The organism is Halomonas sp. 3H (assembly GCF_024206005.1).
GTDB classification, from domain to species: domain Bacteria; phylum Pseudomonadota; class Gammaproteobacteria; order Pseudomonadales; family Halomonadaceae; genus Halomonas; species Halomonas campaniensis.
Window position 1 is genome coordinate 1,009,263 of record NZ_CP100360.1, and the last position, 55,236, is coordinate 1,064,498.

Consider the following 55,236-nt stretch of genomic DNA (forward strand, 5'->3'; position numbering starts at 1 on the left):
GAGCAGACCGAGGGCATGAGCGCCTTCGTCGAGAAGCGCAAGCCGAACTTCTGATTCGGCCTGCCTGACGTCGAACCGCAGCGCGGCCGTGGCACTCGTGCCACGGCCGCGCTGGTTTCTGCCATCGCCTGTGTCGACGCGCGATCAGGCCAGGTGGTGCACCTCCTGCCGGCCGTAGACGGGGGTGGGGATGCCCTCCATGCGGGCCTTGAGCTGCAGTGACAGGTACTGGGAATAGTGGCGGGACTGGTGCAGGTTGCCGCCGTGGAACCACAGCGCCTCCTGCTGGGTGGGTTTCCACATGTTGCGCAGCTCGCCTTCCCAGGGACCCGGGTCCTTGGGGGTGTCGGAGCCCAGGCCCCAGCACTTGCCGACCTTGTCAGCCACCTCCTGGGAGATGATGCGGGCCGCCCAGCCGTTCATGGAGCCGTAGCCGGTGGCGTAGACGATCAGGTCCGCGGGGAGCTCGGAGCCGTCGGTGAGGGTCACCGAGCGGGGGTTGATCCGCTCGATGCCGACGCCGCTGCGCAGCTTGATCTCGCCGTTGGCGACCAGGTCGCAGGCGCCCACGTCGATGTAGTAGCCGGAGCCCCGGCGCAGGTATTTCAGGAACAGCCCCGAGTCGTCGGCGCCGAAGTCCAGCAGGAAGCCGGCATCCTCCAGCCGCTGGTAGAACTCGGCGTCCCGCTTGCGGATCTCGTCGAACGCTGGCCTCTGGAAGTCGGGCAGCACCTTGTAGGGGATCGAGGCGAAGATCAGGTCGGCCTTGTCATGGGTGATGCCGCTGTTTACGGCCTCCTCGGAGTAGAGCGGGCCGAGCACCACCTCCATCAGCGAATCGGACTTGACGATATGCGTCGAGGAGCGCTGCAGCATGGTGACGTCGGCATCGTTCTCCCACAGCGCGGCGCAGATGTCATGGGCGGAGTTATTGGAGCCCACCACGACCACCTTCTTGCCGCGATAGGCGTCCGGCCCCGGGTGCTGGCTGGAGTGCTGCTGCTCGCCCTCGAAGCTCTCGGCGCCCGGGAAGTGGGGAACGCTGGGCATCCCCGACATGCCGGTGGCCAGCACCAGCTGCTGCGGCCGCAGCGTGACCCGCTCGCCGTCGCGGTTGACCTCGACGATCCACTCACCGGCGGCCTCGTCGAAGCGGGCGCTCTCGCACTCGGTGGCGCCCCAGTAGTTGAGCTCCATCACGCGGGTATACATCTCCAGCCAGTCGCCGAGCTTGTCCTTGGGGGCGAACACCGGCCAGTTCTCGGGGAAGGGGATGTAGGGCAGGTGGTCGTACCACACCGGGTCGTGCAGGCACAGCGACTTGTAGCGGTTGCGCCAGGAGTCGCCGGGGCGCGGGTTCTTCTCCACCACGATGGTGGGCACGTCCAGCTGGCGCAGGCGCGCGGCGAGCGCGATGCCGCCCTGGCCGCCGCCGATGATCACGCAGTAGGGCTGGCGCGTGTAGCCGAGCTCCTGCTGCTCGCGCTGGCGGCCCTCCAGCCAGGTCTCGCGAGACTTGCTGGCACCGTGCTCGGCCCCCTTGGGGCGCCTGTCGCCCCGCGGTTCGGGGTGCTCCTTGAGTTCCTGCATGGTGGTCAGCAGGGTCCAGCACTTGCCGTCCTTGAGCCGTACCAGGCCCTTGCCGCGCGCCACCCCCGTCTCGAAGGTGAACCAGGCCTCGGTCACGCCGTTGGCCTCGCTGGCCTCGCCGTCGATGCGCCAGCGGGTGGGGCGGGTCTCGGCCAGGGTGGCATCGAGCATGGACTGGATCTCGTCCTGGCCCTCCAGCGTCTTGAGGTTCCAGGTGAAGGCGACCAGGTCGCGCCAGTAGCACTCCTCGCCGAACAGGGACAGGACCCGCTGGATATCGCGCTGCTCGAGGGCGCTCTCGAAGTCGCCCAGCCACTGCTGGACGTCCTGGGTCGGCGTGCGTGTCGTCATCGGGAGTCTCCGGTTGTTGTTGGTGGATGACACGCCCTTCCCCTGGCAGGAACCGTGCCAGAAGCATCGCCGGCTGCTGGGTCTTTTTCAGCTTGTTGAAATGCATGGGAAATTGTCGCGGGTGGGCGCCAGGGGCCACGCTCGAGCCAGACGCCGGGAGGGGCGGGACGTGACAGCTGTCACCTGTACGGGGTGGCGCTGGCGTTACACCTGTAACGCCTCGACCAAGGGTGAAGGTCGAACCGATTGACTCCCGCGCGATGCGGCATAGGCTGAGAGCTGGCCTGCCACACAAGGGCAGCCACACAACAACAATCCATGGCCCCGTCGCCACTCCCCTGGACGAAGCGGGGCAATCGGGAGGCGGCCATGACGCTTCGTACCGAACAGCGCCAGCATATCGAGACCCTGATCCGCCTCAGCGAGGGCCGGGATGCCCGCCCGGCCGGCTGTCGCGAGGTGATCCGCCGTTCCTGGCAGCGCTGCGTGGGAGAGTACCGGCTCGACCCCGGCCAGCCCCGGGAGGTACGGGTCCTGACCCGCCAGGCGCTGCAGGAGCACCGCGAACCGGTGGATGAACTGCTCCACGTGGCCCGTGCCGGGGTGGACCAGCTCTATGCCCAGGTCGCCCGGCTGGGCTATGTGCTGTTGCTGACCGACCATCGCGGCATCACCGTGGACTTCCGCGGCCAGCGCGAGCATGACCGCGCCCTGCGCAAGGCCGGTCTCTATCTCGGGGCCGACTGGGACGAGCGCTATGCGGGAACCTGCGCGGTGGGCACCTGCATCCACGATACCCGGGCGATCACCTGTCACCAGAACGAGCACTTCGATGCCACCCATATCGGCCTGACCTGCACGGCGGCACCGATCACCGACCCCCAGGGCGAGGTGATCGCGGTGCTGGACATCTCCGCCCTGCAGTCGCCGCGCTCTCAGGAGAGCCAGAACTTCGGGCTCTCGCTGGTCAACCTCTACGCCCGGATGATCGAGGATGCCTACTTCCTGCATCGCTACCGCGACAGCCTGATCCTGCGCTACGACACCGCCCGGGAGTTCGTCCACCTCAACGGGCGCGGGCTGATCGCCATCGAGGAGGACGGCAGCATCATCGCCGCCAACGGCAACGGGCGGGCCCTGATCGAGGCGCACCTGGCCCGCTGGCCCGCCTGGTCGCCCCAGCGCCTGCCCACGGCTCCCCAGCTCTTCGACGGCGACCTGGGCGATCTGCTGGGGATCCTCGCCACCGGCGAGGACCAGATCCGCGCCTTCCGGGTCCGCGCCAGCGGCACCACCTGTTTCGTCACCCTGGTCGAGGCCAGGCACCGACGCCTGCCGGCACCCACGGCGCACGCCTGTGCGGAGGCGGTGCCGGCCCTGGACGGGCTGGCCGCCGATGACCCGGCCATGAACCGCGTCCTCAAGCTGGCGCGCCGCCTGCGCAACGAGGAGGTGAGCGTACTGGTGACCGGCGAGACCGGCACCGGGAAGGAGGTGCTGGCCCGCGCCCTTCACGACAGCGGCAGGCGGGCGGGGAAGCCCTTCGTGGCGGTGAACTGCGCCGCCATTCCCGAGGCGCTGGTCGAGAGCGAGCTCTTCGGCTACCTGCCCGGTGCCTTCACCGGGGGCCGCCCCAGGGGCATGCGCGGCCTCATCCAGCAGGCCGACGGCGGCACCCTGTTCCTCGACGAGATCGGCGACATGCCGCTGGCATTGCAGAGCCGCCTGCTGCGGGTACTGGCGGAGCGCGAGGTGATGCCGCTGGGCGCCGAGTTGCCGGTGAAGGTCGACATCCGGGTGATCACCGCCACCCATCGCGACATGACACAGATGATCGCCGAGGGGCGTTTCCGCGAGGACCTCTACTACCGCCTGAACGGCGCCCAGCTGCGGCTCCCGGCGCTGCGCGAGCGGGCCGACCGGCACTTCGTGATCCGCAGCGTCTACGAGGGGCTGCTGGCGGAGCGGGACGAGACCCGCCTCCTGCGCGCCGACGCCATGAGCGCGCTGCTGGGCCATGCCTGGCCGGGCAACATCCGCCAGCTCCGTAATGCCCTGAGCTTCGCCCTGGCGACTTCGGAAGGGGAGGAGATCACCGTGCATGACCTGCCGGAGGAGTGCCAGGGGGCCACCCTCGCGGCGTCATCCATCAAGACCGTGGGGTTCGACGGCGCCGTGGCCGATGATGGCCGTGCCCTGCACGACCTGCTCGACGAGGCGCGCTGGAACGTCAGCCTGGTGGCGCGGCGTCTCGGCGTCTCGCGGCCCACGGTCTACCGGCGGATGCGGCGCCACGGGCTGGTGGCGCCCAACCACCGGGCAGGCGGCTGAGCGCTCGCCGGCGACCCGCCAGCGGCGCCGAGTCAGTCTTTCGCCAGGTCGCGGCGCCTCAGGCGCAGCAGGCCGGTGGCCACGGCGGTGCCGGCCAGGGTGATCGCCATGCCGGCCAGGACCTGCAGGCTCAGCCGCTCGTCCAGCAGCAGGTAGCCCCACAGCAGGGCGCTGACCGGTACCAGGAAGGTCACCGTGGAGGTGGCGGTGGCGCCGGCGCTGGCGATCAGACCGAAGTAGAGCAGGAAGGCCAGGGTGGTGCTGAGCACCGCGAGCGCCAGGCCGTTGGCCCAGGCCAGGCCGCTGATCGGCTCGGCGGGCCACAGGAGCAGCCCCGGCACCAGCAGCACCAGCGCCGACATCGCCGAGCTGCCCGCCGCCAGCACCCGCACCGGCAGGTGAGCGAGGTGCATGCGGGCGTAGTTGCTGGCTACCCCGTAGCAGAAGGTGGCCCCCAGCACGGCGAGGATGAACCAGCCGTCGCCGCCCAGGGCGAAGTCCAGCCGGTCCGCCGAGAGCACGTAGACCCCGAAGAACGCCAGGGCCAGCCCCAGGTACTGCTCCCGCCTCACCGGCGTGGCGAAGAACAGCGCCCCGAGCAGGGCGGTGAAGATCGGCGTGGTGGCATTGATCAGCGAGGTGAAGCCGGCCTCCAGCCGTGTGGTGGCCAGCGCCAGCAGCGAGAAGGGCAGCACGTGGTTGATCACGCCCAGCACGAAGAGCCCGCCCTTGTTGGCCCACACCAGCTTCAGGTAGTGCAGGCTGAGCAGCAGCGGCACCAGCAGCAGCGCGCCGATGCCCATGCGCACCAGGATCAGCGGCACGGGCCCGAACTCGGGCACCGCCACGCGCATGAAGATGAATGACAGGCCCCACAGCGAGGAGAGCAGCATCAGGCGCAGGGTATCGGCGGGTGACATTCCGGTTCCTTGGATGGCGACATCGTTCGCGGGGAAACGATCAGGTTACGGCGGCCCGGGGGCGATGGGAAGGGTGCGATGGGAAGTGGGGCGATGGGAAGTGGGGCGATGGGAAGTGGGGCGGTGGGAAGTGGGGCAGCGGGCCGGGCGATCCGGAACCAGCGCGGCCGTGGCAGGCCTGCCACGGCCGCGCTGTATTCACTCCCCGGCGAGCGGGGAGGGTCACCGGACGCCGTTCAGGCGGCGTCGCCTTTCTTCAGCGACTGCATGTCGATGACAAAGCGGTAGCGCACGTCGCCCTTCTGCATGCGCTCGAAGGCGGTGTTGATCTCCTGGATGTCGATCATCTCCACGTCGCAGGTGATGCCCTGCTCGGCGCACAGGTCGAGCAGCTCCTGGGTCTCGGGGATGCCGCCGATCAGCGAGCCGGCCAGCACGCGGCGCTTGAAGATCAGGTTGAAGCCCGCCACCGGCGGCTCGATGGGGTCCATCAGGCCCACCAGGATGTGGGTGCCGTCGTAGCGCAGCGTGGCCAGGTAGGGGTTGAGGTCGTGCTGCACCGGCACGGTGTCGAGCATGAAGTCGAAGGTCTCGGCCACGGCCGCCATCTGCGCCTCGTCGGTGGAGACGACCACATGGTCGGCGCCGTGGCGCCGGGCCTCCTCGACCTTGGCCTCGGAGCGGGTGAACACCGTCACCTCGGCGCCCAGTGCCTTGGCCAGCTTGACCCCCATGTGGCCGAGGCCGCCCATGCCGATCACCCCGACCTTGTGGCCGGCCTTCACGCCGTAGTGCCGCAGCGGCGAATAGGTGGTGATGCCGGCGCACAGGATGGGCGCGGCGGAGGGGAGGTCGATGCCTTCCGGCATGCGCAGCACGAAGTGCTCGCTGACCACGATGCGGTCGGAGTAGCCGCCCTGGGTGAGGCTGCCGTCGTGGCGGTCGTCGCTGCCGTAGGTCATGGTGAAGCCGTTATCGCAGTACTGCTCGACCCCGTCGCGGCAGGGCTGGCAGTCGCGGCAGGCGTCGACCATGCAGCCGACCCCCACCAGATCGCCCTCCTTGAAGCGGCTCACCGCGTCGCCGACGGCGGTGACGCGGCCGACGATCTCGTGGCCAGGCACGATGGGGTAGCGAGTCATGCCCCAGTCGTTGTGGGCGAAGTGCAGGTCGCTATGGCAGACGCCGCAGTAGAGGATCTCGATGGCGACGTCGTCAGGGCGCGGCTGGCGGCGTTCGAAGGAGAAGGGTGCCAGGGGCTTGTCGTCGGCGAAGGCCGCATAGGCGCGGGTCTGGCTCATGTCGGGGGTTCTCCTCGGGTCGTCGGATTCGTGAGGCAAGGCAGGACGCTCGGCCTCACTTGGCGAACTGCAGGCCCATGTCCTTGAACTCCATGGTGTTGTCGCAGGGGGCGAGCAGGAACATGGTGGCCTGCTCGCCCACCTGACCCTGGAAACGCACCTAGGGTTCCATCACGAACTCGGCGCCGCGCTCGCGCGGCCGTTCGGCCAGTGCCTCCCACGGATCCCAGCCGAGCGCCACGTCTAAGTGGGGCACTGGCACGTCGTGGCCGAACACCTCGCCATAGATAAGGGGCAGGCCGCGGGCAGGTCGTGGACCGGGATCGCCAGGTGGAAGGGGAAAAGGCTTACAGCTGAGACAGCAGGGCCTCGGCGCTGCTCTGCTCGACGCTCTTGGTATCGATGCCCAGGTATTTCACCACGCCGTCGTCGACGATCATGGCGAAGCGCTGACAGCGGGTACCCATGCCAGCGGCGCTGGCGTCCTTCTCCAGCCCCAGGGCACGGGTCAGTTCGGCGCTGCCGTCGGCCAGCATGGTGATGGCCTCGGCATTCTGGTCGCGCTGCCAGGCGCCCATCACGAAGGCGTCGTTGACCGCGAGGCAGGCGATGGCGTCGACCCCCTTGGCGTGGATCTTGTCGGCGTTGACCACGAAACCCGGCATGTGGGTGTTGGAGCAGCCGGGGGTGAAGGCGCCGGGCACCGCGAACAGCGCCACCCTGCGGCCCGCGAGGAACTCGCCGGTGTTGAGGTCCTCGGGGCCGTCGGGGCCATTGGTCTTGATGGTGACGTCGGGGAACCGGTCGCCGATGGCAATCGTCATGGGGCACATCCTTCTTCCGATGAAAGGGTTGGATACCTGGCCTGCCAGTCTGCCTTGGCGAGGCGGACAACGCCAAGTGCGCCCGCTCACGCCAAGCCAGTAGCGGCGACACGGCGGCACGCTGTCGGTCCTCCATGGTGCCGCGGCACCCTCCTTGATGTCCGTCATGGTGGAATCGCACACGGCTGCTATAGCTGAAGGGGTCACCTTCCCTCGTCACGTCATTCAGGAGTCCCCCATGCCCGCCATGATGAAAGCCGCCATCTTCGTCGAGCCCGGTCGTATCGAGATCGACGACCGCCCGATCCCCGACATCGGCCCCAACGACGCCCTGATCCGGGTCACCACCACCACCATCTGCGGCACCGACGTGCACATCCTCAAGGGCGAGTACCCGGTAGAGAAGGGGCTGATCGTGGGCCACGAGCCGGTGGGGGTGATCGAGAAGCTCGGCGCCAACGTGCAGGGCTACCGGGAGGGGCAGCGGGTGATCGCCGGCGCCATCTGCCCGAGCTTCACCTCCTACGCCTGCCAGGACGGCTGCAGCGCCCAGGACGGCGGGCACCACGCCCACGGCTACAAGCCCATGGGCGGCTGGCGCTTCGGTAACACCATCGACGGTGCCCAGGCCGAGTACCTGCGGGTCCCCGACGCCCAGGCCAACCTCTCGCCGGTGCCCGACGGCCTCACCGACGACCAGGTGCTGATGTGCCCGGACATCATGTCCACCGGCTTCGCCGGCGCCGAGTCGGCGAATATCAAGATTGGCGACAGCGTGGCGGTGTTCGCCCAGGGCCCCATCGGGCTGTGCGCCACCGCCGGTGCCCGGCTGCGCGGCGCAGGGCTGATCATCGCCGTGGACGGCGTCGACGAGCGCCTCGCGATGGCGAAGAAGATGGGCGCCGACGTGACCCTCAACTTCCGCCAGGTGGACGTGGTGGCCGAGATTCTCAAGCTCACCGGCGGGCGCGGCGTGGATGCCTCCATCGAGGCGCTGGGCCTGCAGCAGACCTTCGAGCAGGCGCTGCGGGTCATCAAGCCCGGCGGCACCCTGTCGAGCCTGGGGGTCTACTCCGAGAACCTCACCATCCCGCTGGACGCCTTCTCGGCGGGCCTGGGTGACCACCGCATCGTCACCTCGCTCTGCCCCGGCGGCAAGGAGCGCATGCGCCGGCTGATGCAGATCATCGACAGCGGCCGGCTGGACCTGGGCCCCATGGTCACCCACCGCTACCCGCTGGAGAAGATCGTCGACGCCTACGACCTCTTCTCACACCAGCGTGACGGCGTGCTCAAGATCGCCCTCGAGGTGTCGTGAGGTCATATGGCACCGGCATGGCCGGGAAGATGCCTCGATGATTCAAGGCGTCAGCTTTCATGAATCGTGAAGCAGGAGCGGGGATGATCCATGAGCGACAGGGGGAAGAGCGTCGATCCTGACGCAAGGACCGAGGACGTGGAGGTGCTGAAACAGGAGCGATACGAGCTGCTCCATCGTCTGGAGGTCTGGCTGGAAACGCCGATGATAGCCCTTGCGTTCGTGTGGTTGATGCTCCTGGTTGTCGAATTGATCCAGGGTGAGAGTCAGTTATTCAATTACCTTGGCGCGATGATCTGGGGCATCTTCATTCTCGACTTTTCCGTCAAGCTGGTGCTGGCCCCGGACAGGAGGCGTTACCTGCGGCGTAACTGGCTGACGGCCATTTCGCTGCTGATTCCCGCGCTACGGATGTTTCGCGCTTTCCGCATGTTTCGGTTGCTCCGCCTGGCGAGGGCGGGGCGCGGCTTGCGGCTGGTTCGCGTTGTCAGTTCGCTGAACCGTGGGATGAAGGCGCTCGGCGCGAGCCTGAGCCGACGAGGCTTTGGTTATGTCGTGGCTCTCACCACGCTGGTCACGTTTGCCGGTGCGGCCGGCATGTACGCTTTCGAGAGCGAGGTGCCTGGTGGCCCGAACAGCTACAGCGAGTCGCTGTGGTGGACCTCCATGATCATGACGACGATGGGCTCTCAGTACTGGCCACATACGGCAGAGGGACGTGTGTTGTGCGTCTTTCTGGCGCTTTATGCCTTCGCGATCTTCGGCTACGTAACAGCGGCGCTTGCCACCTTCTTCGTGGGCCGCGACGCCGATAGTAACGAGGCTGAATTGGCAGGTGCCAAACAACTGTCGATGCTGCGGGAGGAAGTGGTCGCCCTGCGCGATGAGATTCGCGCCCTGTCGCGTCAATCGCCCGAGTCGTGAAAGACCTGAACCGTTGCTCGGAGGCGACGGTTAACCTTGATCACCATGGCGGGATGTGCCGAGGTGATGGCAGTCCCGCGACTTCTGGTACACTCCCGCCATCATCGAGGTAGACGGAGACACGATGGAAACGGAACTCAGCGAGTTCGAGCGGCAGATGCGCCGCGAGATCAATACCTTCATGGACAACGCGCAGGATACCCGGCGCAAGGCGGCAACCACGCCCCCCGAATGGCCCAGTGAACCAGGCGACGACGCGCCCAAGGCGCCGCGCAGCAAGCCGGCCGGTTCGCCGAAGACCGGTCACCGGGTGAAGCTGGCGGTGCGCACCAAGCACCTCGAGGCGGACACCGTCTTCGAGCATGTCTCCTCCAGCATTTCCAAGATCGAGGCCCAGCTGGAAGCCGAGAAGGCCGCCCGCAAGGCCGGCTACCCCATCATCGGCTACGTGATCGAGACCACCCGGCTGTAATCCCCCCGCGGCTGGGCTAGGCTTGGGGCACTTCTCGTCCTGCCCCAGGAGCCGCCCGTGAGGATCACCCAGCTCAACATCTACCCGGTCAAGTCGCTGGGCGGTATCGCGCTGAATGAGGCCGAGTTGACCGCCGAGGGACTGGCCCATGATCGCCGCTGGATGGTGGTCGACGATATTGGCCGCTTCGTCACCCAGCGTCAGCTGCCGGCCATGGCAAGCGTTCGCGTGACCCTCGAGCCCGATGCCCTGGTGCTCACGCACCCCGAGGCGTCGTCGCTGCGGGTGCCGCTGGAGGCGGGAGAACGCTCCCGCCTCCCGGTGTACGTCTGGGAGGACCGCTGCGATGCCCTCGACGAGGGTGCCGAGGCTCGCGAGTGGCTGGGCGCGGTGCTTGGCGACGTCAAGGGCAGCGGCCTGCGCCTGGTGCGCTTCGCCCCCGACCATCGCCGCCCGGTGGAACCGCACCACCTGGCGCCCGGCGAGCGGGCCCACACTGCCTTCGCCGACGGCTACCCGCTGCTGGTGGTGAGTGAGGGGTCACTTGGCGAGGTCAACCGGCGCCTGGCCGCCAAGGGCCTCGACCCGGTGCCCATGAGCCGCTTCCGGCCGAGCCTGGTGGTCGATGACGCCAACCCCTTCGCCGAGGATGGCTGGGACACCCTGGCTGCGGCCGATGGCGCCTGGCGCCTGGGTCTGCGCAAGCCCTGCCAGCGCTGCAAGATCACCACCGTGGACCAGCAGAGCGGCGTGATTGCCGTACCCGGCGAACCGCTGCGCACCCTGGTGGAGATGAACAATCGCCTGGCCCCGGGGGGCTACTTCGGCCAGAACGCCATCGTGCTGGCGGGCGCCGGCGCCAGGCTTTCGGTGGGCGATGACATCATCGCGAGGGCCCGCCCATGACCATCGGCGCCATTCCCGTCGACCAGCGGGTCATCGGCATCGACTCCCGCCGCTTCGCCTCCGTCGAGAAGGCCCTGGTGGAGCTGATCACCAACAGCGATGACAGCTACGGGCGCCTCGAGCGCGCCGGCGAGGGCGTGAGCGGCGAGATCCGCATCGCGTACGAGCGCCACCAGAACGGGGCCCTGCTCAAGGTCACCGACCAGGCCGAGGGCATGTCGTTTGCCCGCGCCGCCGACATCCTCACCTATGGCGGGGCCCACAGCCCGCTCTCCCGCGGCGAGGGGGAGGGGCGCGGCTTCTTCGGCCGCGGGCTCAAGCAGGCGATCTACGGGCTCGGCCACGGCTGGCTCGAGACCCTGCACGAGGCCCGGCACACCCGCATCGAGCTGTTTCGCGACGCCAACGGCGGCTACCTCTTCGACGACGGCGAGGGAGACCGGGAGGCCACCGACGGGGACCACCGCCGGCTCGGCATCGCAGCCAACGGCACCCGGGTGACCCTCGTGGTGGAGAACCCCCTGGTGGCCATTACCCAGTTCCATACCCTGGCCCAGGCGCTGGCCAACAACGTCTACCTGCGCGATATTCTCGAGCGGCGCGTGGTGAGCCTGGCGCACCTGAGGCGCGGCCGGGTGGTGGAGGAGAGCGGCCGGATCCGTTTCCAGGAGCCGGCCGCGGTCGTGCTGCTCGGCCCCGAGCAGCCCGCCAGCTTTCTCTTCCAGCAGCGGGAGGTCCCCTTCACCCTGACCCTCAAGCGCTCCCGGGAGGCGGAGCTGACCCTGCACGGCGACGATCGCACCAACGGACTGGTGGTGCTCGCCGGCATGGCGGCCCTGGACTGCCAGCTGTTCGACTACGAGAACCAGGTGGGCACCGAGTACCTGTTCGGCAGCGTGCGCTGCCCGGCGCTGCTCGACAAGCTGGCCGAGGGCGAGGCGATCATCAGCGACGAGCGGGAGGGGCTCAATCCCCGCAACGCCTTCGTCAAGGCCTTCTCCCGGGCCGTCAGCCGCCTGATCGCCCCCCACGTGCTGGCCGAGCAGCAGAAGCTCAGGCACCTGGCCCGGGCGACCACCTCGCAGCGTACCGACCACATGATCGAGCACCTGCTGCAGCGCATGAGCCGCGCGGCGGTGCAGGACCTGGGGCTCGCGCCGCCGCCGGGCGGCGAGCCCCGCGAGGCGGCGGTGCTCGACACCGCGCTGCGCTTCACCACCCCCTTCTACTACCGCCGGCCGGGCCACCCCTTCCACGTGGCGCTGCTGGTAGACCGCGGGCAGCTGCCCGAGGGGGCGGAGCTCGCCATCGACTATGCGCTGCCCGACTCCCTTGCCATCGATGCCGCCCCCACCCGGGTGAGGGTGGACGAGCTCGACGCGGCGGGGCGCCTGGAGTGGACCCTGAGCGGCGAGGAGGAGGGAGCCTGCGGCGAGATCAACGTGCGCGCCGGCGCCTACTGGGCCTGGTGCGAGATCGTGCTCGCCCCCAACGCCTCCCGCCACGCCCACGGCGGGGTGCCCCATGCGCCGCGCCGCGGCCCGGCGCGGGACCACGGCGAGGCGATGTTCCTGGGCTACGAGTTCCGCAACCTCGAGGAGACCCTGGACCGTGCCGTCTACAGTCCCGAGGAACGCAAGATCCTGATCAATACCGGGGCGCCCACGGTGCAGCTCTACGTGGATGGTCGCGGCCACTTCCGTGACTCGGCCCGGCTGCTGCTGGCGGAGCTGTTCCTGGACGTGATCGCCGAGGAGCTGGCCACCCGCTCGCTGGAGAAATCGGGGCGCCAGGGCAGCGTCGCCGACTTCCATGCCACCAAGCAGGCGATCGTCCGTCGCTATGGCAGCGAAGTCCATCGCGCCTTCCTGAGCGGCTGATCCACCATCTGGCAGGCCTTTATGGAATGATTTTTCATGAAGTGGCTGCTGGGCTATCATGGCGGGCCCCATTCGTCACCCATCAGGAGCCCATCATGAGCTTTCACGTCTACCTCTCCGGCGAGATCCACACCGACTGGCGCGATGAGATCCGGCGCGGTGCCGAGGCGGCCGGCCTCGACGTGGTATTCACCGCCCCGGTGACCGACCACGCCGCCAGCGACGCCGCCGGTGATCACCTGGGCGAGACCCCCAGCCCGTTCTGGCGCGACCACCAGTCCTCCAAGGTCAACGCCATCCGCACCCGCACCCTGATCGAGCAGAGCGACCTGGTGGTGGTGCGCTTCGGCGACAAGTACAAGCAGTGGAACGCCGCCTTCGACGCGGGCTACTGCGCCGCCCTGGGCAAGCCCTACGTGACCCTGCACGACGCCGAGATCGTCCACCCCCTCAAGGAGGTCGACGCCGAGGCCCAGGCCTGGTGCACCACCACCGACCAGGTGGTCGAGATCCTGCGCTACGTGCTCGAGGCCTGATTCCGAGGCCGGCCCGGCGACCCCATCCGGGCCGCATGCTGGCGGTAAAGTTTTACGGACTTTTTAGCTGGCCTCGTGATTCCATCGGCGGTTGACTGAGCCGATGGGATGGGCCTGGGCATGGCCGCAGCAGAGACGACGCGTCGATGGGGAGGCAGCCGGGTGCAGGGCTGGGCACCGGTGCTCAAGGTGATGTCGGTGCTGTGGCTGGTGCTGGCGCTGTTCATGGCGATACCGTGGGCGGTCCTGCTGATCGAGCAGGAGCCCGACGCCCGGGCGTTCGGCCTGTCGATGGGTATCGTGCTGGGGGCCGTGGCGCTGACCTGGCTGGCGACCCTGAGGGTCAGGATCGAGCTCAAGCCCTGGCAGATGTTCGTGCTCACCACCCTCAGCTGGGTCTCGATCAGCGGTTTTGCGAGCCTGCCCCTGGTGCTGGGGGCGCCGCAGCTCTCCTTCACCAACGCGGTGTTCGAGTCGGTCTCCGCCATCACCACCACCGGCTCGACGGTGCTGGTCGGCATCGAATCACTCTCCGACGGCCTCAAGCTGTGGCGCGGCATCATGCAGTGGCTGGGCGGCATCGGCATCATCGTGATGGGCATGGCCATCCTGCCGTTCCTCAAGGTGGGCGGCATGCGCCTCTTCCACACGGAATCCTCGGACTGGTCGGACAAGGTGATGCCGCGCACCGGCGGCATCGCCAAGGCGACGCTGGGGATCTATTGCGGCTTCACGGTCACGGCGATGCTCGCCTACTGGCTGGGTGGCATGGCGCCGCTGGATGCCGTGGTACACGCCATGACCTCGCTGGCCACCGGGGGCTTCGCCAACTCCGACGCCTCCTTCGGCGCCTACGCCGGCCAGCCCCACCTGCTGTGGATGGCGAGCCTGTTCATGCTGGCCGGTGCCCTGCCGTTCGTGCTCTACATCCGCCTGCTGCGGGGCTCGCGGGGCTCGCTGTGGCGCGACCAGCAGGTCCGGGGGCTGCTGCTGCTGCTGGTGGTCGTGATCCTGTTGCTCACCGGGTGGCGCATGTGGCGGGGCACGCCGCCCTTCGAGGCGCTGACCCACGTCACCTTCAACGTGATCTCGGTCGTGACCACCACCGGCTATGCCTCGGATGACTACACGACCTGGGGCGCGCTCGCCGTCGTCGCCTTCTTTTACCTGACCTTCGTGGGAGGCTGCAGCGGCTCCACCAGCGGCGGCATGAAGATCTTCCGCTTCCAGGTGGCCGCGATCCTGCTGCGCAACCAGCTCCGCTACCTGATCCATGCCAGCGGGGTCTTCGCCTCACGCTACAATAATCAGCCGCTGACCGACGATATCACCCGTGGCGTCGTGGCCTTCTCGTTCTTCTTTTTCCTGACCATTGCCGGCCTGGCCCTGGGCCTTTCGATGATGGGGCTGGATATCGTGACGGCGCTCTCGGGGGCGGCCACGGCGGTGGCCAACGTCGGCCCGGGGCTCGGCGATACCATTGGCCCGGCCGGCAACTTCGTGTCGCTGCCGGACGCGGCGAAGTGGCTGCTGTGCGTCGGCATGCTGCTGGGGCGTCTCGAGATCCTTACCGTGCTGGTGCTGCTGACGCCGATGTTCTGGCGACAGTAGGCCGCCAGCTGACCTGACCCGAGGAGGGCCGGATGAGCATGACACCCGAAGGGCAAGGCCAGGCGATGCCGTCGCGATCCGCCCGCCTGCTGGTGGCACTCAGCGGCGGCAGCGAGGATGCGACCCTGGTGCGTGCCGCCCACCGCCTGGCGGAACGCGATGGCGTTCGCTGGCGGGCCATCCACGTGGACACCGGCCGCGACGATGCCGAGCGGCGGCTGGTGCTGGAGCGCGATTTCGCCATGGTGCAGCGCCTGGGCGGCGAGACGCGCGTGCTGCAGGGTCAGGATCGCGCCTCGGAGCTGCTCGACCATGCCCGTGAGCACCAGGTGGCCACCCTGCTGGTGGGCTGCTCGCGCCCCTCCGGCTGGCGGGTGTGGCGCCGCACCCTGGCAGAGCAGCTGCTGCGCCGTGGCGGTACCTTCGACCTGGTGGTGGTGGCCGAGGCCCGCAAGCGGCCGCGCTTTCGCCCGCGTCGGCGGCAGCTGTCCCTGCGCCTGCACGAACCGCTGGTCGCGCTGGCGAGCACGCTGGCGGCCCTGGCGGCGGCCTGGGGGCTCGACTTCTGGCTGGACCTGGCCAACCTCTCGCTGGTGTTCCTTGCCGCCGTGCTGGCCAGCGCGGCCCTGGCCGGGACCCGCGCGGCGATGCTCAGCGCCGTGCTCGGCTTCCTGGCCTTCAACTTCTTCTTTACTCAGCCGCGCTTCTCCCTGGCGATGGTCGAGCACAGCCAGCTGCTCACCGTGGTCTTCTTCCTGCTGGTGGCCCTGGTGGTGGGGCAGCAGGCCGGCAGCGGGCGTCGCCGGCTGCTGGCCCTGCGCGCCAGCCGCGAGCAGACCCACCGCCTACTGAGTTTCTCCCGGGCCCTGGCGGCCGCCACCGATCGCGCCCAGGTCACCGACATCGGCCTCTCGGCGCTCGAGCGCTGGCTGAGGGTGCCGGCCGTGCTGCTCGAGCGCGATGCGTCCCAGCCGGGCCTGGTGGTGCGCGAGGCGGTGCCGCCCGGCTCGACGCCCGACGCCGGTGCGCTCTCGGCGGCCACCTGGAGCTGGCAGCACCGCCGCCCGAGCGGGCACGGCACCGGGGATCTCGCCGACCAGCGCTGGCGCCTGCTGCCGCTGGTGGAGCATGACACCGTGCTGGGCGTGCTCGGGCTGGAACTCGCCGTGCGCGACGCCGCCATCGGCCCCGACCATGAGGCGCTGATCGATGCCGTGGTCAGCCAGCTCGCCATGGCGCTGGAGCGGACCCGCCTGGTCAGCGAGCTGGGTGAGGCGCGCCTCTCGGAGGAGAACGAGCGGCTGCGTTCGGCCCTGCTGTCGTCGGTGTCCCACGACCTGCGCACCCCGCTGGCCTCGATCATCGGCTCGGCCAGTTCGCTGCGCGACCTGGAGGCCCAGCTCGGCGCGGCGGATCGCCGCGAACTGCTCGATGGCATTCTCAGCGAGAGCGAGCGGCTGAACCGCTATATCCAGAACCTGCTGGACATGACCCGGCTGGGGCAGGGTGACATGAAGATCGAGCGGGACTGGGTCTCCCTCGACGACCTGGCGGCGTCGGCGCTCAAGCGCCTCGGCCCCTCGCTCGGCGGGCTGACGGTCGAGCGCGACTGGCCCGACGACCTGCCGCTGCTCCACGTGCATCCGGCGCTGATCGAGCAGGCGCTGGTCAACGTCATCGACAACGCGGTGCGCTTCTCGCCCGACGGCGGGACGCTGCGGCTGGAGGGCCGATGGCGGGAGGCGGAGCACCGGCTCGAGATCCGGGTAACGGACCAGGGGCCGGGGATCCCGCCGGAGCAGCGCGAGACGGTGTTCGACATGTTCACCACCGGTGGCGATGGCGATCGCAGCCGCTACGGCAGCGGGCTCGGCCTGGCCATCTGCCGCGGCATGCTGGGTGCCCACGGCGGGACCATCGCCGCCGAGCCCGGCCCTCATGGGGAGGGCACGACCATCGTGATGCAGCTGCCGCTGCCCGAGGAGAGCCCCCATGGCGAATGAATCGCGGCGGGTGCTGGTGGTGGACGACGAGCCGCAGATCCGTCGCTTCCTGCGGATCAGCCTGGCCTCCCAGGGCTTCCTGGTGAGCGAGGCGGCGACCGCTGCCGAGGGCCTGAGGAAGGCGCTGGAGGAGGCGCCGGACCTGGTGCTGCTCGACCTGGGCCTGCCGGACCTGGATGGCCAGCGCGTCCTCGAGACCCTGCGGGCCCGGAGCGCGGTGCCGGTCATCGTGGTCTCCGTGCGCGAGCAGGAGGGCGAGAAGGTCCGGGCGCTGGACAGCGGCGCCAGCGACTACGTCACCAAGCCGTTCGGCATCCAGGAGCTGCTGGCCCGGGTGCGCTCGCTGCTTCGCCGCCCGCTGCCGGGCGTCAACGACCTGGCCAGGTTGCGCTACCGTTGCGGCGAGCTGCTGATCGACCTGGGGGCCCGTCGGGTCACCCTGCAGGATGAGCCCGTGCACCTCACCCCCAAGGAGTACGCGGTGCTGGAGCGCCTGGCGCACCAGGCGGGCAGGGTGGTCACCCAGACCCAGCTGCTGCGCGACGTCTGGGGGCCCAGCCACGCGGACGACACCCACTACCTGCGCATCGTGGTCAGCAAGCTGCGCCACAAGCTGGGCGACGACCCCCAGGCACCCGAGCTGCTGCAGACCGAGGCGGGCGTGGGCTATCGGCTGCTGGCGGAACCCGAGCCCCGAGCGGGTACACGCGAGGAGAGCGTGCCATGAAGATCATCATTCTCGGCGCCGGCCAGGTCGGCGGCACCCTGGCCGAGCACCTGGCCCTCGAGGAGAACGACATCACGGTGGCGGACACCGACGTGGAGCGGCTGTTCCAGGTCGGCCTGATCTTCTTCTAGGGGAACGTCAGACCTCGCCAACCGGATGGCTTTCCTGGTCTACGCTGATCAGGGAAATCCCACGGGCTCCAGGGCAGGCGGGTGATGCGCATGGGGTCCTCGCACCGGAGGCTGCCATGTCGATCCGACTGACCGATCCCCTGCGCCGCGAGTATGAGCGGCTGTTCGAGAGCTGCGATACCCTGCCCCAGCGCCACGCCGAGGTGGAGCGCGGCGTCGACCGGTTGCTCCAGCACTGCGACCGCTACCAGGCCGTGGCTCACAGCCGCGGCATTCCCTGGGCCTTCCTGGCCGTGGTGCACCACATGGAGTCGGGCTGCCGGTTCGACTGCCACCTGCACAACGGCGACCCGCTCACCGGCCGCACGGTGCAGGTGCCGGCGGGCCGGCCCAAGCGCGGCGCGCCGCCCTTCACCTGGGAGCAGAGCGCCGAGGATGCCATGACCCTCAAGCGGCTGGGCGCCGACACCGACTGGAGCCTGGCGGGCACCCTCTACCAGCTGGAGCGCTACAACGGCTGGGGCTACCGCATGTACCACCCCCACGTCCTCTCCCCCTACCTGTGGAGCTTCTCGGGGCACTACACCAGCGGCCGCTACGTGGCCGACGGGCGCTGGTCCGACAGTGCCGTGTCGAAGCAGTGCGGGGCGGCGGTACTGCTGCGCCGCATGACCGAGCGTGGCCTGATCGACTTTACCGACCAGCCCGCCGCCACCCTCTACGCGGCCGTGGCGGCGGAGCCCGCCAGCGCCGAGGCGTCCAAGCGCAAGCCCCTGGTGCCGGCGCACCGCAAGCGGCGCGCCCGCCGCCAGGCCGAGGCCGAGGCGGCCGAGCACCTGCAGCGCTGGTTGAGCACCTTTCCCGGCATCTTCCTGCGCGTCGACGGCATCCCCGGCGACCGCACCTCGGATGCCTACCGTCTCGTGACCGGTCACTACCTGCCCGGCGACCCGCGCGTCGGATAAACCTGCGGCGTCGCGTCGTTGCCGTCCTCGTCGATGACCCACCATGAAGGAGCGTCAGGATGACCCAGGAGCGCTACCACCCCATCATCTACGTGCGCGGCTACGCCATGCGCGACAGCGAGATCGAGGCCACTGTCAACACGCCCTACATGGGCTTCAACCTGGGGGCGACCCGGGTCCGCCAGGGGCCCAGCGGACGGTTCGACACCTTCATCTTCGAATCCCCGGTGATCCGACTGATGAAGGACCACGGCTATCGGGACGTCTACGCGGAGGGGGCGGTAAGCGAGGCCCGGCTGCCGCGCAAGACCCTGCTGATCCACCGCTACTACGAGGACGAGGCGGGGGAGGGGCAGCGCCCCTCGATTCCCGAGGCGGCCCGGGCGCTCTCCGAGCGCATCCTGTGGCTGCGCGAGCGAGTCTGCGGCGATGATGCCGAGGCGAGGGCCTCCTTCAAGGTCTACCTGGTGGCCCACTCCATGGGCGGGCTGGTGTGCCGCTGCCTGCTGCAGAACCCCGCGGCCGGCAGCGCCGAGGCTCGCGCCTGTGTGGACAAGGTCTTCACCTACGGCTCGCCCCACGACGGCATCGAGATGGCCGGCCTCAACGTGCCGGGCTTCCTGGGCCTGTGGGACATCAACAACTTCAACCGCAGGAGCATTGCCGAGTACCTCAAGCTCACGCCGCAGGATGGCCGGGTCAACCACCTGGGGGGCCACTTCCCGCCGGAGCGCTTCTTCTGCCTGGTGGGCACCAACCACCGCGACTACAACGCCACCCGTCACGTGGTGGGCTCGCAGAGCGATGGCCTGGTCAAGATCGACTGTGCCTGGATCCAGGACGCCCCGCGGGTGCACCTCTACCTGGCGCACAGCGGCCCCTTCGGCATGGTCAACTCCGAATCGGGCTACCAGAACCTGACGCGCTTCCTGTTCGGCGATGCCCGCATGCTGGGGCGCATGGTGGTCGAGCACCTGCCGCTGCCCCCGTCGCTGCAGCAGGCCCGCGACGAGGGTCGCGACATCGAAGGCAGCTACCACTTCGAGTGCACGGTAGCACCGCGCCTCTACCCGCCCGTGGCCCTCTCCGACCGCCGGGTGGAGCACGATTCGGCGATCTTCCGTCGTTACGACGAGATGTGCCATCCCGAGCGGGCCGGTCTGGATCATGCCCGCCATCCGGTGCTCTTCTCGGTCTACCTGGACAGCTCGAAGATCACCGTTACCCAGGGGCGCACCATGATGCTGGTGGCCGACATCGCCGTGCGCAGCACCGAGTTCAAGGTGGGCGGGCGCTGGTTCGTCAACCGCCGGGTCCCGGACGAGAACCTGTTTCGCGAGAAGGTGGTGATACTGGCCACCGCCGATGCCGGGGGCTGGCGCCTGCGCTATATCCTCGGCGACGAGGACTGGGGCGAGGGGCGCGGCCGGCCGGTCAGGGAGGACGCCCAGGGCCGCTACGTGCCGCTCACCAGCCGCAAGGGCTTCAAGGCGCGGCTCTACCTGCGCATCGATCCCTGGCAGTGAGGCGTCGCCCGGGCATCAAGGACAACGCCGCCCCCGGCCTTGGCCGGGGGCGGCGTCTCTCGCGGTCGTGCCCTGTGTCGAGCGCGCCTGTCGGATTGGGGAAGAGGCTCAGAGGGTCATGAAGGGCGTGGCCTCGCCGTCGCGGAACTGGTAGACGTCCCAGTCGCCCTGCTTGGGCCCGGGCATGCCGGGGGTGCCGATGGGCATGCCGGCCAGGCCGATGCCGCGGGTGTCGGGGCGCTCATCGAAGAGCTTCTCCAGCGCCTCGAAGGGCACGTGCCCCTCGATGGCGTAGCCGCCCATCTGGAGGGTGTGGCAGGAGCCGAGACCATAGGGCAGGCCGACGCGCTGCTTGATCTTGCCCACCTCGATGTCGTCGACGATCTTCACCGTGACCCCGCGGGCCTCGAGCTGGCGCGCGTACTCGTCGCAGCAGCCGCACTGGGGGTTCTTGAACATCGTCGCCTTGTCGGGCAGGGCGGCCTGGGCGGTGCCGGCGCCCAGCAGCAGGGCGGCGGAGAGCAGGAGGATGGAGCCTTTGCGGTTCATGAGCGGGCCTCCGGAAGGTCGCGGGATGTGGGGCGGGAGGAGAACAGGTACTTGGCGAGGGCGGCGATGCCGAGGCCGAGCAGGGCGAGCATGGCCAAGGGCATCAGCCAGCCCAGCCAGGGCAGGTTGCCCATCAGGGCAAGACAGGTGTTAAGCATGGGAGTATCTCCTGACGAACGGGTCCGAATGGGTCGGGAAGGCGCGCGGCCTTCGGGGCGGAGGGTTCCGCCGGGCGTTCGGTCAGGCCCTGGGAGGGCGCCGGGGGGGCAGGGGACGGTGGACGATCACGGCCAGCGCCGGGGCGAAGGCCGGGAAGCGGTGAGCGGCCGTGGCCAGGTCGATGGAGGGTGGCAGCGCCGCGCAGCTGGCGCAGCGAGGCTCGTCCGGCGTGTCGCCGTCGAGCAGCTGCGCCGGGGCGGCGAGGCCGCAGTCGGCCTGGTGGCTCTCCATGGCGCCATGGCTCGAGAGGCTGGTCACCGCCAGCAGCAGCGCGAGGAGCAGGGCCAGCAGGCGGCCTCCTCCTGCGCTGTGCCTTGATGCGATGACGGGGCGAGTCATGACGATGCCTCCTGGGTGATGGTGTCAGGATGCCGCGTCGTGGCAAGGGTTGCCTTGACCTGGCGCAATAACCCGGAGGGCGAGGGGCTTCCGGGTCAGGTCGTGCATGGCGCACGCATGCGTTCCATCTCGGCGAACATCTCCTTGACCCTTGGGTGACGCAAGGGTTCTAGGCTGGAAGCAGGACGAGGGGCATGTCCCCGTTCGCCAGCGAGCTCAGGGTCTGGCCCTGGCATGCCCCGCGTTATCTCTATGGTACCGCAAGGAGATTGATACCCATGAACACCGTCACTTCGGCGTCCTCCCCGCAGCACGAGACGGCTCGTGTCTACCGCATGAAGACGGAGGAGCACCTGTGCCCGTTTGGCCTGAAGACCGTGGACCTTCTCAAGCGCAAGGGCTACGAGGTAGAGGATCACACCCTTACCTCGCGCGAGGCCATCGAGGCGTTTCAGGAGCAGGCCGGGGTCGACACCACCCCCCAGGTCTATATCGGCGAAGAGCGCGTTGGGGGCTATGAAGAGGTTCGCGCCTATCTGGGATTGAGCGTGCCCGGCGAGAAGGAGACGACCTATCAGCCGGTCATCGCCATCTTTGCGACTTCGCTGCTGATTGGTCTGGCGGTGAGCTTGGTGGCCAGTGGCACACTCGTCTCGTTGCGCATGCCGGAGTATGCGATTGCCACCGCCATGATCCTGCTGGGACTTCAGAAGCTGCAGGATATCGAAAGTTTCAGCACCATGTTTCTCAACTATGACCTGCTCGCCCAGCGTCATGTCCGCTACGGCTACGTCTACCCCTACGCCGAGACCCTGGCCGGACTCCTGATGCTGGCAGGCGCCATGACATGGTTCGCCGCCCCCCTGGCCCTGTTCATCGGCACGGTGGGTGCCATCTCGGTCTTCAAGGCCGTCTATATCGAAAAGCGTGAGCTGAAGTGCGCCTGTGTCGGGGGCAACAGCAAAGTCCCCCTGGGGTTCGTGTCCCTGACCGAGAACCTGATCATGATGGGTATGGGGATCTGGATGCCCCTGAAACTGCTCATCCTGTGATGACAACATGGATGACCGAGTCAACGGATCGCACGCCTGTGTTCAAGGCAGGAAGCCTCTCCCTGGTCGGTGCGATTGGCCGGCTTAGGTGTTCTGGCCTTGTTAGCGTCTCGCTACTCGTTTCGATCATTCGGATGATGCCCGAGATGGCGGTGCATCAGGACGTGCATCCCCAGGCAGAGTCCCATCGGCAGGAGCAGCAGCCAGGCGGCGCCTAAGGGGTTGCCGCGCCACAGCACGATCAGCATGGCGACCCCCATCAGCACCAGGCAGGCGGTCATCATCCAGTGGTGAAGTCGGTTCATGTCGATTCTCCCTGGGGGTTCTCGCGGACGAAGCGCCGCTTGAGCAGCAGCGAGTTGCCGATCACAGAGAGCGAGCTGGCGGTCATGGCGATGACGCCGATCATGGGGTGCAGAAGGCCGATGGCGGCGATGGGAATGGCCGCCACGTTATAGGCACTGGCCCAGATCAGGTTCTGGACAATCTTGCCGTAGGTGGCGCGGCTGAGATGCATGGCGTCCACCACGGCGGTCAACTCGCCGCGTACCAGGGTCACGTCGGCGGCCTCGATGGCCACGTCGGCCCCGGCACCGATGGCGATGCCCACGTTGGCCTGGGTGAGGGCGGGGGCGTCGTTGATGCCGTCGCCGACCATGGCCACGTGGTTGCCGTGCTTTTCCTGCAGCGCGCGGATGGCATCCACCTTGCCCTCCGGCAGCACGCCAGCCTGGACCTCATCGATGCCGACTTCGTCGGCTACTGCCCGGGCGGCACGCTCGTTGTCGCCGGTGATCATCACCACGTGCAGGCCCAGGTCATGCATGCCGCGGATGGCCTCGATCGATTCCTCCTTGAGGGTATCGGCCACGGCGACCAGACCCAGGGCCTGTCCGTTGGAGGCGACGATCACCACGGTGCGCCCCTTGCCCTCGAGCTCGCCCATGGCGCCATCCAGGGCCTCGAGGCCGGTCACACCCTCTTCTTCCAGCAACCGGCGATTGCCGATCAGCACCGCTTCATCGCCCACCTTGCCCGAGACGCCGCGGGCGCCGGTGGAACGGAACTCGCTGACCTCGCCGGGTGTCACGTCACGTTCCCTGGCACCCTCGACGATGGCCCGGGCGATGGGGTGCTCCGAGGCGTTCTCCACGCTCGCCGCCAGGGTCAGCAGGCGCGTTTCCTCGACGCCCTCGGCGGTGACGGCATCGGTGAGCTTCGGCTCGCCGCGGGTGATGGTGCCGGTCTTGTCGAGCACCATCACCTTGACGTCCTTGAAGGTCTGGATCGCCTCGCCGGAGCGGATCAGAATGCCGCGTTCGGCGCCGATGCCGGAGCCCACCATCAGCGCTGTGGGGGTGGCCAGGCCCAGGGCGCAGGGGCAGGCGATGACCAGTACGGCCACGGCGGCCAGGATGGCCAATATCGGCGTGGCGGCCTCGGGGTTTACCCAGGGCAGGAAGTTGGCGCCCCAGTCGAGAATCGGGCGCATGACATCCGGAATCAGCAGCCACACGACCAGGCTGGCCAGGGCGATCAGCAGCACCGCCGGCACGAAGCGGCCGGTCATGCGGTCGGCGAACTCCTGGATCGGCACCCGCGAGCCCTGGGCCTGGTCGATCAGCTTGACCACCTGGGAGAGGAAGGTATCGCCGCCGACCCGGGTCGCCTTGACCCTCAGGCGCCCCTCCTTGTTGATGGTGGCGCCGATCACGCTGTCGCCGCTGCTCTTGTAGACCGGGATCGACTCGCCGGTGGCGATGGATTCGTCGAGATGGCTCTCGCCCTCGACGACCTCGCCATCGGTGGGGATCTTGTCGCCGGGACGCACGATCATGATGTCGCCGGTTGCCAGCTCCTTCACCGGCACCTCGACCTCCTCGCCGTCGCGCTCCACCCGCGCCGTCTTGGCGCCCAGGGTCATCAGGCGGCGGATGGCCTGGGAGGCGCGCCCCTTGGCCAGGGCTTCAAGATAGCGGCCGAGCAGGTGGAAGGTCATGATGGTGGCGGCCATCTCGATGAACGAGGTCATCGGGGTGATGAAGCCGACCAGGCCGATCAGGTAGGGCGGCAGGCTGCCCATGGAGATCAGCACATCCATGTTGAAGGTGCCGTTCTTCAGCGAGCGCCAGGTCGACCTGTGGGTGGCGATGCCGCCATACAGAAATACCACCGGGAAGGCCAGCACGGCGATGATGGCCAGGTAGCCGGGAATCGGCTGCCAGAACATGTGCGGCATCATCAGCAGCATGATCAGGGTGGTGGGTATCGCGGCGATGATCAGCCGCTTGCGGGCCTGGGAAAGGTAGGCCTCCTCGATCTCGGCGTCGTCGGCTTCCTCCGTGTCGTCGGCCTGGACGGCGGCCACGTCATAGCCGGCCCCCTCGACGGCCTTCTTCAAGGTATCGCCGTCGGGCCCCCCGTCCTCGATGGCCACGCTGACATGGTGGTTGGCAATATTGGTCTGGATCTCGCCCACGCCATCGAGGCGTTCCAGTGTCTTGCGCACGATGCCGGCACAGTGGTCGCTGCCCATGCCGGGCACCGTCAGGATGATCGTGTTCGGCGTCGAATCGCTCATCGCATGCCTCCTGCTCACATCGACGAATGGACGGCCAACCCTGGCCGCCCGTTCCGTTGCCGACTCAGTGAAAGACCCGATCAGTGATGGGCGTCGTGATCAATCGGGCCCGGTGCCCCCCATGCGCGGGGCATCGCGTCACGCAACTGCTGGCGCTGCTCGTCGCTGAGCAGGTCGTGCATGGCGTTACGCATGCGCACCATCTCGGCCATCATCTCGCCGTGCAGCTCGGCCATTCGGCCGTGCATGGCCTGAACGGCCTCGGGATCGGGACGCTCGCCGTGCATCTCGGCCATCAGGTCGTCGCGCAGGTTCATCAGCCGGCCCTTGCGCTCGAACTGGGCGGGACGGTGCGCCTGCATGAGCTCGCGCATCTGGCTGCGTTGGTCGGGGTCGAGCATCGACATCATGCCCATGCCTTCGCCCATCATCGGACAGGGCATCATGCCGCCGCCCATCATTCCGCCCATCATGCCGGGGCCCATGCCGCCCTGGCCGCTGCCCATCATTCCGCCCATCATCATGCCGGGGCCCATGCCGCCCTGGCCGCCGCCGCTCATCATTCCACCCATCATGCCGGGGCCCATGCCGCCCATCATGCCGCCTCCCTGGCCGGGTTGAGTGTCCGGCATGCCCTGGGCGAGGGCGGTGCCTGCCCCACTGGCACCGATGGCCAGGGTGAGACCGAGGGCGAGAGCGTGTTTACGAATGTTCATGATCGTTCTCCTTGCTGCCGATTGACCCTGCCGAGGGCCACTGATCACAGCTTTCCGGCGATGTGCGGCACAGAGGTCAATGCCGTGCTGCTACGGTTGAGTGTCAGGGAAACTACTCAGGTCTCAGGACCGGAAGCGCTGCGTCAGCAGGTAAAGGGGAGCGGAGTGCCGAACGGTGGGTCCGGGGTGGGCATGGCCAAGCGGAGACGTGAGGTGTGGAGACGGCCCGGCGAGCTGTGTCATGGGGCTGGTCGGTTCAGGAGCGTTGTCGGGTGACTCGCTCCGAGGGAGAACAGCCGGCGCGGGGCGCCAGGCATGGTCATGGTGGCAGTGGGGCGCCTCGGGAGTTGAGGTGAGCCAGGCGTCCGTCGATGCCCCGCCAATGGCGAGCTCGAGGCTGGTCGCAGCCACCGGGTTGCCCGGGTGGTCAACCTCCTCTGCATGGGCCTTGGCCAGGGGGGCGGCCAGCAGCAGCGCCAACACGAACAAGGCAGCCAGCCAGAGGGGGATTCCTCTCCGGCCGTGACCTGCACACTGCTCAGGCGCCTGTGGTTGCATGACGGGGGCTCGCTTCTCGGTACCGCGTTGACCTTACCCTAGTCCAACGGCGTGCCCTGTCCATTGATTCACATCAAAGGAACTCCGTTGGTAAACCTGCGTGCAGGGCTCAGGTTGCGGCTCTCTTCGTGGCCGTGAAATACTCGCGCTTCCATTGCCTGACAAGGCCGTTTCACCCCATGCGTCCACTCTCCTGTCACTGGCTGCTCAGCCTGCTGATGATCCTGGTACTGGCCATCGCGCCGCCCGCAGCCGCGGGTGGGCAACATGGTGATGCTGCCTGCCTGGAGAGTCATGTCATGGAGGGCTCGGCCATGCAGGCCCCGTCAGCCTGGGACCTCTCGGCAACCGCCGATCCGCATGAGCCGGAAGCCTCCATGGCCTCCCCCTGTTGCATGCCCTGTGCCCAGTGCGAAGCCTCGATGGATCTGCTGGCCGATCTCTCGATGGCGTCTGCCTCGCCCCTGGTCGGTCCTGGCCTGGGCCATCCGGTGGGGCCTCCCGCTTCCTTCGAGCGGCCTCCTCGCGCCTGAACCTCTCTCCCTGATGGCGCCGCGGGCAACTCCCCGCGGTGAGAGTGTTCATGTCACGAGGACTACCTGATGAATCGTCGCGAATTTCTGCGCTACTCGGCCCTGGGTGGCCTGGTGCTGTCTGCGGCCAGCCCCATGGCCCTCGCCGCCAGCCGCCAGCAACTCCACGGCATGGCACCTGCCATGCTGCCCGAAGGCGGCCAACCGCTGCGGCCGCTGCCGCGTATCAACAACCTGAGCGAGACGGCCGGCCGCTTTCACAGCGCGCTGACGCCGGGCCCCCATTCGGTGCCGCTCGGCGATGATCTCGAGGCCAGGCTCTGGCTCTACAACGGCAAGGTGGCGCCGCTGATCGAGGTGCGCGAAGGGGATGAGCTGGACATCACCCTCATCAACGAACTGGAGCAGCAGACCACGGTGCACTGGCATGGCGTGCCCGTTCCCCAGGCCCAGGATGGTGTCCCCTGGGACGCCGTGGCACCGGGCGAGTCGCGCCGCTATCACTACACCTTCCCCGAGGGCAGCGCCGGCCTGCACTGGTTCCATCCCCACCCTCACGGCGTGCTGGCCACACAGATCGCCCATGGCCTGGCGGGGGCCCTGCTGGTGCGCCCGACCCGGGATCTGCTGCCCGTGGAGGTGGAGGAGCACCTGCTGGTGGTCAGCGACCTGCGCCTGACGGCCAACGGCTCGGTGGCGCCGCATACCGCCGAGGATTGGATGAACGGCCGCGAGGGGGAGCTGCTGCTGGTCAATGGGCAGCGTGAACCGCGCCTGGACGTGGCACCGGGTACCACCCTGCGCCTGCGGCTGATCAATGCCTGCGCCGGCCGCTACCTGCGCCTGCGCCTGGACGAGCACCAGCTGACCCTGATCGGCACCGACGGTGGGCTGATCGAGCGGCCGCACCCCCTCGAGGAGCTGCTGCTCACCCCGGGTGAGCGTGCCGACCTGCTGGTGCGGGTGAGCGAACAGGCCGAGGGACGCTTCCAGCTGGCCAGTCATCCCTACGAGCGTGGCTGGATGGGGACGCGGCCGTCCCACCTGGACCAGGTCGCCCCGCTGCTGGCCATCCACACCCTCGACTCGGGCGTACACCCCGCCGTCGCGCTGCCCGAACGGCTGGGTCGTGTCGAGCCCCTGGGCGAGCCGGGGGTGCAGCGTCGGGTGGAACTGACCGAGGTGATGCCCGGCCACGGCCACCACGACGAGGGCCATGGCCACGCAGGCAACATGCCGGAAGCCGGCCATGCTGCCCACGGCAGCGACTCGATGCCCCATGCTGGCGGTGGCCACGGCGCCGCTCACGGGGTAGACCACGGCGCCGCCCAGGCGGGCCAGGGAGCGCGCCACGGCATGTCCGAGACGGCCGGCCGGCCGGCGGTAGACTTCCTGATCAACGGTCGTGCCTTCGGCATGGGCGAAGTGCTGTTCGAGGGGCAGGCCGGCGAGGTGGAGGAGTGGGAGGTCTTCAACAACTCCCACATGGACCACCCCTTCCACGTGCATGGCACCCACTTCCAGGTGATCGCCACCCGCGCTGCCGACGGCGAGTGGCGCGAGGCGCCCTGGCTGGCCTGGAAGGACACCGTCAACCTGGCGCCCTACCAGCGCCTCAAGCTGCGTCTGGTGTTCCGCGAGCCCGGCGACTGGCTGTTCCACTGCCACATCATCGAGCACGAGGAGCTGGGCATGATGGCGACGATACGCGTGAGCTGATCCTGCCCAACCCGCCCGGCAGCTGCATCGCCCCCGGCTGGGTGACCATGGGCATGCTGCTGACCCTGCCGATGATTGCCGCCGGCGTGGTGCTGATCGTCTGGTCGCGTCGTCAAACCGTCGACAACATGCTGTCGGCGTAAGGCGGTAGGGCCCACGGTGACAAATCTCAACACTCTTGCGGCTCATGACCGAAGTGAGCCCCATTACACTACGCACACGATAATGATTCCGAGGCCATGCGGCCGAGGCTACCTTGACGAGGTGAATCGATGGCATTAGCGAGACGAAGGCCAGAGGGGGCGGGGAAGCCCTCGACGTGGTTATCCGTGACCCTGGGGGGGCTTCTCGCCGGCACGCTGGCATTTTCCGGCGCCGCCCTGGCGGAAGAGCCCGACTGGCCCCGCGGCCACCATCCGCTGCCCGAGGAGGGCAACGTGATCGGCGAGGCCTACACCGTGACGGTGGAGGACCACGAGGACACCCTGATCGACATCGCCCGGCGGCACAACGTCGGCTACGAGGAGATCGTGCGCGCCAACCCGGAGGTGAGCATCTGGATCCCGGGCGAGGGCACCGAGGTGACGATTCCCGGGCGCTTCATCCTGCCCGATGCCGAGCCTACCGGGATCGTCATCAACATCGCCGAGCTGCGTCTCTACTACTACCCGGAGGTGGGCGAGGGCGAGACGCCGCGGGTCGAGACCTACCCCATCGGCATCGGCCGCGAGGGCTACGACACCCCGCTGGGGATCACCAAGACCACCATGCGCCTGGAGAACCCGGCCTGGTATCCGCCGCGCTCGATGCGCGAGGAGGCCGCCGAGCGCGGTGACCCGCCCCCCGAGGTGGTGCCGCCGGGGCCCGACAACCCCCTGGGCGAGCATGCCATCCTGCTCGACATCCCCGGCTACCTGATCCACGGCACCAACGACCCCGACGGCATCGGCATGCGCGCCAGCCGTGGCTGCATCCGCATGTTCCCGGAGGATGTGGAGTCGGTGTTCCACAACGTGCCGGTGGGCACCCAGGTCAACATCATCGACCAGCCCATCAAGGTGGGCTGGCAGGACGGCCAGCCGCTGGTGCAGGTCTACCAGCCCCTGGAGGAGCAGGAGCACGGCATGTCGGCGCTGATCGAGACCATCGCCCGTCTCAACGAGGGCAATGCCAACGGCCAGGCCTTCGACTACGAGCAGCTGCGCCGGCTGCTCGACGAGCCCAGCGGCCAGGTGGTGGCACTCGAGGCCCCGCCCGAGGCGGAACCCGACGAGGCGCCGGCCCTCAACGGGATCTTCGAGGAGCTGGCGCTGCGCGAGCAGTGAGGCGAATCGCGACGACAGAGCGGGCGCCCTCGGGCGCCCGTTGTCGTCAGTGGGCGTGGTTGCCGCTTTCGCCGGCAGCCAGTGCGTGGCGGACGTAGAGCACCACCGCCCAGATCTCCTCCTCGCCGAGCCTTCCGGCAAACTGGGGCATGGCGCTCTGCGGGTTGCCCGCACTGACCAGCCAGGCATACTCACCGGCCGCATGGCCCGCGCCGTGCACGGTGAGATCCGTCGGCGCCGGCACGAAGCCGGCGACGCCGGCGGCGACCCCGTTCCCGCGACCCCTCTCGCCATGACAGGCGGCACAGAAGCGCTGATACACCTCCTGACCGAATGCCAGGTTATCGTCGCTGGGCCACAGGGGGCTCTCCCGTTCCAGCCATTCGTCAGGGATCGAGCGTTTCTGGCCGTTGTGGGCATGAGCCGGGGCATCGCCATGCCCTGCTCCATTGCGATCGTGCGTTGCGGTGCCGGCAGGGGGTGGTGCCTGGGAGGGGGCATGGCCATCGGGGTGGCTGGCCGCTGCATGGGGGGGCTCGTCGGCATGCCCGGGAGCCGGCTGGTCGTGTTCGTGGCTGGCCGCTGCATGGGGATGCTCGTCGGCCTGTCCGGGGGCCGGGTGGGCATGGTCGTGGCTGGCCGCGGCGTGACCGTGGGCGTCGCCGGGGCCGGAAAAGGCCTGGGGGGCCACCAGGGCAAGTGACAGGCCGGCCAGGGCTGTGGCCAGGACCCGGAAAGAGCGGTGAGATGACATGGGAGTCTCCTGAAATCCGTGATTGACGAGCCGTCATGGCGGCTCGGGGCAGGCATCGGGTTTCAGGAGGCTCTGGGAGGGCGCTCGAGGCGGTGGCTGGGCGCCTGCAGCCCCGAAGCAGGGGGGCACGGCAGGCTGCCTGCCTGCCAGGCGGTGGCCGCCAGGACGTGGCAACCCGCGATGATGCTCAGGCAGTGGCCGGTGGCCAGGCACTCGGGGCCATGTTCGCCGTCCGGGCAGGCATCGGGCGGAGCGAGGTCAAGGTGGGCATGAACCTCGTGGGCATGGCCACCCGTCGCTCCCGTCCCGGCCAGCACCAGGTCGCTCGCCGTGAAGGCAAGCAGAAGGCAGAGGCCGAGCAGCAGGGCGAGACGTCGCAAGGGGGCACCGTAAGCCATGTCAATGCCGGCATCATCACGCTGGCGGAGCCCGGCGGCAAGGTGTCGGATGTGCCGGAAGGGGGTCAATCGCGGTCGACTTGACCCCGGTCAGGCAGGGCGTCCACCAGCCCCAGCGCCACGCAGAGTCGCACCAGCTCGGCGAGGCTCGTCGCCCCCAGCGCCTTCATGGCGCGCAGCCGGTAGACCTCCACCGTCTTGGCACTGATGCCGAGGTGATCGGCGATCTCGCGGCTGGTCATCCCCTCGGCCACGTGCACCAGGATCCGCTGCTCCTTGGGGCGCAGCGCCGCGTAGCGGGCCTGCAGGGCGTCGCGCCGCTCGCGGGCCTGGCGGGCCCGCTGGTGCTCGCGCAGGGCCTGCTGCACGGTGTCGATCAGCTGCTGGTGGTTGAAGGGCTTCTCGATGAAGTCCTGGGCGCCGGCCTTGAGGGCGGCCACTGCCATGGGCACGTCGCCATGCCCGGTCATGAAGATCACCGGCGTCTCGTCGCCACGCTCGATCAGCCGCTGCTGCACCTGCAGGCCGGAGAGGCCCGGCATGCGCACGTCGAGCAGCACGGCGCCGAAAGTGTCGGGGGCGGCGTCGAGGAAGGTCTCACCGTCGGGGAAGGCGCGGGTGGCCAGGCCCACCGAGTCGAGCAGCCAGGCCAGCGACTCCCGCAGCGCCTCGTCGTCGTCCACGATGGCGATGCAGGGGGGCGCGTCATGGGGGCGGTCGATGGGGTTCACCGGGGGCTCCTGGGCGGTCACGGCGTGCGGGTCGCGGCCAGCGGCCCGGGCTCGGCCAGCAGTGTACCGGCAAAGGTGGCGCCGCCGGAACCGGCGGCCGCGGGCTTGAGGACGAGTCGGCCGCCCATGGCCTCCATCAGCGAATGGCTGATGGCCAGCCCCATGCCGAGGCCGTCGGGGCGGCCCGAGTGGAAGGGGGCGAAGATCCGCTCGGCGTCGGCCTCGGCGACGCCGGGGCCGCGGTCGCTCACCGTGAAGGTGACCTCGCGGCGGCCGGTGCGCCGGGCGTGGATGGTGACCCGGTCCGCGCCGGGACACCCGCGGCTCGCCTCCAGGGCGTTGAGCAGCAGGTTGACCAGCACCTGCTCCAGGGCCACGGGGTCGGCCATCACCCGTGGCAGGGCGTCCTGCAACTCGTGCTCCAGCGCCACGCCGGCCTGCTGGTACTGCCACTCGCAGAGCCGGCAGGCGGCATCGACGACCTCGAGCAGCGCCACCGGCCGGGGGCGGGTCTGGCCCTTGCGCACGAAGGTGCGGATATGGCGAAGCCGCTCGGCCAGGCGCTGGATCTGCTCGTTGATGCGAGTCAGGGGCAGCAGGAGGTCGCCGGCGGGGCGGTCGGGGTCGGCCTGCAGCTGCATCAGGGCACCGCTGGCGTAGTTGGCGATGGCGCCCAGCGGCTGGTTCAGCTCGTGGGCGATGTTCGAGGCCAGCTCGCCGGTGGTGGCGAGGCGGTTGGCGTGGGCGATCTGCTCCTGGTGGCGGCGCTCCTGGTCCTCGTTGGCCTTGCGCAGGCCGATGTCGCGGTTGAGCAGCGAGAGGTGGTCCGGCTCGGCCCCGGGGCCGCGGTGGGCGAGCACCACGCTGAGCACCGGGACCGGGCCACGGGGCCCGCGCATCTCCAGTTCGCCGCTCCAGGAGCCGTAGCGGGCCACGGCCGGCAGCACGATCTCGCGCAGTTCGGCCAGGGAGTCCGGGGTGTAGGCCAGCGCGAGGCGGGCCTCGCCGCCCTCCTGCAGCGGACGTGCCAGCAGCCGGCGGGCGGCCTCGTTGGAGGAGAAGATGCGCTCCTCGCCATCGACGAACAGCACGTAGTCGGTGGTCGACTCCACCACCCGAGCCAGGCGCTCGCGGTTGGCCTCGGCGCGGATGCGCCGGCTCACGTCGCGGGAGACGCAGAGGATGTCGATCAGCTCGCCGGTGGCCGGGTCGCGGCGGGTGCGGCTGGTGGTCTCGAACCAGACGTAGTGGCCGTCCCGGGCGCGGAAGCGGTAGGTCTGCTGGTAGAAGCCGTCGTGGTAGTAGACCCGCGGCGACTTGTTGAGCAGGTCGGCCAGGTCCTCCGGGTGGAAGAGGTCATAGGCGGAGACGCCGATCAGCTCCTCGGGCGCATAGCCGAGCAGGTCGCGGGCGGCCTGGGAGGCGTAGAGGAAGGTGCCGTCCCGGGCATGGCGGCTGATCAGGTCGGTGGTGCGCTCGGCCAGCCACCGGTAGTGCGCCTTCTCCTCCTCCAAGGCCGCGTTGGCCTCTGACAGGCGGGCGTTGCGGGCCTCGAGCCGGGCCAGGCGCGCCTCGAGCCGGGCCAGGTGCGGCGCCGCATCGCGTGGGGCGTCGTCCGCCATCAGCGCGCCGGGTCCACCCGGCCGCCCAGCGAGGCGTTGCGCCGGAACCAGCCGGCGATGCTGGCGCGGGGCCGTTGCGTCGGCAGCACCTCGTGGGGGATGGTCTCGGAGAGGAAGCAGGCGAAGTTGCCGGCGCAGGGCCTGACCCGCGCCACCTCGCGCTCGGGATCGTCGGCGGCGAAGATCACCATCTCGCCGCCACCATCGGTGGGCCAGTCGGGATTGAGGTAGCCCACGGTGGAGACCACGCGGTTGGCGCGGCCGCGGAAGCTGTCCAGGTGCCGCCGGTAGAAGGCTCCGGCGGGGTAGTGGGCGAAGTGGGCCTCGTACTCGAACAGCCCGAGGTAGAGCGCCTGGTTGAGCTCGCGCTGCAGCCGGCCCATGGCCTCGAGGTAGCGTCGTTGGGCGAGGCTCTCGCGGTCCAGCCAGTGGATGGCGTCGCCACGGATGTCGCGGCGCAGGGTGTGCTCGGTGCCGCGGCCGATGCCGGCGGCCTCCAGGGCATCGTGCTCGACCAGCGCCGCCAGCTCGCGCTGCAGCTCGGCGCAGAGCTCGGCGTCGAGGACCCCCTCGCCGATGTACCAGCCCTGTTCCACCAGGGCATCGATCAGCTGGGGAAGGGCGCGGTGGGCCAGGGCGGGAGCGTGAGGGTGCGTCAGCGGGGTCATCCGGGGTCAGGTCTCGGGCGTGGCGTGCTGCTGGATGCGCAGCAGGCGTTCGGGAAAGTAGCACAGGGGGCCGCAGCCCGGCTCGCGATGCAGGCTGATCGGGCGCTCGAACCCCTCGACCAGCAGCTCCACCAGCATCATCGCCGACAGGCCCCAGATCACCTGGCCGGCCACATGGTAGTTGGGCACGTAGAAGGGGCGGCCATCCACCGGGATCACGTCGGTATGGTGGCGGCGGTCCTCCAGGAAGTGACGCAGCGGCACCTCGAAGATGGTATCCAGCTCGGTGGGGTCGGGGATCAGCGGCAGGTCGGGCGGGATCAGACCCACATAGGGGGTGACGCGGATGCCGTGCAGCGAGACCACGTCCGACAGCCGGCCGAGCAGCTCGACCCGTTCCGGCGGCAGGGCGATCTCCTCCTCGGATTCCCGCAGGGCGGTGAACAGCAGGTCGGGGTCGTGGGCCTCGCGCTTGCCGCCGGGAAAGGCCACCTGGCCGCTGTGGGTGTTGAGGTGGTCGGCGCGGCGGGTGAACAGCAGGGTCGGCTCGGCCCGGTCGACAATCGGCATCAGCACCGCTGCCTCGGGCATGCGCATCCTCACCCGGCGGGGGCGGTGCGCTTGCAGGCGTTCGCGAAGTTTCTCTAACATGAGGCTTCCATCGGGTTTGATTCCTTCTAACCGGCCGCCATTGCCGGCGTCAAGCCTGGACCGGGCGGCTGCCGTGCCGCTTCTCAGCCTGCCAGGGAGCCCCATGAACTTCTGCAGCCACTGCGGCCATACCGTGCGCTTCGCCATTCCCGAGGGGGACGACCGCCCGCGCTACCTGTGCGACGAGTGCGGCACCATCCACTACCAGAACCCGCGCATCGTCGCCGGTACCCTGCCGGTGAGCGGCTCCCGGGTGCTGCTGTGCCGCCGCGCCATCGCCCCGCGCAAGGGCTACTGGACCCTGCCGGCCGGCTACATGGAGAACGCCGAGACCACCGTGGAGGCTGCCGCCCGTGAGACCCTCGAGGAGGCCTGCGCCGAGGTCGAGATCCACGGGCTCTATACCCTGATCAACCTGCCGCACATCAACCAGGTCTACATGATGTTCCGCGCCGACCTGTCCGGCGGTTTCGACGCCGGGCCGGAGAGCCTCGAGGTGGCGCTGTTCGAGGAGCACGAGATCCCCTGGGACGAGCTCGCCTTTCCCACTATCGAGCGCACCCTGCGCCACTTCTATGCCGACCGTCGCGACCAGCGGTTCCCGCTGCATATCAGCGATATCACCCCCGAGGATCGCGAGCGCTACTTCGGTTCTGCCTGAGGACACGCCATTGGACAAGTTCGAGGTTAGGCTGGATCAGGCGGCGAGGGCCGCCTGGATGTCCTTCGTGGGCGGCATGACCCAGGACGAGATCGCCCACCAACTGGGGGTGTCGCGCCCCGGGGTGCAGCGGCTGCTGGCCCTGGCGCGCCAGGAGGGGCTGGTCAAGGTGCATATCGACCATCCGGTGGCGGCCTGCATGGTGATGTCCAGCGCCATTCGGCAGCGCTTCGGCCTGGACTTCTGCGACGTGGTGCCTGCCGAGCCGGAGGCTGCCGACGGGGCCGCCCACTACCTGGCCGTGGCCGGTGCCGAGCGCGTCAGTCGCCTGGTGGAGCGGAGCAAGCCGCTGACGCTGGCACTGGGCACCGGGCGCTCGGTGCGAGCGACCGTGGAGGCGCTCAGCCGGGTGGAGCGTCCCCAGCATCGCTTCGTCTCTCTGGTGGGCAACGTGGCCCGTGACGGCTCCTCCAACCGCTACGATGGGGTCATGGTGCTGGCCGACAAGACCGGTGGCGAGCGCTTCCTGCTGCCGGCGCCGGTGGTGGCAAGCACGGTGGAGGAGAAGGAGGCCATGCAGCAGCAGCGGCTGTTCCAGTCCGTCGCCGCCGTGGCACGCCAGGCCGAGACCGCCTATATCGGCATCGGCAAGATCGACCGTGAGGCTACCCTGTTCCAGGATCACTTCATCTCCGAGGGAGAGCTGGAGGAACTGCTGGACCTCGAGGCGGTGGGGGAGCTGCTGGGCTGGCCGATGAATGCCCGGGGCGAGGTGATCGACTGCTCGACCAGTCGACGCATCACCAGCCTGCCGCTGGACATGCTGGCCAGCCAGCCGCTGGTGGCGCTGGCCGGCGGCCGGGAAAAGGCGCCCGCCATCCTGGCCGCCCTGCGCGGCGGCTGGCTCAGGGGGCTGGTCACCGACGAGGTGGCGGCACGGTTCATCACCGAGCAGGCGGGGTGAGCCCCTGCCGGCTTGCCTCACCCCTCCGACCAAAGTCTAGTCCTCCCGGCTTTGCTTTTTTTGGGTCTCTGTCCGATCATTTGATTGCACGATGATCAAATTGATCAAATCGCGACAACACATAACAACGCGATACTCAAAGGAGCCCCCCATGAAGCTCACCCGAGCCCTGCCGCTGGCCACCCTGGCAGCCGCCGTTGCCGCCGCCTCCCAGGCCCAGGCCGAGACCATTCGCGTCGCCACCGTCAACAACAACGACATGGTGATCATGCAGAGCCTGACCAGCGAGTTCGAACAGGCGCATCCCGGCATCGAGGTCGACTGGGTCATCCTGGAAGAGAACGTGTTGCGTCAGCGCCTGACCACCGATGTCGCCACCGGCGGTGGGCAGTTCGACGTCATGACCATCGGCACCTACGAGGTGCCCATCTGGGCCGAGCGCGAGTGGCTGGTGCCGCTCACCGACCTGCCCGACGACTATGACGTCGACGACCTGCTGACCTCGGTGCGCGACGGTCTCTCCCATGACGGCACGCTCCATGCGCTGCCCTTCTACGGCGAGAGCTCGATGCTCTTCTACCGCACCGACCTCTTCGAGGAGCACGGCATCGAGATGCCGGAGCAGCCCACCTGGGAAGAGGTCCATGACTGGGCCAGCCGGATCCACGACCCTGACAACGGTGCCTATGGCATCTGCCTGCGTGGCAAGCCGGGCTGGGGCGAGAACATGGCCTTCGTCTCGACCCTGGTGAACACCTTCGGCGGACGCTGGTTCGACGAGGAGTGGCAGCCGCAGATCAACTCGCCCGAGTGGCAGGAGGCGATCGCCTTCTATGTCGATCTGCTCGGCAACTACGGGCCGCCCGGCGCCAGCTCCAACGGCTTCAACGAGAACCAGGCGCTGTTCTCCAGCGGACGCTGCGCGATGTGGGTTGACGCCACCTCGGCGGCGGGGCGCATCTACGATGCCCGCGAGTCCGACGTCGCCGATGTGCTGGGTTTCTCCCAGGCGCCGGTGGCCGTGACCCCCAAGGGCTCCCACTGGCTGTGGTCCTGGGCCCTGGCCATCCCGGCCTCGTCGGAGCGGCAGGAGGCGGCCCGGCAGTTCATCACCTGGGCGACGTCGCGTGACTACATCGAGATGGTCGGCGAGCGTGAGGGCTGGACCAGCGTGCCGCCCGGGACCCGCACCTCCACCTACGAGGACGAGCGCTATATCGAGGCGGCGCCCTTTGCCAGCTTCGTGCTCGAGGCGATGCAGAACGCCGACCCCACCGACTCGACCCTGGAGCCGAGCCCCTATGTGGGCGTGCAGTTCGCCGGCATCCCGGAGTTTCAGGCCATCGGTACCCAGGTGGGACAGATGGTGGCCGCGGCGCTGACCGGCCAGATGCCGGTGCAGCAGGCCCTCGACAACGCCCAGCGTAGCGCCGAGCGGACCATGCGCCAGGCCGGCTACTACGACTGAGCCGAGCGACAGGGCCGGCCGGCGTTGCCGGCTGGCCCCTTCCTCTCCGACATCAAGTGGTAACTCCCATGACGACGCGTGCCTCCGGGCGTACCGTCGGTGGCCTGCGCTCCCTTTCGCTGCAGGCACCGGCCGTCACGCTCCTTCTGATCTGGATGCTGATCCCCCTGGGGATGACCCTGTGGTTCTCCTTCCAGCGCTACAACCTGCTGATGCCGGGCATGGAGCAGTTTGCCGGCCTGGAGAACTACCGCTACCTGCTGACCGACCCGGCCCTCTGGTCGGCGATGGGCACCACCCTGGTGCTGGTGGGCTCGGTGCTGGCGATCTCGGTGATCGGTGGCACCCTGCTGGCGGTGCTCTACCAGCAGGAGTTCTTCGGCCGCGGGATCGCCCGGGTACTGGCGATTTCACCGTTCTTCATCATGCCCACCGTCAGTGCCCTGGTGTGGAAGAACATGATGATGCATCCGGTCAACGGCGTGCTGGCCTGGTTCACCGGCCTGTTCGGCCTGCCGGCCATCGACTGGTTCTCCTCCTACCCGCTGTTGTCGATCATCATCATCGTCGCCTGGCAGTGGCTGCCCTTCGCCCTGTTGATCCTGCTCACCGCCATGCAGTCCCTGGACGATGACCAGGTCGAGGCGGCGCGCATGGATGGGGCGGGCCCCATTGCGGTGTTCTTCTTCATCACGCTGCCGCACCTGAAGCGGGCGATCAGCGTGGTGATCATGATCCAGATGATCTTCCTGCTGACCATCTTCGCCGAGATCTTCGTCACCACCTCGGGCGGCCCCGGCCTGGCCACCACCAACCTGGCCTACCTGATCTACATCCGCGCGCTGCTGGAGTTCGATGTCGGGGGCGCCTCCGCCGGTGGTGTCATCGCCATCATCCTGGCCAACATCGTGGCGATCTTCCTGATCCGCATGGTCGCCAGGAACCTGGAAGACTGATGCCGGCACGACACACGCAACGAGGTCACAAGATGTTCAACAAGACACCCACCAGCGGCCCGGCGACGGCCGCGATGCCTCCGGCCCAGCAGGCGCTGGGCGGTCAGGGCATCGGCGCCGCGCTGGCGCGCCACCGGCGCCTCTGGCTGGCGCTGCTGGCCTGGACGATCACCTTCGTCATCTTCTTCCCGATCCTGTGGATGATCCTGACCGGCTTCAAGACCGAGGCCCAGGCCATCGCCACGCCGTCACTCCTCTTCACGCCGACCCTGGAGAGCTATGAGGCGGTGCATGCGCGCGCCGACTACCTCAAGTTCGCCTGGAACAGCGTCTATGTGTCCGTGGGGTCGACCCTGCTGGCGCTGCTGATCGGCATCCCGGCGGCCTACTCCATGGCCTTCCTGCCCACCAAGCGCACCAAGGGCACCCTGCTGTGGATGCTCTCCACCAAGATGCTGCCGCCGGTGGGCGTGCTGGTGCCGATCTACCTGATCTTCCGCGATCTCGGCATGCTGGATACCCGCACCGGGCTGACCGTCGTCTACACCCTGATGAACCTGCCGATCGTCATCTGGATGCTCTACACCTTCTTCAAGGACCTGCCCAGGGACATCCTCGAGGCCGGGCGCATGGACGGCGCCAGCACCCTTCAGGAGGTGGGCTACCTGCTGATTCCGCTGACGCTGCCGGGCATCGCCTCCACCGGCCTGCTGTCGGTGATCCTGAGCTGGAACGAGGCCTTCTGGAGTCTCAACCTGACCTCTTCCCAGGCCGCCCCGCTGACCGCCTATATCGCGTCGTTCTCCAGTCCCGAAGGGCTCTTCTGGGCCAAGCTCTCGGCCGCCTCGACCATGGCCGTCGCGCCCATCCTCATCTTCGGCTGGTTGACCCAGAAGCAGATGGTCCGCGGCCTCACCTTCGGCGCGGTGAAATAAGTTTTCGACGACGCCGAGGGCGGATCTTCGGCTGGTGCTCTCGCCAACGACAGAAGCAGATGGTCCGCGGCCTCACCTTCGGCGCGGTGAAATAAGTTTTCGACGACGCCGAGGGCGGATCTTCGGCTGGTGCTCTCGCCAACGACAGAAACAGAGGGTCCGCGGCCTGACCTTCGGCGCCGTCAAGTCATCAAGGAGCCTTTCCATGGCAACGCTACAACTCAAGCAGGTCACCAAGAGCTTCGGCGATACCGACGTCATCAAGGGCATCGACCTGGAGGTCAACGACAGGGAGTTCGTGGTCTTCGTCGGCCCCTCCGGCTGCGGCAAGTCGACCCTGCTGCGCATCATCGCCGGTCTGGAGAGTGCCACTTCCGGGGACCTGGTCATCGACGGCCAGCGCATCAACGAGGTGGGGCCGGCAGACCGCGGCCTGGCCATGGTCTTCCAGAGCTATGCCCTCTATCCGCACATGACCGTCGAGGACAACATGGGCTTCAGCCTGCGCCTGGCCGGCGTCGGCAAGGAGGCCCGCCGCGAGAAGGTGCGCGAGGCGGCGCGGATCCTGCAGCTCGAGCCGCTGCTTGACCGCAAGCCCAAGGCGCTCTCCGGCGGCCAGCGCCAGCGCGTGGCCATCGGCCGAGCCATCGTGCGCAACCCCAGCATCTTCCTGTTCGACGAGCCTCTCTCCAACCTGGATGCGGCCCTGCGGGTGCAGATGCGCATCGAGCTGGCGCGTCTCCACGAGGAGCTCGACGCCACCATGATCTACGTCACCCACGATCAGATCGAGGCCATGACCATGGCCGACAAGATCGTGGTGCTGCAGGGTGGCGTGGTGGAGCAGGTGGGCTCGCCCATGGAGCTCTACCACCATCCCCGCAACCGCTTCGTGGCCGGCTTCATCGGCTCGCCGAAGATGAACTTCCTGCCGGTCTCGCTGAGTGGCGTGAACGACCATGGGGTCGAGGTGACACTGCCCGGCGGCCGACGCTGCCGGGTGCCGGTGGATGGCGCCGGGCTGGCCAGCGACTCCTCCCTGGAGCTGGGTGTCCGCCCCGAGCACCTGGTGCTCGATGACGACGGCCCCCTTGAGGGCGAGATCCAGGTGATCGAGCGCCTCGGCGGCCAGACCTCCCTCTACCTAAAGATGAGCGACGACCTGATCACCCTGATGGCCGACGGCGACGTGGCCCACCGGGTGCACGACCGCGTGCGCTTCGGCTTCGAGACCCATCGCGGCCACCTGTTCGACGGCCAGGGCCTGGCGCTGCCAAGCCTGGATCGCCACCCCCTGGCCGGCCTGCGCCGCCAGGACAACCGGGCCGCGACCGACGCCGACGGTGCCTGAGGGAGAGCCATGGATACCCTGATCTTCGACTGCGATGGCGTGCTGGTGGACAGCGAGGCGATCGCCGAGGCGACCCTGGTGGCGCTGCTCGGCGAGTGGCTGCCCGACCTCGATGCGGATGCCGCGCTCGGCCAGGCGCTGGGGATGACCACTGCCGATATCCTCGCCCACCTGGAGGGGCTGAGCACTCACCGGCTTCCGCCTCGGGCTGCCGAGCGGGTGGACGAGACCATCGAGGCGCGACTGGCCCTGGAGCTGCGGGCCATGCCCGGGGTGGCCGCGGCCATCGCCGCCATCGACCTGCCCAGGGCGGTGGTTTCCAACAGCCGACGCCAGCGGGTGCTCGCGTCCCTGGGGAGCACGGGACTCGCCACCGTGCTCGGCGAGGTTCCCATCTTCACCGCCGAACAGGTGGAACGGCCCAAGCCGGACCCCGCCCTCTACCGCCTGGCGGCCGCGACGCTTGGCGTGGTCCCGGAGCGCTGCCTGGTGGTGGAGGACAGCGTCTCCGGGGTCACCGCCGCCTATGCCGCCGGCATGCGGGTGATCGGCTTCACCGGTGCCAGCCACGTGCAGCCCGGCCAGGACCGGCGCCTGGTCGCCGCCGGCGCCTGGCGCGTCATCGAACACATGCAGGAGCTGCCGGCCCTGGTGGGCGCGGCGCGGCACTCGGCCTGACCCACTCCATCATCTCAGCAGAGCGAGACACGACTCATGAAACTCGAGAACAAGATCGCCGTCGTCACCGGGGGGGCCCGTGGCATCGGCCTTGCCATCTCCCGCGCCTATGGGGAGGAGGGGGCCTGTGTGGTCATTGCCGATATCGACCAGGGCGCCATCGACGACGCCCTGGGCACCCTGCAGGACGAAGGGCATGCCGCCGAGCGGCTGATGGGCGTGCGCCTGGATGTCTGCGACCGCCAGTCGATCGACGCCATGGTGGCAAGCGTCGGCGAGCGCTTCGGCGGCATCGACATCCTGGTCAACAACGCCGCCGTCTTCGGCATGGAGCCGGTGCTGGAGGTGACCGAGGCGAGCTTCGACCGGCAGTTCGCCGTCAACGTCAAGGGCCTCTTCTTCACCCTCCAGGCCGTCGCCGGGGCGATGGTGTCGCGTGGCCAGGGCGGGGCGATCATCAACATGGCCTCCCAGGCCGGGCGCCGCGGGGAAGCGCTGGTGAGCACCTACTGCGCGACCAAGGCGGCGGTGATCAGCCTGACCCAGTCCTGCGCCCTGGGCCTGATCGAGCACGGCATCCGCGTCAACGGCATCGCGCCCGGGGTGGTGGACACCCCCATGTGGGAGGAGGTGGATGCGCTCTTCGCCCGCTACGAGAAGCGCCCCCTCGGCGAGAAGAAGCGCCTGGTGGGCGAGGCGGTGCCCTACGGGCGCATGGGGCGGCCGGAGGACTACGCCGGGCCGGCGGTCTTCCTGGCGTCCGACGACAGCGACTATGTCGTCGCCCAGACCCTCAACGTCGACGGCGGCAACTGGATGAGCTGATCCCGGCCCGAGATCGCCCCCGTCGGCGATCTCGCCGCCGGGCCGTGCGCCAGCGTATCGACGAGACCCCGGCCGCCAATGCCCTGACCGGCCGAGACGCCGATCCGGTCGCGGCGAGACCCGCGACCGATGCGACAGACGAGGAGTGATGCCATGCCATCCGCGCCCCACGCCGACTCCCTGCCCGAGGTCACCCAGCGGATCCTCGCCCTTGCCGAGGGGCGTCAGCGCCTGCTGGTGGCCCTGGCCGGCCCCCCCGGTGCCGGCAAGTCCCACCGCTCCGAGCAGCTCCATCGGGCTATCGAGGCTCGGCGACCGGGACAGGTCGTGGTGGTGCCCATGGACGGCTACCACTTCGACAATGCCGTGCTCGAGCCCCTGGGGCTGCTCCCCGTCAAGGGGGCACCCGAGACCTTCGACTGTGACGGGCTCAGGCATGACCTGGAGCGTATCCGTCTCACCGATGCCAGCGTGGCGGTGCCGGTGTTCGATCGTCCCCTGGACCTGGCTCGAGCGGGTGGCCGACTGGTGGCCCCCGAGCATCGCATCGTCATCGTCGAGGGCAACTACCTGCTGCTCGACCAGGCGCCCTGGGCCGGGCTGCATGGCCTGTTCGACCTGCGCGTGATGCTCGAGGTCGACGACGCCACCCTGGAGCGGCGCCTGATCGAGCGCTGGATCGACATGGGCCAGGACCCTGTCGGCGCCCGGGAGAAGGCGCGCCACAAGGACATGCTCAACGCGCGACTGGTCAAGTCGCACTCCATTCAGCCCGACGTGGTGTGGCGCTGATGTCCATGCCCCGGGCCCACCAAGCCGAGCCCGGCTCGGCCGGAGATCCCCTATGACCCGACTCAACAACGCCAACCTGGGCCGGCTGGCCCCCGCGGTCGCCACGCCGGCCTATGACCGTGGCCGTGTCACGCCCGGCATCGTCCACTTCGGGGTCGGCGGTTTCCACCGTGCCCACCAGGCCATGTATCTCGATGCGCTGATGAATCGCGGCGAGGCGCTGGACTGGGGCATCGTCGGCGTCGGTGTCATGGCCGGCGATCGCCGCATGCAGGCGGCCCTGGCCGCCCAGGATCACCTCTTCACCCTGGTGGTGAAGCACCCGGACGGCCGCCGCGAGCCCCGCGTCATCGGCAGCCTGGTGGACTACCTGTTCGCCCCCGACGACCCGGCGGCGGTAGTGGAGCGGCTGGCCGACCCGGCGATCCGCCTCGTCTCGCTGACCGTCACCGAGGGGGGCTACAACTTCCACCCGGTCAGCGGCGAGTTCGACCTCGACAACCCCGATATCCGCCACGACCTTGAGCACCCCGAAGCGCCGAAGACCACCTTCGGGATGATCGTCGAGGGGCTGGCGCGGCGGCGGGAGAGGGGGCTCGCCCCCTTTACGGTGATGTCCTGCGACAACATCCAGGGCAACGGCGAGGTGGCCAGGGAAACCTTCTGCGCCTATGCTCGCGCCCGGGATCCGGCGCTCGCCGACTGGATCGCCAGTGAGGTGGCCTTCCCCAACGCCATGGTGGACCGCATCACCCCGGTGACCAGCGAGGCCGACATCACCGAGCTGAGGGAAGGCTTCGGCATCGAGGACGCCTGGCCGGTGGTCTGCGAGCCCTACACCCAGTGGGTGCTGGAGGATCACTTCGTGGCCGGCCGGCCACCGCTGGAGGCAGCCGGGGTGCAGCTGGTCGACGACGTGGTGCCCTACGAGCTGATGAAGCTTCGCCTGCTCAATGCCAGCCACCAGGCGCTGGCCTATTTCGGCACCCTGGCGGGCTACCGCTATGCCCACGAGGTGTGCCAGGACCCGCTGTTCGTCGATTTCCTGCTCGACTACATGCGCCAAGAGGCCTCGCCCACCCTGGCCCCGGTGCCGGGCATCGACCTGGAGCGCTACCGCCAGACGCTGATCGAGCGCTTTGCCAACCCCGAGGTGCGAGACACCCTGGCGCGGCTGTGCGCCGAGAGCTCGGATCGCATCCCCAAGTGGCTGGTACCGGTCATTCGCGAGCAGCTGGCCGCCGGTGGCCAGATCCGCTGCAGCGCCGCGGTGGTGGCCAGCTGGGCGCGCTATGTCGAGGGCGTCGACGAGCAGGGCCGGCCCATCGAGGTAGTGGATCGCCTGCGGGACGAGCTGATGGCCATCGCCGCCGAGAACCAGACCCGGCCCACCGCCTTTATCGAGAACCGCGAGCTGTTCGGTGACCTGGCCGAGGAAGCTCGCTTCCGCGAGGCCTACCTGTGGGCGCTGGCCTCGCTCCACGAGCGCGGTGCCCGTGCCACCCTGGAGACGCTGGCGACGACCCGAGAGGGGGCCTGATGTATATCGGCGTGGATTGCGGGACCCAGAGCACCAAGGTGGTGGTGATCGATGTCGACGGCGCACGCCTGCTGGGCGAGGCGAGCCGGCCGCACCGCCTGGATGAGCAGGAGGGCGGCCGCCGCGAGCAGTCTCCCGCGCAGTGGATCGAAGCGCTCGGCGGTGCGCTCAGGGAAGCGGTGTCGCGGGCCGGCATCGATGCCCGGGCGATCCGCGCCATGGGCGTCTCCGGCCAGCAGCACGGCCTGGTGGCCCTGGACGCCGCCGGCGAGCCGGTGCACCCGGCCAAGCTGTGGTGCGACACCGAGACCGCGCCCTGGAACGCCGACCTGGTCGAGCGCCTGGGCGGGGAGGCGGGCTGCCTGGAGCGGCTGGGGCTGGTGCTGCAGACCGGCTACACCGCGTCGAAGGTCGCCTGGCTGCGCGAGGTGCACCCCGAGGCCTACGGGCGCATCGCCACCCTGCTGCTGCCCCATGACTACCTCAACTTCTGGCTCACCGGCGAGCGGGTGGCCGAGGCCGGCGATGCCTCCGGCACCGGCTACTTCGATACCCGCACCCGGCGCTGGCGCCACGACGTCCTGGCCGAGATCGCCCCGGAGCTCGATCCCGCACGGGTCCTGCCGCGGCTGATCGAGTCCCGCGAGCCGGCCGGCACCCTGCGTGGCGCAGCGGCCCGCGAGCTGGGGCTCCCCGAGGGCATCCTGGTCTCCAGCGGGGGAGGCGACAACATGCTGGGCGCCATCGGGACCGGCAACATTCGTCCCGGCCTGATGACCCTGAGCCTCGGCACCTCGGGCACCCTCTGCGCCTACTCCCCGGAGCCGGTGGTGGACAACCCTCTGGTCGCCAACTTCTGTGCCAGCCACGGGGGCTGGCTGCCGCTGGTCTGCACCATGAACGTCACCTCCGCCACCACGCGAGTCCGCGAGCTGTTCGGCCTGGACCTCGCCGCCTTCGGCGAACGGGTGGCCGCGGCCCCCATCGGCGCCGGGGGGATCACGATGCTGCCCTTCTTCAATGGCGAAAGGGTGCCCATGCTGCCGGAGGCCGCCGCCAGCCTCGATGGCCTGACCGGCCTGAATGTCACCCAGGCCAACCTGTGTCGGGCGGCCATGGAGGGCGCGACCCTGGGCCTGCGCTACGGCCTGGAGCAGTTCGGGAGCCTGGCCGAGGGCGTTCGCGAGATTCGCCTGATCGGCGGCGGCGCCAGGAGCGCGGCCTGGCGGCAGATGGTGGCCGACGTCACCGGCAGCCGGGTGGTATGCCCCGCGGTCACCGATGCCGCGGCCCTGGGGGCCGCCCTGCAGGCGGCCTGGTGCCATCGCGCCGGCAAGGGGGACGGTGAGCTCGCCGAGCTCTGCGAGCGCCTGGTGACCCTCGACGAGGCGTCCCGGGCTGAGCCCGACGCCAACCACGTTGCCGCCTATGACCAAGTGTACGCCCGCTACCGCCGCGCCCTGGCCGAGCGTCACGCCGTGACCTGAGCCCCACCCATCGCATCGCTATCCGCCCTTACTGAACACGAGGAGAACTCCATGACGACCCGACTCGACAGCCTCAAGACCCACTCCCTGGTGGTCGCCGACACCGGCGACCTGGAGGCGATCAGGCGCTATCGGCCCCATGACGCCACCACCAATCCCTCGCTGCTGCTCAAGGCCTTCGATTTGCCGGGCTACCAGTCGCTGATCGACGAGGAGCTCGCCGCCGTGAAGGCCGAGTTCCAGAACCGACAGACGCGGGTGGAGCGCGCCGTGGACCGCCTCGCCGTGGCCAAGGGCACCGAGATCGCTCGGCACATCCCCGGGCGCATCTCCACCGAGGTGGCGGCACGGCTCTCCTTCGACGAGGAGGCCAGCGTGCGCAAGGCCCATGAGTTGATCGAGCACTACGACCGCCGTGGCGTGGGTCGCGATCGCGTGCTGATCAAGCTGGCCTCCACCTGGGAGGGCATTCGCGCCGCCGAACGCCTGGAGCGCGAGGGCATCCAGTGCAACCTGACCCTGCTGTTCAGCGAGGCCCAGGCCCAGGCCTGCTTCGATGCCGGGGTCTTCCTGGTCTCACCCTTCGTGGGCCGGGTCACCGACTGGTACAAGCAGGCGACCGGCCGGGACTATGCCCCCGACGAGGATCCGGGCGTGCGCTTCGTGCGCGGGGTCTGCGAGCGCGCCGGCCGTGGCGGCTACGACACCGTGGTGATGGGGGCGAGCTTCCGCACCGTCGGCCAGGTGCTGGCCCTGGCCGGCTGCCCGCGGCTGACCATCTCGCCGGCGCTGCTCGAGGAGTTGGCGGCCGAGGAGGGCGAGGTGGCCCCGGCAGTGACCATCCCCGCCGCCGGCGAGCGCCCGGCACCCCTGGACGAGCCCGCCTTCCGCTGGGGCCATAACCAGGATGCCATGGCCAACGACAAGCTGGCCGAGGGCATCCGCCGCTTCGACGAGGACCAGCGCACCCTGGAGTCGCGCCTCGCCGAGCGGCTCGGTTGAGGGGCGAAGGCGTCGTGCCGAGCCCGGGTGCGCGATCGGCCTGATATGCGGATAATGTCAGCGACCGACATCGCCCGGCCCGCTGCAGGGTCAGGAGGAGATCCCATGGCGCTGCCACTCGCGGAGCAGACCCTTGCCGCCCTCGGCCAGGACGTCGGGGTGCCGGCCTATGACCGGCGCGGGCTGGCGCCGGGGATCCTGCATATCGGCCTGGGCAATTTTCACCGTTCGCACATGGCGGTGTACCTGGATCGCCTGCTCGAGCGAGGCGAGGCCCACGACTGGGCGATCGTCGGCTCCGGCGTGATGCCGGCGGATACCCGGATGCGCCGGCGCCTGCAGCAGCAGGACTGGCTCTCCACCATCGTCGACCTCGACCCCGGGGGGAGCTCGGCGAGGGTGGTGGGCGCCATGGTCGACTTCGTTCCCGTGGCGCCTGCGGCCATCGTCAAGGCGCTGTGCGACCCGCGTATCCGTATCGTCTCGCTGACCATCACCGAGGGAGGGTACTTCCTCGACACGGCCACCGGCCGGTTCGACCTGGACCATCCACGGATCCGGGCCGATGCCGCGGCCCCGGCGCAGCCCAGGACCCTGTTCGGCATGCTGGTCAGGGCGCTGGCCGAGCGTCGGGCCAGGGGGCTTGGGCCCTTCACGGTGCTCTCCTGCGACAACCTCCCCGGCAACGGCGCGGTGACGCGCAGCGTCGTAGTCGGCCTGGCCGAGCTCATCGACCCTGACCTGGCCGCCTGGATCAGGCGGGAGGTGACGTTTCCCAATTCGATGGTCGACTGCATCACGCCGCGCACCACCGCCCGTGAGCGGGAACTGGTCTGCCATCGCTTCGGCATCCGGGATGCCGCCCCGGTGGTCTGCGAGCCTTTCCGGCAGTGGGTGGTCGAGGATCGCTTCTGCGCCGGGCGCCCCCCGTGGGAGAACGTCGGCGTCCAGTTCGTGGACGACGTCTCTCGCCACGAGACGATGAAGCTGAGGATCCTCAACGCGGGGCATGCCAGCATCGCCTATCTGGCGGCCCTGCTGGGGTATCGTCATGTGCATCATGCCATGGCGGACCCGGATATCCGTGACTGGCTGCTGGCCCTTCAGCAGCGGGAGATCATTCCCCTCCTGAAGGAGGTCGAGGGGGTGGACTACCAGGCCTATCTGGACAGCGTCCTCGAGCGCTTCGGCAATGCCGAGGTCGGCGACACCGTTGCCCGGCTCTGCGCCAATGGATCGACACGACAGCCGAAGTTCGTGCTCCCGGCGATCCGCGACGCCATCGCCAGGGGCCGGCCCATCGAGGGCCTGGCGCTCGAACTGGCCCTGTGGTGCCACTCCTGCCGGAAGGCGGGCGAGGGCCATGGCGTGCCGGCACTCTCGGACCCCCTGTCGTCACGGCTGAAGGAGGGGGCGCGACGGGCTCGCCGGGATCCTCAGGCCTTCCTGGCGGTCCGCGAGATCTTCGATGACCTGGTCGATTCCCGGGCACTGCTGGCGGCCCTGGCGGGATGGCTCGCGGTCATCCACGACCACGGCCCCCGGGCGGCGGTGCGGCGCTATGTGGACTCGGGGGCTCACAGCGTTTCCAGCTTCCACACGTCGAACGCCGGCTCCTCGTAGGGGTGAGCGGCCTTGAGCGCCGCCACCGCCTCGCGGATCAGCCGGTCCTCGCAGACCAGCTCCACCTTGAGCTCCTCGACCCGCTCCAGGTCGCCGACCCGGCCGATATGCGGGTTGGCGCCGGCCAGCGGGCGGAACTGCCCGGTGCCCCGGGTCTGGAAACTGCACGCCTCGTAGTCGCCGATGCGTCCCGCGCCGGTGGCGAACACGGCCTCCTTGACCGCCTCGGCCTCCGCCACGGGAACGAAGAAGGCCAGCTTGTACATGTTGCCCTCCCGATGGGAATTCACGTGAGTGGAGCCTTCCTTGTGCCACAGCGATCCGGGCCGCGTCAGCCCCTCGGCAGGCATGACGAAAAAAATCCCCGCGGCGTCGAACTTATTATCCAAGACATGTACAAATAGTATGTCCATGTACAGGATGGCGGTGTCGCCTCCTCGACTGGCCACTGCACAACGCACCACCAACGTCCCAAGCAATGGGAAGGTCTTAGCAACGAGGAAGCCAGCATGAAGATGTTCAAGGTCGCAGCAACCCAGTGGATCGGCGCCGGTCTGGCCGGCTTGATGATGGCGGGCGCGGTACAGGCCGGCAACCACGGACACGACGAAGCGTCTGCCGACATCGTCGACACCGCCGTCGCCGCGGGACAGTTCGAGACCCTGGTGGCCGCCGTCGAGGCCGCCGGCCTGGTCGACACCCTCAAGGGCGAAGGGCCCTTCACCGTCTTCGCCCCCACCGACGAGGCCTTCGCCGCCCTGCCCGAAGGTACCCTGGAGGAGCTGCTGATGCCCGAGAATCAGGAGACCCTGCAGGCGATCCTCACCTACCACGTGGTGGCCGGCAAGGTGATGGCCGAGGACGCCATGGGCCTCGAGAGTGCCGAGACGGTCCAGGGCCAGTCGATCACCATCACCACCATGGATGGCAGCGTGATGATCAACGACGCCACCGTCATCCAGGCCGATATCGAGACCAGCAACGGCGTGATCCATGTCATCGATGGCGTGCTCCTGCCCGAGTGAGCCATCTCCGGGGTCTCGGCCCCGCCCAGTCCCTTGCTCTTGCCGTCCTTCGGGGCGGCTTTTTTCTTCTTGGGCGGGTGACCATTGACACGTCGCCCGGCCGGCCGCGAGGCTGTCGCGGTGGTCGATGCGACAGGAGGTGAGCATGGAGAGGGCGCTCGAGGTGCTGCTGGCATCGGCCGGGCTGACCCCGCGCGGCGAGATGATCCCGCTGGGCGGTGGGGATATCGCCGCGGTCTATCGCCTGGCCACCGGCGGCGGTGACGTGGTGGTGAAGCGCGATGACCCGCGACGCCTGGCCGACGAGGCGGATGGCCTGCGGGCGCTGGCGGCGGCCGGCAGCGGCCTGGGGGTGCCCGAGGTGCTGGCCGAGGGGGAGGGCTGGTTGGTGATGGAGGCCCTGGAGGTCGCACCGCGCCGACGCCGGGACCAGGCGGCCCTGGGCGAGGGGCTGCGCCGGCAGCACGCGGTGACCGGCGAGGCCCACGGCTGGCCCCGGGACAACGCCTGCGGGCGCACGCCCCAGCCCAATGCGCCGCTCGTCGACGGCCGCGCCTTCCAGCGTGAGCGGCGGCTGCTGCCACTGGCCGAGGCCTGCCAGGCGCGAGGCCTGATGGATCAGCGGTTGCGCGCTCGGGTGGAGGCCATCGCCCACGGCCTCGAGGCCTGGCTCCCGGACGCGCCGGCGAGTCTTCTGCATGGCGACCTGTGGTCCGGCAACGTGCTCTTCACCCCGCGGGGGCCGGCAGTCATCGACCCGGCGGTCTATCGCCACTATCCCGAGGTGGACCTGGCCATGCTGACGCTGTTCGGCGCCCCCGGCGAGGCCTTCCTCGAGGCCTACTGGAACGGCCGCGCCCCGGCCGACTGGCCGAGGCGCGAGACGCTGTTCCAGCTCTATCCGCTGCTCAACCACCTCTTGCTGTTCGGCGGCGGCTACCGCCAGGCGGTGGAGCGCGCGGTGGCGCGGCTTGCGGCCTACCAGGCCTAGCCGTTTACCAAGACTTGTAGGGCAGGAACTTGCCGCTCATCTTCAGCAGCACGCGGTCGCCCTTGGGATCCTCGACCTTGTCGACCTCCATGGTGAAGTCGATGGCGCTCATGATGCCGTCGCCGAACTTCTCCTGGACCACGTCCTTGAGGGTCTCGCCGTAGACCCCCACCACCTCGTAGAGGCGATAGATGAAGGGGTCCTGGGGGATCGCCTCGTCCCAGGCCTTGGTGGGGAAGGCCTGGAGGGCCTCGGCGGCCTCGGCCTCGACGCCGAGGACATCGCACAGCTTGTGGGCGACCTCGTGGCTGGCGCTGTTCATGCCGTAGCAGGCGGAGGCCACCCAGACGGGCGACATGCCCACGGCGGTGGCGATGTCGTCCCAGCTCATCTTCTTGCGGGCCTTGGCGGCGAGCAGGGTGTGGCGCATCTCGAGCTTATCCATGGTGTGTCTCCTTGGGAGTGAACTTGACCAGCTTGTCGGTAGCGGAAGCGGATGACGGGGCATCCGCGCTGTCGGAATCGGTCGTCGACTCGGCGACCGGGTTGACCGCGCGGGGGTAGTGCAGGCCGCGGCGGTCGAGGTCGGCGGTGCGCAGCTCTCCCGAGCGATTCACCAGGAAATCGACCAGGTAGTTGCGGATCCGGTAGAAGTGCGGGTGCTTGACGATCTCGGCCCGGGCGCGGGGGCGGGGCAGGTCGATCTCCACCGCCTCGGCGATGCGGGCCTGGGGGCCGTTGGTCATCAGGAAGATACGGTCGGCCAGCAGGATCGCCTCGTCCACGTCATGGGTGATCATGAACACCGTCTGGCGGTCCTGACTCCAGATCTTGACCAGCTCGTCCTGGATGACCCCGCGGGTCAGGGCATCCAGTGCGCCGAAGGGCTCGTCGAGCAGCAGCAGCTCGGGCTTGGTGGCGAAGGCCCGGGCGATGCTGACCCGCTGGCGCATGCCGCCCGAGAGCTGGGCCGGCTTGCGGTCCTCGACGCCCTCGAGCCCCACCATCGCCAGGTACTCGAGGCTGTGCTCGGTGACCCGGGCCTCGTCCCAGGCCTTCCAGCGGGCACGGACCCCGAAGCGCACGTTCTCCAGGGCGGTGAGCCACGGCAGCAGGCTGTAGTTCTGGAACACCACGCCGCGCTCCAGGCTCGGTCCCTGGATCTCTCGGCCATCCATGATCATCGCGCCGTCACTCAGGCTGTCGAGCCCGGCCAGGGCGTTCATGATGGTCGACTTGCCGCAGCCGGAGTGGCCGATGATGCAGACGAACTCCCCCTTGTCGAGCTGGAAGCTGACGTTCTCGAAGACCGTCAGGTCCTCCTCGCCGCGGGCGCCGGGAAAGCGCTTGGCGGCCTGCTGGACTTCCACGAAGGCATGACTCATGTCTCTCTCCCGGGGTTATTCCTGATAGGTGACCAGTCGCGCGACCGTCGACAGCGCCAGGTCGAGCAGCATGCCGACCACGCCGATCATCAGGATCGAGAAGATCACGCTGGTCAGGTCGAGGTTGTTCCACTCGTTCCACACGTAGTAGCCGATGCCGGTGCCGCCCACGAGCATCTCGGCGGCCACGATCACCAGCCAGGCGATGCCGATGGAGATGCGCATGCCGGTGAGGATGGTCGGGGCCGCGGCGGGCAGGATCACCTTGAAGGCGGTCTTCATCGGCGAGAGCTCGTGGGTGCGGGCCACGTTGACCCAGTCCTGCCGCACGCCGGCCACGCCGAAGGCGGTATTGAGCAGCATCGGCCAGATCGAGCAGATGAAGATCACGAAGATCGCCGAGGCCTCGGAGTCGCGGATGATGAACAGCGCCAGGGGCATCCAGGCCAGCGGCGAGATCGGGCGCAGCACCTGGATGTAGGGGTTGAGCGCCTTGTACATCAGCGGCGACATGCCGATCAAAAAACCGATCGGAATGGCGATCACCGCGGCCATCAGGTAGCCGGATAGCACCCGGTAGAGCGAGTAGCCCAGCTGGATGCCGATCCCCTTGTCGTTGGGGCCGGCGTCATAGAAGGGGTTGGAGAGCTCCTCCCAGGCCCGCTCGAAGATCTGCGAGGGGGGCGGCACCCGGGCCGTGTCGTCGGCGCCGCCCATCAGCAGCTCGTACTCGCTGAGCTCGGCGCCGACGCCCCCCATCACCGGGGCGCGGTTGAGCCCCTCCCACAGCCCCAGCCCGGCGACCAGGATCAGCACGGCCAGCAGGGCGGCGCGGACGTTGAGGCTGAACTTCCATTCGGTGGTGGTGCGGTCCATGTCAGCTCCTCCTGATGTCGAAGCTCTCGAGGTAGGCCTCGGGCTGGGTGTAGTCGAAGGTCTTGCCCATGATCTGGTAGTTGCGCGCCGTCTCCTCCGGGGCGTCGTAGCCGAGCTCGCGCATCACCGCGGCGGCATCGGTGGCCAGGTAGACGTCGCGGGCCACCTGCTGGTAGTCCACGTGCCCCTCGATGTAGCCCCAGCGTTTCATCTGGGTGAGGATCCACACCGCCATGGAGTGCCAGGGGAAGGGGTCGAAGTCGATGCGGTCGGGCACCCGTTGCACCTCGCCCAGGCCGTCGGCAAAGGTGCCTGTGAGCACCTGCTCGATCACCGTGACCGGCTGGTTGAGGTAGTTGGTGGGGGCGATGGCCTCGGCGATCTCCGAGCGGTTCTCGGGGTTCGAGGAGTACTGGGTGGCGTCGATGATCGCCCGCAGCAGGGCGCCATAGGTGTTGGGGTTCTCGGTGGCGAAGCGCTGGCTGGTGGCGAAGGCGCAGCACGGGTGGCCGTCCCAGATCTCCTTGGTCAGCAGGTGGATGAAGCCGATGCGCTCGAACACCGCGCGCTGGTTGAAGGGGTCCGGCGAGAGGAAGCCGTCGATGTTGCCGGCCCGCAGGTTGGCGACCATCTCGGGGGGCGGGATCACCCGGATCTGGATGTCCTGGTCGGGATCGAGGCCGTGCTCGGCGACGTAGTAGCGCAGCAGGAAGTTGTGCATCGAGTACTCGAAGGGCACGCCGAAGGTGAAGCCCTTCCACTGCCGTGGGTCGCGCTTGTCCTGGTGGTCGTTGTGCAGCACGATCGCCTGGCCGTTGATGTTCTCCACGGCGGGCATGATGAAGGGCTCGGGGTTGGAGCCCGCGCCCAGCGTCATGGCCAGGGGCATCGGCGTCAGCATGTGGGCGGCGTCGTACTCGCGGTTGAGCGACTTGTCGCGGGCCACCGCCCAGCCGGCGGTCTTGATCACCGAGACGTCCAGTCCGTAGCGCTCATAGAAGCCCATGGGGTGGGCCATGATGATCGGCGTGGCACAGGTGATCGGCACGAAGCCGACATCCAGGCGGGTCTTCTCCAGCGGCCCCAGGTCCTCCTTCACCGCCGCCTTGATGGCGTCCATGGGGAACAGGCTGGCCAGGGCGGCGGCCACGGTGCCGCCGCCCACCAGCTTCATGAACTGGCGGCGGTGCATGTCGCTGTGGCCGAACATGCCGCGCACCAGGGCGCTCTCCACCATCCGGTCCATCATCGCCTCCTGCTGTGACGGGGCGGAGGACGCCGGGGCGTCGGCGCTGTCGGAGGAGGAGAGCGTGGCGGCCGCCCGCTGTTCGTCGGTGCAGGTCGCGCAGTCGCAGCCGCGTCCATGGACCAGGGACTGCCGGTGATCGAAGGGGTTACCCAGACTGCTGTGGTCGTTGTTCATGGTCGTCTCGCTTCGCTGGTGCAGGGGAGGGCCACTCATGCTCCGGATCGGTGCAACGGGATCGCGGATGGGCCGTTCATGGTTAAACTTGCGAAGCGCGTGCCATGTCGGGCTTGGCGATGAATAGCGATGTTTTTTCATGGGCTTGGCAGTCGATCTCACCCGGCGCGCTCGGCTGGCCAGCGGTGACGAGATCTCGCCAATAACGAGATCTCGCTGAAATCTTGACGATTTCTCGTCATTGGCCCGGGGATTGTATGGATGAGGCATCCGTCCCGATGCGAGTGCCGTCATGCCCCTGCCCGATGCTCCCCCGCCATCCCTTGTCCAGGAGGCCTTCGCCCGGGCGCCCCAGGCGCTGGTGGTCATCGACCCGGTGGCCGACCGGCTGCTGGGCGCCAATGCGGCGGCCTGCCGGCTGCTGGGCGGCGAGGCCGAGGCCCTGGCCCGGCTACCGTTCAGCCACCGCCTCGGCGCCTCGCTGCCGCTGTGGGTCAGCTTCACCGATGAGGCCCTCACCCGA

54 protein-coding genes and 2 pseudogenes (2 of these 56 running past the window's edge) are annotated in these 55,236 nt (G+C 68.8%); 35 read left to right on the plus strand and 21 right to left on the minus strand.

What is annotated here, in order from left to right:
* Positions 1-54, plus strand: the final stretch of a protein-coding gene (locus NFC98_RS04810; RefSeq protein ID WP_254277003.1) for an enoyl-CoA hydratase-related protein. The gene continues 720 nt to the left of window position 1, outside the view; the window shows 54 of its 774 coding nt (coding positions 721-774); its start codon lies beyond the left edge, outside the window; the stop codon is at positions 52-54.
* Positions 55-144: 90 nt separating this feature from the next.
* Here NFC98_RS04810 and NFC98_RS04815 read toward each other — a convergent pair whose 3' ends face one another.
* A complete protein-coding gene (locus tag NFC98_RS04815; protein ID WP_254277004.1) occupies positions 145-1,941 on the minus strand; it encodes an NAD(P)/FAD-dependent oxidoreductase in 1,797 nt (598 codons plus the stop codon).
* Positions 1,942-2,310: 369 nt separating this feature from the next.
* On the opposite strand from NFC98_RS04815, the gene NFC98_RS04820 reads away from it, so the two are divergent.
* Positions 2,311-4,272, plus strand: a complete 1,962-nt coding sequence (locus tag NFC98_RS04820) for a sigma-54-dependent Fis family transcriptional regulator (RefSeq protein ID WP_254277005.1) — start codon at positions 2,311-2,313, stop codon at positions 4,270-4,272.
* Between the two features lie 32 nt (positions 4,273-4,304).
* Here NFC98_RS04820 and NFC98_RS04825 read toward each other — a convergent pair whose 3' ends face one another.
* The 4 genes and pseudogenes from NFC98_RS04825 to NFC98_RS04840 form a co-directional block, all read right to left on the minus strand.
* Positions 4,305-5,192, minus strand: a complete 888-nt coding sequence (locus NFC98_RS04825) for a DMT family transporter (RefSeq protein WP_254277006.1) — start codon at positions 5,190-5,192, stop codon at positions 4,305-4,307.
* A 236-nt stretch (positions 5,193-5,428) separates the two neighbouring features.
* Positions 5,429-6,493, minus strand: a complete 1,065-nt coding sequence (locus NFC98_RS04830; RefSeq protein WP_254277007.1) for an NAD(P)-dependent alcohol dehydrogenase — start codon at positions 6,491-6,493, stop codon at positions 5,429-5,431.
* Between the two features lie 55 nt (positions 6,494-6,548).
* A pseudogene (locus NFC98_RS04835) lies at positions 6,549-6,823 on the minus strand (hypothetical protein).
* A 17-nt stretch (positions 6,824-6,840) separates the two neighbouring features.
* Entirely contained in the window at positions 6,841-7,317 is a 477-nt protein-coding gene (locus NFC98_RS04840; RefSeq protein ID WP_254277008.1) for a peroxiredoxin, read from the minus strand.
* A gap of 238 nt (positions 7,318-7,555) precedes the next feature.
* Between NFC98_RS04840 and NFC98_RS04845 the strand changes: the two genes are divergently transcribed.
* From NFC98_RS04845 to NFC98_RS04900, 12 genes are all read left to right on the plus strand, one after another.
* Complete coding sequence (locus NFC98_RS04845; protein WP_254277009.1) at positions 7,556-8,635, plus strand: NAD(P)-dependent alcohol dehydrogenase; 1,080 nt, start codon at positions 7,556-7,558, stop codon at positions 8,633-8,635.
* A gap of 90 nt (positions 8,636-8,725) precedes the next feature.
* Entirely contained in the window at positions 8,726-9,559 is an 834-nt protein-coding gene (locus NFC98_RS04850; RefSeq protein WP_254277010.1) for an ion transporter, read from the plus strand.
* 124 nt (positions 9,560-9,683) lie between these two features.
* Entirely contained in the window at positions 9,684-10,031 is a 348-nt protein-coding gene (locus NFC98_RS04855) for a hypothetical protein (RefSeq protein ID WP_254277011.1), read from the plus strand.
* A gap of 57 nt (positions 10,032-10,088) precedes the next feature.
* Positions 10,089-10,937 carry an MOSC domain-containing protein gene (locus NFC98_RS04860; protein WP_254277012.1) on the plus strand — a complete coding sequence of 283 codons (849 nt, stop codon included), beginning with the start codon at positions 10,089-10,091 and terminating at the stop codon, positions 10,935-10,937.
* On the plus strand, positions 10,934-12,817 hold the full coding sequence (locus tag NFC98_RS04865; protein WP_254277013.1) for a hypothetical protein: 1,884 nt from the start codon (positions 10,934-10,936) through the stop codon (positions 12,815-12,817). Before NFC98_RS04860 ends, NFC98_RS04865 begins: the two co-directional genes overlap by 4 nt.
* A gap of 95 nt (positions 12,818-12,912) precedes the next feature.
* Complete coding sequence (locus tag NFC98_RS04870; protein ID WP_254277014.1) at positions 12,913-13,353, plus strand: YtoQ family protein; 441 nt, start codon at positions 12,913-12,915, stop codon at positions 13,351-13,353.
* Between the two features lie 120 nt (positions 13,354-13,473).
* Positions 13,474-14,964 carry a Trk system potassium transporter TrkI gene (trkI, locus tag NFC98_RS04875; RefSeq protein WP_254277015.1) on the plus strand — a complete coding sequence of 497 codons (1,491 nt, stop codon included), beginning with the start codon at positions 13,474-13,476 and terminating at the stop codon, positions 14,962-14,964.
* Positions 14,965-14,996: 32 nt separating this feature from the next.
* Complete coding sequence (locus tag NFC98_RS04880; RefSeq protein WP_254277016.1) at positions 14,997-16,967, plus strand: ATP-binding protein; 1,971 nt, start codon at positions 14,997-14,999, stop codon at positions 16,965-16,967.
* Entirely contained in the window at positions 16,957-17,694 is a 738-nt protein-coding gene (locus NFC98_RS04885; protein ID WP_254277017.1) for a response regulator, read from the plus strand. The genes NFC98_RS04880 and NFC98_RS04885 overlap by 11 nt, the downstream gene beginning before the upstream one ends.
* A complete protein-coding gene (locus NFC98_RS04890) occupies positions 17,691-17,825 on the plus strand; it encodes an NAD-binding protein (protein WP_254277018.1) in 135 nt (44 codons plus the stop codon). The genes NFC98_RS04885 and NFC98_RS04890 overlap by 4 nt, the downstream gene beginning before the upstream one ends.
* Before the next feature lie 116 nt (positions 17,826-17,941).
* Positions 17,942-18,790, plus strand: coding sequence for a hypothetical protein (locus NFC98_RS04895; protein ID WP_254277019.1), 849 nt, complete (start codon positions 17,942-17,944; stop codon positions 18,788-18,790).
* Between the two features lie 59 nt (positions 18,791-18,849).
* The gene (locus NFC98_RS04900; RefSeq protein WP_254277020.1) at positions 18,850-20,316 is read left to right on the plus strand and encodes a triacylglycerol lipase; all 1,467 of its coding nucleotides are present in this window, start codon (positions 18,850-18,852) and stop codon (positions 20,314-20,316) included.
* Positions 20,317-20,424: 108 nt separating this feature from the next.
* On the opposite strand, the gene NFC98_RS04905 is transcribed toward NFC98_RS04900, so the two are convergent.
* From NFC98_RS04905 to NFC98_RS04915, 3 genes are all read right to left on the minus strand, one after another.
* Positions 20,425-20,865, minus strand: a complete 441-nt coding sequence (locus NFC98_RS04905) for a DUF411 domain-containing protein (protein WP_254277021.1) — start codon at positions 20,863-20,865, stop codon at positions 20,425-20,427.
* The gene (locus NFC98_RS04910; protein ID WP_254277022.1) at positions 20,862-21,023 is read right to left on the minus strand and encodes a hypothetical protein; all 162 of its coding nucleotides are present in this window, start codon (positions 21,021-21,023) and stop codon (positions 20,862-20,864) included. The genes NFC98_RS04905 and NFC98_RS04910 overlap by 4 nt, the downstream gene beginning before the upstream one ends.
* A gap of 82 nt (positions 21,024-21,105) precedes the next feature.
* Positions 21,106-21,423, minus strand: a complete 318-nt coding sequence (locus NFC98_RS04915) for a hypothetical protein (protein WP_254277023.1) — start codon at positions 21,421-21,423, stop codon at positions 21,106-21,108.
* A 278-nt stretch (positions 21,424-21,701) separates the two neighbouring features.
* On the opposite strand from NFC98_RS04915, the gene NFC98_RS04920 reads away from it, so the two are divergent.
* The gene (locus NFC98_RS04920; RefSeq protein ID WP_254277024.1) at positions 21,702-22,475 is read left to right on the plus strand and encodes a glutaredoxin; all 774 of its coding nucleotides are present in this window, start codon (positions 21,702-21,704) and stop codon (positions 22,473-22,475) included.
* Between the two features lie 113 nt (positions 22,476-22,588).
* Here NFC98_RS04920 and NFC98_RS04925 read toward each other — a convergent pair whose 3' ends face one another.
* The 3 genes from NFC98_RS04925 to NFC98_RS04935 form a co-directional block, all read right to left on the minus strand.
* Entirely contained in the window at positions 22,589-22,780 is a 192-nt protein-coding gene (locus NFC98_RS04925) for a hypothetical protein (RefSeq protein ID WP_254277025.1), read from the minus strand.
* The gene (locus NFC98_RS04930) at positions 22,777-25,056 is read right to left on the minus strand and encodes a cation-translocating P-type ATPase (protein WP_254277026.1); all 2,280 of its coding nucleotides are present in this window, start codon (positions 25,054-25,056) and stop codon (positions 22,777-22,779) included. Before NFC98_RS04930 ends, NFC98_RS04925 begins: the two co-directional genes overlap by 4 nt.
* Before the next feature lie 80 nt (positions 25,057-25,136).
* Positions 25,137-25,772, minus strand: coding sequence for a Spy/CpxP family protein refolding chaperone (locus NFC98_RS04935; protein WP_254277027.1), 636 nt, complete (start codon positions 25,770-25,772; stop codon positions 25,137-25,139).
* Positions 25,773-26,932: 1,160 nt separating this feature from the next.
* On the opposite strand from NFC98_RS04935, the gene NFC98_RS04940 reads away from it, so the two are divergent.
* The 3 genes and pseudogenes from NFC98_RS04940 (at position 26,933) to NFC98_RS04950 (ending at position 29,907) form a co-directional block, all read left to right on the plus strand.
* The gene (locus tag NFC98_RS04940) at positions 26,933-28,582 is read left to right on the plus strand and encodes a multicopper oxidase family protein (RefSeq protein ID WP_254277028.1); all 1,650 of its coding nucleotides are present in this window, start codon (positions 26,933-26,935) and stop codon (positions 28,580-28,582) included.
* A 26-nt stretch (positions 28,583-28,608) separates the two neighbouring features.
* Positions 28,609-28,725, plus strand: a pseudogene (locus NFC98_RS04945) (prolipoprotein diacylglyceryl transferase); the annotation flags it as partial.
* Between the two features lie 186 nt (positions 28,726-28,911).
* Positions 28,912-29,907, plus strand: a complete 996-nt coding sequence (locus NFC98_RS04950; protein WP_254277029.1) for a L,D-transpeptidase family protein — start codon at positions 28,912-28,914, stop codon at positions 29,905-29,907.
* Positions 29,908-29,953: 46 nt separating this feature from the next.
* Here NFC98_RS04950 and NFC98_RS04955 read toward each other — a convergent pair whose 3' ends face one another.
* On the minus strand, positions 29,954-30,661 hold the full coding sequence (locus NFC98_RS04955; protein ID WP_254277030.1) for a c-type cytochrome: 708 nt from the start codon (positions 30,659-30,661) through the stop codon (positions 29,954-29,956).
* Positions 30,662-30,828: 167 nt separating this feature from the next.
* Here NFC98_RS04955 and NFC98_RS04960 point away from each other — a divergent pair, with 167 nt between their 5' ends.
* Positions 30,829-31,143: a hypothetical protein gene (locus NFC98_RS04960; RefSeq protein ID WP_254277031.1), complete on the plus strand. Its 315-nt coding sequence runs from the start codon at positions 30,829-30,831 to the stop codon at positions 31,141-31,143.
* Here the strand turns inward: NFC98_RS04960 and NFC98_RS04965 are convergent.
* Genes NFC98_RS04965 through NFC98_RS04980 form a run of 4 tightly spaced genes read right to left on the minus strand, consistent with a single transcriptional unit; the run spans position 31,125 to position 34,731 of the window.
* Complete coding sequence (locus NFC98_RS04965) at positions 31,125-31,790, minus strand: response regulator transcription factor (protein WP_254277032.1); 666 nt, start codon at positions 31,788-31,790, stop codon at positions 31,125-31,127. The genes NFC98_RS04960 and NFC98_RS04965 overlap by 19 nt on opposite strands.
* Before the next feature lie 17 nt (positions 31,791-31,807).
* A complete protein-coding gene (locus tag NFC98_RS04970) occupies positions 31,808-33,412 on the minus strand; it encodes a PAS domain S-box protein (RefSeq protein ID WP_254277033.1) in 1,605 nt (534 codons plus the stop codon).
* Complete coding sequence (locus NFC98_RS04975; protein WP_254277034.1) at positions 33,412-34,080, minus strand: 2OG-Fe(II) oxygenase; 669 nt, start codon at positions 34,078-34,080, stop codon at positions 33,412-33,414. The genes NFC98_RS04970 and NFC98_RS04975 overlap by 1 nt, the downstream gene beginning before the upstream one ends.
* Before the next feature lie 6 nt (positions 34,081-34,086).
* Positions 34,087-34,731, minus strand: coding sequence for a CoA pyrophosphatase (locus NFC98_RS04980; RefSeq protein ID WP_254277035.1), 645 nt, complete (start codon positions 34,729-34,731; stop codon positions 34,087-34,089).
* Between the two features lie 103 nt (positions 34,732-34,834).
* Between NFC98_RS04980 and NFC98_RS04985 the strand changes: the two genes are divergently transcribed.
* The 13 genes from NFC98_RS04985 to NFC98_RS05045 all read left to right on the plus strand — a co-directional run bounded on the left by NFC98_RS04985 (position 34,835) and on the right by NFC98_RS05045 (position 49,013).
* Positions 34,835-35,392: an NUDIX hydrolase gene (locus NFC98_RS04985; protein WP_254277036.1), complete on the plus strand. Its 558-nt coding sequence runs from the start codon at positions 34,835-34,837 to the stop codon at positions 35,390-35,392.
* Between the two features lie 10 nt (positions 35,393-35,402).
* Positions 35,403-36,356 (plus strand): sugar-binding transcriptional regulator, encoded by a 954-nt coding sequence (locus NFC98_RS04990; RefSeq protein WP_254277037.1) that lies wholly within the window; start codon positions 35,403-35,405, stop codon positions 36,354-36,356.
* Positions 36,357-36,507: 151 nt separating this feature from the next.
* Positions 36,508-37,824 (plus strand): sugar ABC transporter substrate-binding protein, encoded by a 1,317-nt coding sequence (locus NFC98_RS04995; RefSeq protein ID WP_254277038.1) that lies wholly within the window; start codon positions 36,508-36,510, stop codon positions 37,822-37,824.
* A gap of 68 nt (positions 37,825-37,892) precedes the next feature.
* A complete protein-coding gene (locus tag NFC98_RS05000; RefSeq protein WP_254277039.1) occupies positions 37,893-38,780 on the plus strand; it encodes a carbohydrate ABC transporter permease in 888 nt (295 codons plus the stop codon).
* A 74-nt stretch (positions 38,781-38,854) separates the two neighbouring features.
* On the plus strand, positions 38,855-39,715 hold the full coding sequence (locus NFC98_RS05005; protein WP_183330524.1) for a carbohydrate ABC transporter permease: 861 nt from the start codon (positions 38,855-38,857) through the stop codon (positions 39,713-39,715).
* A gap of 205 nt (positions 39,716-39,920) precedes the next feature.
* Positions 39,921-41,066, plus strand: coding sequence for an ABC transporter ATP-binding protein (locus NFC98_RS05010; protein ID WP_254277040.1), 1,146 nt, complete (start codon positions 39,921-39,923; stop codon positions 41,064-41,066).
* A gap of 9 nt (positions 41,067-41,075) precedes the next feature.
* Complete coding sequence (locus NFC98_RS05015) at positions 41,076-41,744, plus strand: HAD family phosphatase (protein WP_254277041.1); 669 nt, start codon at positions 41,076-41,078, stop codon at positions 41,742-41,744.
* Positions 41,745-41,780: 36 nt separating this feature from the next.
* Positions 41,781-42,569, plus strand: a complete 789-nt coding sequence (locus NFC98_RS05020; RefSeq protein WP_254277042.1) for an L-iditol 2-dehydrogenase — start codon at positions 41,781-41,783, stop codon at positions 42,567-42,569.
* A 153-nt stretch (positions 42,570-42,722) separates the two neighbouring features.
* Positions 42,723-43,361, plus strand: coding sequence for a nucleoside triphosphate hydrolase (locus NFC98_RS05025; protein WP_254277043.1), 639 nt, complete (start codon positions 42,723-42,725; stop codon positions 43,359-43,361).
* Between the two features lie 52 nt (positions 43,362-43,413).
* Entirely contained in the window at positions 43,414-44,901 is a 1,488-nt protein-coding gene (locus NFC98_RS05030) for a mannitol dehydrogenase family protein (RefSeq protein ID WP_254277044.1), read from the plus strand.
* Positions 44,901-46,388, plus strand: a complete 1,488-nt coding sequence (gene xylB, locus NFC98_RS05035) for a xylulokinase (RefSeq protein WP_254277045.1) — start codon at positions 44,901-44,903, stop codon at positions 46,386-46,388. The genes NFC98_RS05030 and xylB overlap by 1 nt, the downstream gene beginning before the upstream one ends.
* Before the next feature lie 51 nt (positions 46,389-46,439).
* Entirely contained in the window at positions 46,440-47,390 is a 951-nt protein-coding gene (tal, locus tag NFC98_RS05040; RefSeq protein WP_254277046.1) for a transaldolase, read from the plus strand.
* 105 nt (positions 47,391-47,495) lie between these two features.
* Positions 47,496-49,013 carry a mannitol dehydrogenase family protein gene (locus NFC98_RS05045; RefSeq protein WP_254277047.1) on the plus strand — a complete coding sequence of 506 codons (1,518 nt, stop codon included), beginning with the start codon at positions 47,496-47,498 and terminating at the stop codon, positions 49,011-49,013.
* Here NFC98_RS05045 and NFC98_RS05050 read toward each other — a convergent pair.
* On the minus strand, positions 48,968-49,279 hold the full coding sequence (locus NFC98_RS05050) for a YqfO family protein (protein WP_254277048.1): 312 nt from the start codon (positions 49,277-49,279) through the stop codon (positions 48,968-48,970). The two genes, NFC98_RS05045 and NFC98_RS05050, sit on opposite strands and share 46 nt — an antisense overlap.
* 243 nt (positions 49,280-49,522) lie before the next feature.
* On the opposite strand from NFC98_RS05050, the gene NFC98_RS05055 reads away from it, so the two are divergent.
* Together NFC98_RS05055 and NFC98_RS05060 are read left to right on the plus strand one after the other, a co-directional pair.
* Positions 49,523-50,038: a fasciclin domain-containing protein gene (locus tag NFC98_RS05055; protein ID WP_254277049.1), complete on the plus strand. Its 516-nt coding sequence runs from the start codon at positions 49,523-49,525 to the stop codon at positions 50,036-50,038.
* Positions 50,039-50,183: 145 nt separating this feature from the next.
* Positions 50,184-51,029 carry a fructosamine kinase family protein gene (locus tag NFC98_RS05060; RefSeq protein ID WP_254277050.1) on the plus strand — a complete coding sequence of 282 codons (846 nt, stop codon included), beginning with the start codon at positions 50,184-50,186 and terminating at the stop codon, positions 51,027-51,029.
* 4 nt (positions 51,030-51,033) lie between these two features.
* Here NFC98_RS05060 and cynS read toward each other — a convergent pair whose 3' ends face one another.
* The 4 genes from cynS to NFC98_RS05080 are packed head-to-tail and all read right to left on the minus strand — an operon-like array spanning position 51,034 to position 54,713.
* Positions 51,034-51,474, minus strand: a complete 441-nt coding sequence (gene cynS, locus NFC98_RS05065) for a cyanase (RefSeq protein ID WP_254277051.1) — start codon at positions 51,472-51,474, stop codon at positions 51,034-51,036.
* Positions 51,467-52,414 (minus strand): ABC transporter ATP-binding protein, encoded by a 948-nt coding sequence (locus NFC98_RS05070; RefSeq protein WP_254277052.1) that lies wholly within the window; start codon positions 52,412-52,414, stop codon positions 51,467-51,469. Before NFC98_RS05070 ends, cynS begins: the two co-directional genes overlap by 8 nt.
* A gap of 15 nt (positions 52,415-52,429) precedes the next feature.
* Positions 52,430-53,290, minus strand: a complete 861-nt coding sequence (ntrB, locus tag NFC98_RS05075) for a nitrate ABC transporter permease (RefSeq protein ID WP_254277053.1) — start codon at positions 53,288-53,290, stop codon at positions 52,430-52,432.
* A gap of 1 nt (position 53,291) precedes the next feature.
* Positions 53,292-54,713, minus strand: coding sequence for a CmpA/NrtA family ABC transporter substrate-binding protein (locus NFC98_RS05080; protein ID WP_254277054.1), 1,422 nt, complete (start codon positions 54,711-54,713; stop codon positions 53,292-53,294).
* 292 nt (positions 54,714-55,005) lie between these two features.
* On the opposite strand from NFC98_RS05080, the gene NFC98_RS05085 reads away from it, so the two are divergent.
* On the plus strand, positions 55,006-55,236 hold the start of the coding sequence (locus NFC98_RS05085; RefSeq protein ID WP_254277055.1) for a sigma 54-interacting transcriptional regulator. Its footprint extends 1,698 nt past the window's final position; only the first 231 of its 1,929 coding nucleotides appear in the window; the start codon lies at positions 55,006-55,008; its stop codon lies beyond the right edge, outside the window.

What these genes read in the sequence shown, in the direction of transcription:
- NFC98_RS04870 (WP_254277014.1), top strand. Translation starts at nt 12,913, where the DNA reads ATGAGCTTTCACGTCTACCTCTCCGGCGAGATCCACACCGACTGGCGC.
- NFC98_RS04880 (WP_254277016.1), top strand. Translation starts at nt 14,997, where the DNA reads ATGAGCATGACACCCGAAGGGCAAGGCCAGGCGATGCCGTCGCGATCC.
- NFC98_RS05080 (WP_254277054.1), bottom strand. Translation starts at nt 54,713, where the DNA reads ATGAACAACGACCACAGCAGTCTGGGTAACCCCTTCGATCACCGGCAG.
- NFC98_RS04910 (WP_254277022.1), bottom strand. Translation starts at nt 21,023, where the DNA reads ATGCTTAACACCTGTCTTGCCCTGATGGGCAACCTGCCCTGGCTGGGC.
- NFC98_RS04930 (WP_254277026.1), bottom strand. Translation starts at nt 25,056, where the DNA reads ATGAGCGATTCGACGCCGAACACGATCATCCTGACGGTGCCCGGCATG.
- NFC98_RS05000 (WP_254277039.1), top strand. Translation starts at nt 37,893, where the DNA reads ATGACGACGCGTGCCTCCGGGCGTACCGTCGGTGGCCTGCGCTCCCTT.
- NFC98_RS04865 (WP_254277013.1), top strand. Translation starts at nt 10,934, where the DNA reads ATGACCATCGGCGCCATTCCCGTCGACCAGCGGGTCATCGGCATCGAC.
- NFC98_RS05055 (WP_254277049.1), top strand. Translation starts at nt 49,523, where the DNA reads ATGAAGATGTTCAAGGTCGCAGCAACCCAGTGGATCGGCGCCGGTCTG.
- NFC98_RS04850 (WP_254277010.1), top strand. Translation starts at nt 8,726, where the DNA reads ATGAGCGACAGGGGGAAGAGCGTCGATCCTGACGCAAGGACCGAGGAC.
- NFC98_RS04925 (WP_254277025.1), bottom strand. Translation starts at nt 22,780, where the DNA reads ATGAACCGACTTCACCACTGGATGATGACCGCCTGCCTGGTGCTGATG.
- NFC98_RS04900 (WP_254277020.1), top strand. Translation starts at nt 18,850, where the DNA reads ATGACCCAGGAGCGCTACCACCCCATCATCTACGTGCGCGGCTACGCC.
- NFC98_RS05005 (WP_183330524.1), top strand. Translation starts at nt 38,855, where the DNA reads ATGCCTCCGGCCCAGCAGGCGCTGGGCGGTCAGGGCATCGGCGCCGCG.
- NFC98_RS04920 (WP_254277024.1), top strand. Translation starts at nt 21,702, where the DNA reads ATGAACACCGTCACTTCGGCGTCCTCCCCGCAGCACGAGACGGCTCGT.
- NFC98_RS04855 (WP_254277011.1), top strand. Translation starts at nt 9,684, where the DNA reads ATGGAAACGGAACTCAGCGAGTTCGAGCGGCAGATGCGCCGCGAGATC.
- NFC98_RS04980 (WP_254277035.1), bottom strand. Translation starts at nt 34,731, where the DNA reads ATGTTAGAGAAACTTCGCGAACGCCTGCAAGCGCACCGCCCCCGCCGG.
- cynS (WP_254277051.1), bottom strand. Translation starts at nt 51,474, where the DNA reads ATGGATAAGCTCGAGATGCGCCACACCCTGCTCGCCGCCAAGGCCCGC.
- NFC98_RS04815 (WP_254277004.1), bottom strand. Translation starts at nt 1,941, where the DNA reads ATGACGACACGCACGCCGACCCAGGACGTCCAGCAGTGGCTGGGCGAC.
- tal (WP_254277046.1), top strand. Translation starts at nt 46,440, where the DNA reads ATGACGACCCGACTCGACAGCCTCAAGACCCACTCCCTGGTGGTCGCC.
- NFC98_RS04995 (WP_254277038.1), top strand. Translation starts at nt 36,508, where the DNA reads ATGAAGCTCACCCGAGCCCTGCCGCTGGCCACCCTGGCAGCCGCCGTT.
- NFC98_RS05050 (WP_254277048.1), bottom strand. Translation starts at nt 49,279, where the DNA reads ATGTACAAGCTGGCCTTCTTCGTTCCCGTGGCGGAGGCCGAGGCGGTC.
- NFC98_RS04975 (WP_254277034.1), bottom strand. Translation starts at nt 34,080, where the DNA reads ATGACCCCGCTGACGCACCCTCACGCTCCCGCCCTGGCCCACCGCGCC.
- NFC98_RS05010 (WP_254277040.1), top strand. Translation starts at nt 39,921, where the DNA reads ATGGCAACGCTACAACTCAAGCAGGTCACCAAGAGCTTCGGCGATACC.
- NFC98_RS04970 (WP_254277033.1), bottom strand. Translation starts at nt 33,412, where the DNA reads ATGGCGGACGACGCCCCACGCGATGCGGCGCCGCACCTGGCCCGGCTC.
- NFC98_RS04905 (WP_254277021.1), bottom strand. Translation starts at nt 20,865, where the DNA reads ATGAACCGCAAAGGCTCCATCCTCCTGCTCTCCGCCGCCCTGCTGCTG.
- xylB (WP_254277045.1), top strand. Translation starts at nt 44,901, where the DNA reads ATGTATATCGGCGTGGATTGCGGGACCCAGAGCACCAAGGTGGTGGTG.
- trkI (WP_254277015.1), top strand. Translation starts at nt 13,474, where the DNA reads ATGGCCGCAGCAGAGACGACGCGTCGATGGGGAGGCAGCCGGGTGCAG.
- NFC98_RS04955 (WP_254277030.1), bottom strand. Translation starts at nt 30,661, where the DNA reads ATGTCATCTCACCGCTCTTTCCGGGTCCTGGCCACAGCCCTGGCCGGC.
- NFC98_RS04895 (WP_254277019.1), top strand. Translation starts at nt 17,942, where the DNA reads ATGTCGATCCGACTGACCGATCCCCTGCGCCGCGAGTATGAGCGGCTG.
- NFC98_RS05025 (WP_254277043.1), top strand. Translation starts at nt 42,723, where the DNA reads ATGCCATCCGCGCCCCACGCCGACTCCCTGCCCGAGGTCACCCAGCGG.
- NFC98_RS04915 (WP_254277023.1), bottom strand. Translation starts at nt 21,423, where the DNA reads ATGACTCGCCCCGTCATCGCATCAAGGCACAGCGCAGGAGGAGGCCGC.
- NFC98_RS05045 (WP_254277047.1), top strand. Translation starts at nt 47,496, where the DNA reads ATGGCGCTGCCACTCGCGGAGCAGACCCTTGCCGCCCTCGGCCAGGAC.
- NFC98_RS04830 (WP_254277007.1), bottom strand. Translation starts at nt 6,493, where the DNA reads ATGAGCCAGACCCGCGCCTATGCGGCCTTCGCCGACGACAAGCCCCTG.
- NFC98_RS05020 (WP_254277042.1), top strand. Translation starts at nt 41,781, where the DNA reads ATGAAACTCGAGAACAAGATCGCCGTCGTCACCGGGGGGGCCCGTGGC.
- NFC98_RS04820 (WP_254277005.1), top strand. Translation starts at nt 2,311, where the DNA reads ATGACGCTTCGTACCGAACAGCGCCAGCATATCGAGACCCTGATCCGC.
- NFC98_RS04890 (WP_254277018.1), top strand. Translation starts at nt 17,691, where the DNA reads ATGAAGATCATCATTCTCGGCGCCGGCCAGGTCGGCGGCACCCTGGCC.
- NFC98_RS04885 (WP_254277017.1), top strand. Translation starts at nt 16,957, where the DNA reads ATGGCGAATGAATCGCGGCGGGTGCTGGTGGTGGACGACGAGCCGCAG.
- NFC98_RS04935 (WP_254277027.1), bottom strand. Translation starts at nt 25,772, where the DNA reads ATGAACATTCGTAAACACGCTCTCGCCCTCGGTCTCACCCTGGCCATC.
- NFC98_RS05030 (WP_254277044.1), top strand. Translation starts at nt 43,414, where the DNA reads ATGACCCGACTCAACAACGCCAACCTGGGCCGGCTGGCCCCCGCGGTC.
- NFC98_RS04840 (WP_254277008.1), bottom strand. Translation starts at nt 7,317, where the DNA reads ATGACGATTGCCATCGGCGACCGGTTCCCCGACGTCACCATCAAGACC.
- NFC98_RS04845 (WP_254277009.1), top strand. Translation starts at nt 7,556, where the DNA reads ATGCCCGCCATGATGAAAGCCGCCATCTTCGTCGAGCCCGGTCGTATC.
- NFC98_RS04985 (WP_254277036.1), top strand. Translation starts at nt 34,835, where the DNA reads ATGAACTTCTGCAGCCACTGCGGCCATACCGTGCGCTTCGCCATTCCC.
- ntrB (WP_254277053.1), bottom strand. Translation starts at nt 53,290, where the DNA reads ATGGACCGCACCACCACCGAATGGAAGTTCAGCCTCAACGTCCGCGCC.
- NFC98_RS05060 (WP_254277050.1), top strand. Translation starts at nt 50,184, where the DNA reads ATGGAGAGGGCGCTCGAGGTGCTGCTGGCATCGGCCGGGCTGACCCCG.
- NFC98_RS04825 (WP_254277006.1), bottom strand. Translation starts at nt 5,192, where the DNA reads ATGTCACCCGCCGATACCCTGCGCCTGATGCTGCTCTCCTCGCTGTGG.
- NFC98_RS04940 (WP_254277028.1), top strand. Translation starts at nt 26,933, where the DNA reads ATGAATCGTCGCGAATTTCTGCGCTACTCGGCCCTGGGTGGCCTGGTG.
- NFC98_RS05070 (WP_254277052.1), bottom strand. Translation starts at nt 52,414, where the DNA reads ATGAGTCATGCCTTCGTGGAAGTCCAGCAGGCCGCCAAGCGCTTTCCC.
- NFC98_RS05015 (WP_254277041.1), top strand. Translation starts at nt 41,076, where the DNA reads ATGGATACCCTGATCTTCGACTGCGATGGCGTGCTGGTGGACAGCGAG.